Source organism: Pseudomonas asiatica (genome assembly GCF_009932335.1).
In the GTDB taxonomy this organism is placed as follows: Bacteria; Pseudomonadota; Gammaproteobacteria; order Pseudomonadales; family Pseudomonadaceae; genus Aquipseudomonas; species Aquipseudomonas asiatica.
Genome location: NZ_BLJF01000001.1, coordinates 1 through 57671, shown reverse-complemented (window position 1 = coordinate 57671; position 57671 = coordinate 1). Strand labels below are relative to the sequence as shown.

Annotated in this window: 43 protein-coding genes, 1 tRNA gene and 1 pseudogene (1 of these 45 running past the window's edge); 24 read left to right on the top strand and 21 right to left on the bottom strand. The window is 57.6% G+C overall.

The window, feature by feature from the left end:
- Nucleotides 1–593, top strand: the 3' portion of a protein-coding gene (locus GYA95_RS00225; protein ID WP_043935321.1) for an SDR family oxidoreductase. It extends 118 nt beyond the left edge of the window; the window shows 593 of its 711 coding nt (coding positions 119–711); its start codon lies beyond the left edge, outside the window; its stop codon occupies nt 591–593.
- Nucleotides 594–833: 240 nt separating this feature from the next.
- Here GYA95_RS00225 and GYA95_RS00220 read toward each other — a convergent pair whose 3' ends face one another.
- The 6 genes from GYA95_RS00220 to hemA all read right to left on the bottom strand — a co-directional run bounded on the left by GYA95_RS00220 (nt 834) and on the right by hemA (nt 6179).
- Nucleotides 834–1352 (bottom strand): acyloxyacyl hydrolase, encoded by a 519-nt coding sequence (locus GYA95_RS00220; protein WP_015268945.1) that lies wholly within the window; start codon nt 1350–1352, stop codon nt 834–836.
- 101 nt (nt 1353–1453) lie between these two features.
- Nucleotides 1454–2251, bottom strand: coding sequence for a glutamate racemase (gene murI, locus GYA95_RS00215; RefSeq protein ID WP_161551223.1), 798 nt, complete (start codon nt 2249–2251; stop codon nt 1454–1456).
- Complete coding sequence (locus GYA95_RS00210) at nt 2244–2999, bottom strand: molybdopterin-synthase adenylyltransferase MoeB (RefSeq protein ID WP_013970911.1); 756 nt, start codon at nt 2997–2999, stop codon at nt 2244–2246. The genes murI and GYA95_RS00210 overlap by 8 nt, the downstream gene beginning before the upstream one ends.
- Nucleotides 2993–3823 (bottom strand): peptide chain release factor N(5)-glutamine methyltransferase, encoded by an 831-nt coding sequence (prmC, locus tag GYA95_RS00205; RefSeq protein ID WP_015268943.1) that lies wholly within the window; start codon nt 3821–3823, stop codon nt 2993–2995. Before prmC ends, GYA95_RS00210 begins: the two co-directional genes overlap by 7 nt.
- Entirely contained in the window at nt 3823–4905 is a 1083-nt protein-coding gene (gene prfA / locus GYA95_RS00200) for a peptide chain release factor 1 (protein WP_013970909.1), read from the bottom strand. The genes prmC and prfA overlap by 1 nt, the downstream gene beginning before the upstream one ends.
- Nucleotides 4902–6179 carry a glutamyl-tRNA reductase gene (hemA, locus tag GYA95_RS00195; RefSeq protein WP_015268942.1) on the bottom strand — a complete coding sequence of 426 codons (1278 nt, stop codon included), beginning with the start codon at nt 6177–6179 and terminating at the stop codon, nt 4902–4904. The genes prfA and hemA overlap by 4 nt, the downstream gene beginning before the upstream one ends.
- Before the next feature lie 1028 nt (nt 6180–7207).
- On the opposite strand from hemA, the gene GYA95_RS00190 reads away from it, so the two are divergent.
- Genes GYA95_RS00190 through GYA95_RS00180 form a run of 3 tightly spaced genes read left to right on the top strand, consistent with a single transcriptional unit; the run spans nt 7208 to nt 9039 of the window.
- Nucleotides 7208–7696 carry an Hcp family type VI secretion system effector gene (locus GYA95_RS00190; RefSeq protein ID WP_015268941.1) on the top strand — a complete coding sequence of 163 codons (489 nt, stop codon included), beginning with the start codon at nt 7208–7210 and terminating at the stop codon, nt 7694–7696.
- 9 nt (nt 7697–7705) lie between these two features.
- Nucleotides 7706–8683 carry a hypothetical protein gene (locus GYA95_RS00185; RefSeq protein ID WP_015268940.1) on the top strand — a complete coding sequence of 326 codons (978 nt, stop codon included), beginning with the start codon at nt 7706–7708 and terminating at the stop codon, nt 8681–8683.
- Nucleotides 8680–9039: a hypothetical protein gene (locus GYA95_RS00180; RefSeq protein ID WP_015268939.1), complete on the top strand. Its 360-nt coding sequence runs from the start codon at nt 8680–8682 to the stop codon at nt 9037–9039. The genes GYA95_RS00185 and GYA95_RS00180 overlap by 4 nt, the downstream gene beginning before the upstream one ends.
- 59 nt (nt 9040–9098) lie before the next feature.
- On the opposite strand, the gene GYA95_RS00175 is transcribed toward GYA95_RS00180, so the two are convergent.
- On the bottom strand, nt 9099–9323 hold the full coding sequence (locus tag GYA95_RS00175) for a hypothetical protein (protein WP_015268938.1): 225 nt from the start codon (nt 9321–9323) through the stop codon (nt 9099–9101).
- Nucleotides 9324–10472: 1149 nt separating this feature from the next.
- On the opposite strand from GYA95_RS00175, the gene GYA95_RS00170 reads away from it, so the two are divergent.
- From GYA95_RS00170 to radC, 14 genes are all read left to right on the top strand, one after another.
- A complete protein-coding gene (locus GYA95_RS00170; protein WP_015268937.1) occupies nt 10473–12194 on the top strand; it encodes a tetratricopeptide repeat protein in 1722 nt (573 codons plus the stop codon).
- Between the two features lie 4 nt (nt 12195–12198).
- Nucleotides 12199–12816, top strand: coding sequence for a lipoprotein insertase outer membrane protein LolB (lolB, locus tag GYA95_RS00165; RefSeq protein ID WP_013970898.1), 618 nt, complete (start codon nt 12199–12201; stop codon nt 12814–12816).
- A 3-nt stretch (nt 12817–12819) separates the two neighbouring features.
- Entirely contained in the window at nt 12820–13680 is an 861-nt protein-coding gene (gene ispE, locus GYA95_RS00160; RefSeq protein WP_013970897.1) for a 4-(cytidine 5'-diphospho)-2-C-methyl-D-erythritol kinase, read from the top strand.
- A 20-nt stretch (nt 13681–13700) separates the two neighbouring features.
- Nucleotides 13701–13775: transfer RNA gene (locus GYA95_RS00155), tRNA-Gln, on the top strand.
- A 47-nt stretch (nt 13776–13822) separates the two neighbouring features.
- Complete coding sequence (locus tag GYA95_RS00150) at nt 13823–14764, top strand: ribose-phosphate pyrophosphokinase (RefSeq protein WP_003247410.1); 942 nt, start codon at nt 13823–13825, stop codon at nt 14762–14764.
- A 121-nt stretch (nt 14765–14885) separates the two neighbouring features.
- Nucleotides 14886–15479 (top strand): 50S ribosomal protein L25/general stress protein Ctc, encoded by a 594-nt coding sequence (locus GYA95_RS00145; RefSeq protein ID WP_013970896.1) that lies wholly within the window; start codon nt 14886–14888, stop codon nt 15477–15479.
- Between the two features lie 79 nt (nt 15480–15558).
- A complete protein-coding gene (gene pth, locus GYA95_RS00140) occupies nt 15559–16143 on the top strand; it encodes an aminoacyl-tRNA hydrolase (protein ID WP_008099045.1) in 585 nt (194 codons plus the stop codon).
- 24 nt (nt 16144–16167) lie between these two features.
- Nucleotides 16168–17268, top strand: a complete 1101-nt coding sequence (gene ychF, locus GYA95_RS00135) for a redox-regulated ATPase YchF (RefSeq protein WP_013970895.1) — start codon at nt 16168–16170, stop codon at nt 17266–17268.
- 188 nt (nt 17269–17456) lie between these two features.
- Nucleotides 17457–18710, top strand: coding sequence for a tyrosine-type recombinase/integrase (locus GYA95_RS00130; RefSeq protein WP_003151687.1), 1254 nt, complete (start codon nt 17457–17459; stop codon nt 18708–18710).
- A gap of 510 nt (nt 18711–19220) precedes the next feature.
- Complete coding sequence (locus GYA95_RS00125) at nt 19221–19550, top strand: hypothetical protein (RefSeq protein WP_023442928.1); 330 nt, start codon at nt 19221–19223, stop codon at nt 19548–19550.
- 71 nt (nt 19551–19621) lie between these two features.
- Complete coding sequence (locus tag GYA95_RS00120; protein ID WP_003151691.1) at nt 19622–20590, top strand: DUF932 domain-containing protein; 969 nt, start codon at nt 19622–19624, stop codon at nt 20588–20590.
- 75 nt (nt 20591–20665) lie between these two features.
- The gene (locus GYA95_RS00115; RefSeq protein WP_023442929.1) at nt 20666–21670 is read left to right on the top strand and encodes a YqaJ viral recombinase family nuclease; all 1005 of its coding nucleotides are present in this window, start codon (nt 20666–20668) and stop codon (nt 21668–21670) included.
- Between the two features lie 77 nt (nt 21671–21747).
- Entirely contained in the window at nt 21748–22662 is a 915-nt protein-coding gene (locus GYA95_RS00110) for a recombination directionality factor (RefSeq protein ID WP_003151694.1), read from the top strand.
- 49 nt (nt 22663–22711) lie between these two features.
- The gene (gene radC / locus GYA95_RS00105) at nt 22712–23206 is read left to right on the top strand and encodes a RadC family protein (protein WP_003151696.1); all 495 of its coding nucleotides are present in this window, start codon (nt 22712–22714) and stop codon (nt 23204–23206) included.
- Between the two features lie 349 nt (nt 23207–23555).
- Here the strand turns inward: radC and GYA95_RS00100 are convergent, their stop codons facing one another.
- The 6 genes from GYA95_RS00100 to GYA95_RS00075 form a co-directional block, all read right to left on the bottom strand.
- Nucleotides 23556–25688, bottom strand: a complete 2133-nt coding sequence (locus tag GYA95_RS00100; RefSeq protein WP_058162723.1) for a GmrSD restriction endonuclease domain-containing protein — start codon at nt 25686–25688, stop codon at nt 23556–23558.
- Between the two features lie 137 nt (nt 25689–25825).
- Nucleotides 25826–28594 carry a DEAD/DEAH box helicase gene (locus tag GYA95_RS00095; RefSeq protein WP_003151700.1) on the bottom strand — a complete coding sequence of 923 codons (2769 nt, stop codon included), beginning with the start codon at nt 28592–28594 and terminating at the stop codon, nt 25826–25828.
- A gap of 52 nt (nt 28595–28646) precedes the next feature.
- Nucleotides 28647–30338: a site-specific DNA-methyltransferase gene (locus GYA95_RS00090; protein WP_003151701.1), complete on the bottom strand. Its 1692-nt coding sequence runs from the start codon at nt 30336–30338 to the stop codon at nt 28647–28649.
- A 12-nt stretch (nt 30339–30350) separates the two neighbouring features.
- Nucleotides 30351–32348, bottom strand: a complete 1998-nt coding sequence (locus GYA95_RS00085) for an ATP-binding protein (protein WP_058162724.1) — start codon at nt 32346–32348, stop codon at nt 30351–30353.
- Between the two features lie 78 nt (nt 32349–32426).
- Entirely contained in the window at nt 32427–35510 is a 3084-nt protein-coding gene (locus GYA95_RS00080) for a TrlF family AAA-like ATPase (RefSeq protein WP_126593933.1), read from the bottom strand.
- Nucleotides 35510–38392: an SNF2-related protein gene (locus tag GYA95_RS00075; protein ID WP_058162726.1), complete on the bottom strand. Its 2883-nt coding sequence runs from the start codon at nt 38390–38392 to the stop codon at nt 35510–35512. Before GYA95_RS00075 ends, GYA95_RS00080 begins: the two co-directional genes overlap by 1 nt.
- A 252-nt stretch (nt 38393–38644) precedes the next feature.
- On the opposite strand from GYA95_RS00075, the pseudogene GYA95_RS00070 reads away from it, so the two are divergent.
- From GYA95_RS00070 to GYA95_RS00055, 4 genes and pseudogenes are all read left to right on the top strand, one after another.
- Nucleotides 38645–38806, top strand: a pseudogene (locus GYA95_RS00070) (WYL domain-containing protein); the annotation flags it as partial.
- Nucleotides 38807–39471: 665 nt separating this feature from the next.
- Nucleotides 39472–41178 carry a dynamin family protein gene (locus GYA95_RS00065; protein WP_003151705.1) on the top strand — a complete coding sequence of 569 codons (1707 nt, stop codon included), beginning with the start codon at nt 39472–39474 and terminating at the stop codon, nt 41176–41178.
- Between the two features lie 13 nt (nt 41179–41191).
- Nucleotides 41192–43435 carry a dynamin family protein gene (locus GYA95_RS00060; RefSeq protein WP_003151707.1) on the top strand — a complete coding sequence of 748 codons (2244 nt, stop codon included), beginning with the start codon at nt 41192–41194 and terminating at the stop codon, nt 43433–43435.
- A complete protein-coding gene (locus GYA95_RS00055) occupies nt 43432–45777 on the top strand; it encodes a dynamin family protein (RefSeq protein ID WP_003151709.1) in 2346 nt (781 codons plus the stop codon). Before GYA95_RS00060 ends, GYA95_RS00055 begins: the two co-directional genes overlap by 4 nt.
- Nucleotides 45778–46105: 328 nt before the next feature.
- Here GYA95_RS00055 and GYA95_RS00050 read toward each other — a convergent pair whose 3' ends face one another.
- Together GYA95_RS00050 and GYA95_RS00045 are read right to left on the bottom strand one after the other, a co-directional pair.
- Nucleotides 46106–47158: an ADP-ribosylglycohydrolase family protein gene (locus GYA95_RS00050; protein WP_058162727.1), complete on the bottom strand. Its 1053-nt coding sequence runs from the start codon at nt 47156–47158 to the stop codon at nt 46106–46108.
- Between the two features lie 8 nt (nt 47159–47166).
- On the bottom strand, nt 47167–47427 hold the full coding sequence (locus GYA95_RS00045) for a hypothetical protein (RefSeq protein ID WP_003151716.1): 261 nt from the start codon (nt 47425–47427) through the stop codon (nt 47167–47169).
- 119 nt (nt 47428–47546) lie between these two features.
- Between GYA95_RS00045 and GYA95_RS00040 the strand changes: the two genes are divergently transcribed.
- Complete coding sequence (locus GYA95_RS00040) at nt 47547–48422, top strand: WYL domain-containing protein (protein WP_024947249.1); 876 nt, start codon at nt 47547–47549, stop codon at nt 48420–48422.
- 195 nt (nt 48423–48617) lie between these two features.
- On the opposite strand, the gene GYA95_RS00035 is transcribed toward GYA95_RS00040, so the two are convergent.
- From GYA95_RS00035 to GYA95_RS00025, 3 genes are all read right to left on the bottom strand, one after another.
- Nucleotides 48618–48830 (bottom strand): hypothetical protein, encoded by a 213-nt coding sequence (locus GYA95_RS00035; protein ID WP_023442930.1) that lies wholly within the window; start codon nt 48828–48830, stop codon nt 48618–48620.
- 229 nt (nt 48831–49059) lie between these two features.
- Nucleotides 49060–52470, bottom strand: coding sequence for a TM0106 family RecB-like putative nuclease (locus GYA95_RS00030; protein WP_058162728.1), 3411 nt, complete (start codon nt 52468–52470; stop codon nt 49060–49062).
- A gap of 65 nt (nt 52471–52535) precedes the next feature.
- Nucleotides 52536–54191 carry a hypothetical protein gene (locus GYA95_RS00025; protein ID WP_232914206.1) on the bottom strand — a complete coding sequence of 552 codons (1656 nt, stop codon included), beginning with the start codon at nt 54189–54191 and terminating at the stop codon, nt 52536–52538.
- 45 nt (nt 54192–54236) lie between these two features.
- On the opposite strand from GYA95_RS00025, the gene GYA95_RS00020 reads away from it, so the two are divergent.
- The gene (locus GYA95_RS00020) at nt 54237–54884 is read left to right on the top strand and encodes a HEPN domain-containing protein (protein WP_003151726.1); all 648 of its coding nucleotides are present in this window, start codon (nt 54237–54239) and stop codon (nt 54882–54884) included.
- Nucleotides 54885–55123: 239 nt separating this feature from the next.
- On the opposite strand, the gene GYA95_RS00015 is transcribed toward GYA95_RS00020, so the two are convergent.
- The 3 genes from GYA95_RS00015 to GYA95_RS00005 form a co-directional block, all read right to left on the bottom strand.
- Entirely contained in the window at nt 55124–55792 is a 669-nt protein-coding gene (locus GYA95_RS00015; protein ID WP_058162730.1) for an inovirus Gp2 family protein, read from the bottom strand.
- Nucleotides 55793–56281: 489 nt separating this feature from the next.
- The gene (locus GYA95_RS00010) at nt 56282–56461 is read right to left on the bottom strand and encodes a helix-turn-helix transcriptional regulator (RefSeq protein WP_023442851.1); all 180 of its coding nucleotides are present in this window, start codon (nt 56459–56461) and stop codon (nt 56282–56284) included.
- A gap of 78 nt (nt 56462–56539) precedes the next feature.
- The coding region (locus GYA95_RS00005) for a hypothetical protein (protein ID WP_238841712.1) at nt 56540–57671 on the bottom strand (1132 nt) is incomplete at its 5' end.

The window sequence follows — 57671 nt, the reverse complement described above, 5'->3', positions numbered from 1 at the left end:
CACTGGATGCCTTGGGTGCACGCTACGGCAGCCAGCTGTTGCGCTTGCCGTGGCAGTTGCACGAAGAACATCAGGCGGCCCAGGCCAGCCAGCAGATCTGCCATGCCTGGTGCGCGCTGGATGGCTTGATCATCAACGCCGGTACCAGCGATTACCTGGCGGACGATGTGGCTGACAGCGAGTTGTTCGAGGCGATCGTCACGGACAACCAGTTGGCCGGCGAGCATTGCCTGGCCAGTGCGCTGCCGTTGTTGGCGAAGGGTGACTCGCCGCAGGTGATGGCGGTGTTCAACCGTTATTCAGCGCTGCAGTTGCATGCACCGACGCAGGTGCCTGCGGGCTGGAACAACATGCCACAATGGATGCGCGAGCAGCGTCAGGCGTTGAAGGCGCAGGGGGTTGAGCTGACCGTGGTGGGGCCGCAGTCGCTGAAGACACCCGTGACACCGGCGCAGGCGATACCGGAGGCGTGGACGCCGCAGAATGCGGCGGAAGAGTTGCTGCGGCGGTGGCCGCAGAGGGAGCCCGAGCTTGTGCTGGAGGCTTTGGATCTCAATGGCCTGTGGCCTTTGTCACACAAGCAATCGATGTAGTGACCGTACCGGCTTCCACCTAGACCACATCGACTTGAAGCCATGCGCAGGGCCTGTAGGAGCAGCCTTGTGCTGCGAAGAGACCATTACTGCACAAGAACATCTGCTGCCCTACCGCCCCCTTCGCAGCACAAGGCTGCTCCTACAGGGTAATGAGGTAGCCTGAGTAACGGGGCAAGACAGTTGCTCCCCAGGTACCTCGTAGATCTCAGGCAATGCGAGCCCCCGTGGAAGGAGAGCTCAGAGCGTCATGCGGTAATGCAGGCTATAGCTCTCCACCCCATCGTTGGGCTGCTTGATGCCCGCGTTGGAATAGTGAATCGCCCGCACGCCAATCTCATGCCCACCGGCAAAGCGCAATCCAAAGCCGATGCGATCCTCGAACTGGAATGCCGAGCCCAGCTCGTTGTCTTCCAGCTCGGTGCTGGAGAATGCCGCCACGCCAATCCCAGCCTCTATATAAGGCTTCACCGACTCCCCGGCAAACTCGTAGACGAACACCGGCGCGAACGACAGGCTATGGTTGCTCGCGGTCTCGTCACCATCCCAATAGCTGTAGGCCCCATCCCAATACCCCGTCAGGCGCCCGACGCTGGTCTGCCACCAACTCGCTTCCCAATTCGATTGCAGCCCCAACCGGTAGACCATGGTCGAGTCACCGGTCTGCCCCACCGAAAACGAAACGTCGGCAGCCTGCGCCGACAGTGAGTGCCCCAGGGTGAAGACGGCAGCCGCCGCCAAGCCGAGCAGCTTCTTCATGAGCAACATCCTTCTTTGCTGTTATTGGTATCCGCCTCATTTCAGGCAAGGCGGTAGAAAACGGCAGCGGTACAATAGTTCAGCTTCTTTTCACGTTTTTTTCACAATGAAAAGCTTTGCACACTGTCCGACTTATGCCACAGCAAAGGCAGGATCTTCCTGAGAGATTGCGGATCGGCACTGGTCCAGAAGCGGGTATCCCTGGCCGGCCCATCGGCCAACAGGTCATCCGCGCCCAGCAGCCGCTGCAGTTGGCGCGCCACTGCAGCACCGGTATCGATGATGGCGACGTCGGCTGGCACCATGCCGGCCAGCAACGGGCGCAGGAAGGGGTAATGGGTGCAACCGAGAATCAACGTGTCACAGCCAGCGGCCAGCAACGGCTGCACATAACCTTGCAGCAACTGGCGCAGCGCCGGGCTGGCCAGGTCACCGGTCTCGATCAGATCGACCAGGCCCGGGCAAGGTTGGGTGATGACCTGTACTTCATTGGCAAAACGATCGAGCAAGGCAGCGAACTTGGCACTCTGCAGGGTACCGGTAGTGGCCAGCACACCGACCACGCCAGAGCGCGTAGCGGCGGCAGCGGGCTTCACCGCCGGCTCCATGCCCACCAGCGGCCAGTTCGGGTACAACTCGCGCAGGTCGGCCACCGCCGCCACCGTGGCGGTATTGCAGGCCAGTACCATGGCCTTGGCGCCCTGTTCATGGAAGAACGCAGCAATGCGCCGGAGACGCTCACGGATATAGTCCGGCGACTTCTCTCCGTAGGGTATGTGGCCGCAATCGCCCACGTACAGCAGCGTCTCGTTGGGCAGCAGGCGCTGGATCTCGGCGAGTACCGACAAGCCGCCAACCCCGGAGTCCATCACGCCGACCGGCGCCGATCGCTCAGCCATCGCGCTTACCACAGACCGCACAAGCCGGGTCGCGCTTGACCCGCAATTCGCGGATACGAGTGCCGAGAGCATCGATCAACAGCAGGCGGCCGACCAGCGGCTCGCCGAACCCGGCCAGCAGCTTCATCGCCTCCAGCGCCTGCAGGCTGCCTACCAGGCCCACCAATGGGCCGATCACGCCGGCTTCGCTGCAGGTCAGTTCGGCTTCGCTGCCATGGCCGTACAGGCAATGGTAGCAAGGGCTGTAGTCACGCCGTGGGTCGAACACCGACAACTGCCCTTCCAGGCGGATCGCCGCACCGCTGACCAGCGGCTTGCCAGCCGCGACGCAGGCAGCGTTGACCGCCTCGCGGGTACCGAAATTGTCAGAGCAGTCCAGCACCAGGTCGACCGCTGCCACAGCGGCCGCCAGCGAGTCCTCGTCCAGAGCCTGGCGATGGGCAACCAGGCTGATTTCCGGGTTGATTGCCTGCAGGCGCTGCAGGGCCGAATCGACCTTGCTCATGCCCACGCTCGCACTGTCGTGAATCACCTGGCGTTGCAGGTTGGTCAGGTCGACGGTGTCAAAGTCCGCCAGGTGCAGCTCACCGACCCCGGCGGCGGCCAGGTACAAGGCGACGGGCGAGCCAAGGCCGCCGAGCCCGACGATCAGCGCCTTGCTCTGCTTGAGCCGCAACTGGCCGTCGATGTCGATCTGGGCCAGCAAAACCTGCCGGCTGTAACGCAGCAGTTCCTGATCACTCAGCATGGCAGGCGCCCCAGGGTAATGCGTTCATGGCCGCCCAGGTCCGTGCGGCTGGCGACCTCGATGAAGCCTTGTTCAGCCAGCAAGGCGCGCACCGCCGCTGCCTGATCGTAGCCGTGTTCCAGCAGTAACCAGCCACCCGGTACCAGGTGCGCGGGCGCCTGGGCAACTATCACGCGCAGATCGTCCAGGCCATCAGCACCGGCCACCAGCGCACTGCTGGGCTCGAAGCGTACATCACCGGCGACCAAATGCGGGTCTGCGGCAGCGATGTAGGGCGGGTTGCTGACAATCAGGTCGAAACGCTCGCCGGCCAGACTGTCGAACCAGTGGCTGAGCCGTACCTGGGCGTTTGCCAGGCCCAGCCGCTGGCGGTTGCGCTCAGCCAGGGCTGCAGCCTCCTCCACGCGGTCCACTGCGGTCACCTGCCAGGCCGGGCGATCGCTGGCCAGGGCCAAGGCAATCGCGCCGGTGCCGGTGCCCAGGTCAAGGACCTTGGCCGGCGTGGCGGGTTGCAGTTCAAGGGCAGCTTCGACCAGCAGCTCGGTATCCGGCCGCGGGATCAGGGTATGCGGTGCCACTTCCAGGTCGATCTTCCAGAAGCCCTGCAGCCCGAGAATGTAGGCGACCGGTTCGCCGCCACGGCGGCGCTGCAGGTAGCCAGCATAGGTCTCGGCATCTTCGCTGCTGACGATTCGCTCGGGCCAGGTGTGCAGGTAGCTGCGCGATTTGCCGATGGCCGCGGCCAACAGCAACTCGGCATCCAGCCGCTCGGTAGGCGACTCTGGCAACTGCGCGTTGCGCAGCAGGCTGGCGATGATGGTCATCAGTCCCCCAGAGCGGCCAGTTGATCAGCCTGGTATTCGGCCAGCAGCGGCTCGATCACCGCCTCCACCCCGCCGGCGAGGATGTCGTCCAGCGAGTACAGGGTCAGGTTGATGCGGTGGTCGGTCACCCGGCCCTGTGGATAATTGTACGTACGGATGCGCTCGGAACGGTCACCCGAGCCGACCAGCAGCTTGCGCTCGGTGGCGATGGCATTCTGCGCGGCGCTGGTCTGCATGTCGTTGAGCTTGGCCGACAGCCAGGACATGGCGCGGGCACGGTTCTTGTGCTGCGAGCGCTCTTCCTGGCACTCGACCACGATACCGGTGGGCAAGTGGGTGATCCGGATCGCCGAGTCGGTCTTGTTGACGTGCTGGCCGCCGGCACCGGATGCGCGATAGGTATCCACCCGCAGGTCGGCCGGGTTGATCTCGATAGCCGCCTGCTCGTCCGGCTCGGGCAGTACCGCCACGGTGCACGCGGAGGTGTGGATACGGCCCTGGGATTCGGTCTCGGGCACGCGCTGCACGCGGTGCGCGCCAGACTCGAACTTGAGCTTGCCGTACACGCTCTCGCCTTCGACGCGGGCGATGATTTCCTTGTAGCCGCCGTGCTCGCCTTCGTTCTCGGAGAGGATTTCCAGGCGCCAGCCACGCTTTTCGGCGTAGCGCGAATACATGCGGAAGAGGTCGCCGGAGAAGATCGCCGCCTCGTCGCCACCGGTGCCGGCGCGGATTTCGAGGAACACGTTGCGGCCGTCGTTGGGGTCCTTGGGCAACAGCATGCGTTGCAGCTGCGACTCCAGCGTCAGCAGTTGTTCCTTGGCTTCACGCACTTCTTCCACGGCCATTTCGCGCAGGTCCGGGTCACTGTCCTTGAGCAGCGCCTGGGCACCTTCGAGGTCGTCCTGGACTTTGCGCCACTCTTTATAAGCAGCGTAGACCGGCTCGACTTCGGCGTATTCACGGGAATAGGCGCGAAAGCGCGTCTGGTCGGAAATGACCTCGGCATCACCAAGCAGAGCGGTGAGTTCTTCGAAGCGGTCCTGGAGGATTTCCAGTTTGTTCAGCAGCGACGCTTTCATTGCGGGGATTTGTCCGTCGAGCCCTCGTTGAGGGCAAAGAGTTCCTGGGCCATGGCCAGCGCATCGAGGCGGCCCTCGGCCGAGAGCCTTTTCAATTGCACGCTGGGCGCGTGCAGGAGTTTGTTGGTCAGCCCCCGGGCCAGTTGGGCCAGTACGTCTTCGGGGTTGCCGCCGTTGGCCAGCAGCCGCTGGGCCTTTTGCAGTTCTTCGTCGCGCAGGCGCTCGCATTGCTGGCGATAGGCCTTGAGCACATCCACCGCGGCCAGCTCGCGCAGGCGCAGCATGAAGTCCTCTGCCCCCACCGACACCAGCTCTTCGGCGGCCTGGGCCGCGCCCTGGCGACTTTTGAGGTTTTCTGCCACAACGTCGTGCAGGTCATCGACAGTGTACAGGTAGACGTCATCCAGTTCGCCGACTTCGGTTTCGATATCGCGCGGTACGGCAATGTCGACCATGAAAATCGGCTTGTGCCGGCGCTGCTTCAGCGCGCTCTCGACAGCACCCTTGCCAAGGATCGGCAACTGGCTGGCAGTGGAACTGATGACGATATCGCTGTTGGCCAGTTCCTGTGGGATGTCGGCCAGCAGAACCGCGTGCGCACCGAACTGCTCGGCCAGGATGCTGGCCCGCTCAAGGGTACGGTTGGCCACGACGATACGGCGCACGCCCTGCTCATGCAGGTGGCGGGCGACCAGGGTGATGGTTTCGCCAGCACCGATCAGCAGGGCCTGGCTGCGGCCCAGGTCGCTGAAGATCTGCTTGGCCAGGCTGACCGCGGCAAACGCCACCGACACCGGGTTTTCGCCGATGGCAGTGTCGGTGCGCACCTGCTTGGCGGCACTGAAGGTGGCCTGGAACAGGCGCCCGAGCAACGGGCCGACGGTGCCGGCCTCACGCGCCACGGCATAGGCGGACTTCATCTGGCCGAGGATCTGCGGTTCGCCGAGCACCAGCGAGTCCAGGCCGGAGGCCACCCGCATCATGTGCTTTACCGCCTCGTGCTCTTCGTGCACGTAGGCGCTGGCGCGCAGCTCGTCCAGGCTGAGGCGGTGGTAGTCGGCGAGCCATTGCAGCACCACATCGGCGGACAGGTGGTCCTGCTCGATATAGAGCTCGCTACGGTTGCAGGTCGACAGAATCGCCGCTTCGCGGCTGGATGTCAGCCGGCAGAGCTGCTGCAGGGCGTCTACCAGCTGCTCTGGGGTAAACGCCACGCGCTCGCGTACGTCTACCGAGGCAGTCTTATGGTTGATACCAAGTGCAAGAAAGGCCATGCAAGGTCGCTGGTTGTGACGGGAAGCCGATAATTGTCCTCTTTCGCAGGTTTCAGGACAACCACCGTTCGCTATTGCGCTGATAGCGCTGCGGCTATCGCCGGCTTCAGGCCAGCATCAGCGGCAACTTCAGCTCACACCCCCGCTTTTGATCTGGCTTTTGATCTGGCTTTTGATCTTGATCTTGATCTTCGCGACTTCAGGAGGCCGAACGCAGGCCTTGCGGAGGGAGGTGACGGGCATGGATGCCCGTCAAGCGCTGAGGCCCCATGGATGGGGCCTGCAGCGCGTACTCCCGGGAGCAAGGCCGGAGTGAGGGAACCCCGGAGCGCAGCGTAGGGGCCGGATGATGGGAGCGCAGCGTTTTTTGGTTACTTTTTGCCGCGTTTGGCAAAAAGTGACTCGCCGTAAGGGCGAAAAGGTGAGTCAGCGTCGCCATCGCATACGGACTGTTCGCCATATCAAAACCGTCGCTTAAGCTTTTTGGCTTTTTGGCTTTTTGGAGGTGGGCATTCACATCGAGCAGGCATTCATTCGTGACGGCGGCGCAAAGTCACCTTTCCGCCCTTACGGCGGGTCCCTTTTTGTCGTGGCAAAAAGGAACCAAAAACCGTCGGCTCCCATCATCCGGCCCCCACGCTTCGCTCCGGGGTCCCCTCGCTACGGGCCTGCTCCCGGGAGTACGCGCTGCAGGCCCCATCCATGGGGCCTCAGCGCTTGACGGGCATCCATGCCCGTCACCTCCCTCCGCAGTCCCTTCGCTCGGCCTCCTGAAGTCGCAATCGGCGGCGCCTGAACTACCGCGCGCTTAGAAGCAAGAACCAGAACCATCGGCTCGACATCTCCTTAGTTAATTACACCGACCAAGTCGAGAGGACTTTTGACATATCTCTACAAGACTTATCCACAGTCTTGTAGTCCTTTTCCCAAATACATGCCCAGCTGTTGCTCCACCCTCTTTCCGCGCCTAGCCTTGACGCCGCTACATCGATATTCCTCACCCACATGATGACCAAGGAGCGGTAGATATGGCTTTGGACGCGTATTTGAAAATCGACGATATTCCAGGCGAAGCCTTGGACGAGAAGTACGGCAAGTGGATTGAAGTCACCGGTTATGATTTCGGTGTAAGCCAAAGCCCCTCTGCCACTGCAAGCTCGGCAGGGGGTGCCACTTCGGGGCGCACCGAAGTGAGCCATTTCACTTTTACCAAGTTTCTCGACAGCGCCAGTTGCAAACTCATGGAGGCCAGTTGCGCGGGGCAGCATCTCAAGGAAGTCAAACTCGCGCTGTGCCGCGCGGGCGGTGACAAGCTGAAGTACTACGAGATCATCCTAGAAGAAGTGATCATTGCCGATTACGCCCAGAGCGCCGCCGACGGCGTGCCTATCGAGGTGGTTCGCCTCGATTACGGCAGAATCAAGACCACCTATACCCTGCAGAAGCGCATCGACGGCTCGGGCGGCGGCAATATTGCCGGTGGTTGGGACCGGATCGGCAACAAGAAGTACGCGTGAGGTATCGCCATGTACGAAGCCCGCGCTTTCATCAACCCCAGGATGCAGAACTATCACACGCTCAAGGCCGGCCTTGCGCTTGGCGGGCATGCCGCAAGCAAGTTCGACATCCTGAATGCACACATTTACAACAGTGTGGTCAGAAGCGGCGAACTGGTGATCGTCGGCGACTGGTCTACACCTTCGTGTACCAGTCAGGAGGCTTATCTGATGTCTCAGGCCTCCATCACGCATATGGGGCTGATGCGCAGTGGCCAGGGGGCTGATGAGTTTTTTCTGGATAATTTCGAGTTGCTGAAGAGCTTGCTTGCCCATGCTTCACTGGGCGCAGGCGTGGTCAGCGACGGCTGGAGCAGGCATCTGAAGGCCATTCAGGACACGTTGCTGGAGATCGAGAAATTGCACAGAGAACATCTGGGTTCAGGGACGCTCAAAAACCGTGACCAGTTTTATGCCAAGCGTGCGGCACTGTTCTCGAAGCTTGACGAACAGTTGGGCAAACTGGCGGCGTTCGGCTCGGATTTGCGTAACAAGGGATCGATTAAAAGGACACTGGCCATATCCACGAAACGCTATTTGCACACCGGTGAGATTGCAGGGTATGCGAATAAGGTTGCCGGGGTAGGCAAGGCTGCCAGTTTGATAAAAAAAGGTACTTACATTGGCATAGCGCTTGATGTCGCAGCAACGGGCCTGGCGATTCGCCAAGCCTGTATGCTCGGCAGAGAAGATGAGTGCACGCGTGCAAAATTTCTCAATGGTGCGTCATTAGCCGGTGGTCTGACCGGCAGCGGCATGGGTGGATACATAGGAGGGACCATTGTTGCGCCCTTTGTATGTGCGGCTCTGGGAGTAGGGACGGCCGGTTTGGGGTCAATTACCTGCGCAGTCATTGGTGCTGCCGCAGGGGGGAAGCTAGGCGGTGACTTCGGAGGAGAAAAAGGCGAGGTGCTTGGTGACTTCCTATATCGAGAGTTCTCGCAATGATCAATATGGAACCGGGTCTGATCGCACTTATTCTCATCACCTCAATCGCAATCGCAATTACTGTCCAAATTTACGTTGCACATAAATACACCGAGCACTTTGAGTCTTTCTTACCCACCTCTCGTATCGTATCTGACAACATAAAAAACTATAAGCATGCTGGACTAATAGGAAAACTGATAAGAACTGGTCAAATTGCAACACTACTGGCCACACCCAAAATCTTCACTTATAGGGGCGCAGCAGATATCGAGGAAGTACAAAAATTTCCGCGCCGTGAAAGGCTTGTCTTGGTCAACCTCTGGGCTATTCACATCATATTATTCCTTGCACTCGTGCTGTCTCACTATCTATGACCCAATGGAGATACGACTTCGTATTCTGTTCAAGGACAAAGTTCTCCCGCAGCAATCGATCATTGGAAACTCAAGGCCGGCACTCGACGCGTGGCAAGGACTTGCAAACGACTGAGATTGTGGGGTGTGCAGTTAAGATCATAGGTGTGGTCAGGGCTGCCAACCTGATCAAAAAAGACACCTATATAGGTATTGCGCTGGAAGTCGCCGCGACGGGTCTTGAAATCCATAAAGCCTGCACCGCTGGCCGCGACAATGAGTGTAGAAAAGCTAAATACGTCCATGGATCTTCCTTGACAGGCAGTGTCGCCGTGGGAGGGATAGCAACAAGCTACGGCGGTGCTATTGCCACTAATATTTGTCTCGCTCTTGGCGTGCCCACAGTCGGTACAGGCGTACTTGTCTGCGCTGTTATTGGTGGGGCTGCGGGAGCCACAGGAGGAAGCATGCTTGGCGGTGCTGTAGGGGAAGCGCTCGGCGAAGTATTGTATGAAAAGGTAGGCAGCGAATGAGCACTGAAGCGGGTATTGTTGCATTTATAATTTTGGCCGCCATGACCGTCACGCTTTGCGTATCGTTCTACATATCAATCTATCATCTTGACAGGATCGAATCACTACTACCGAATAGCGCATTCGTGAGCGGGAATAAAAACCTTTTCACAAGCAGGCCTAATTGGAAAGGTAATGCGCACACTCTCAATATCAATACTACTAACAGTGCCAAAAATATATGCGCGAAAAAGCTTGGTTGACCTTGATGAGGTCACGAACTTCCCTATACGCATGAAGCGCACCCTGATCGTCTTAGGGGCTATGCACCCAACACTTATCGGAGCACTTATTTTATTTCGCATTTGGTTGCGCCCCCTTGGGCCTATTCCGTGACATCGGACGCCAAGAGGCTGGCTGTTGAGACATCAGCCCTAAGCTTTTTGCTTTCAGGTGTAGACATTCACATCGAGTAGACATTCATTCGCGATAGTGGCGCCACGTCACCTTGACGCCCTTACGGCGGAACCCTTTTTGTCGTGGCAAAATGGAACCAAAAACCGTCGGCTCCCATCATCCGGCCCCTACGCTTCGCTCCGGGGCACCCTCGCTATGGGCCTGCTCCCGAGAGTACGCGCTGCAGGCCCCATCCATGGGGCCTCAGCGCTTGACGGGCATCCATGCCCGTCACCTCCCTCCGCAGTCCCTTCGCTCGGCCTCCTGAAGTCGCAATCTGCGGCGCCTGAACTATCGCGCGCTCAGAAGCAAGAGCAAGAGCAAAAATTCTGTGTTCTGGGCGCCGTGGCAGGCTCTGCGGCGAACCGCGCGGGCACAGCGCGGTCTGCATAAGCGAAGCGCAGCTTCATACCTTCGCAGGTGGGTTTGCCACCGCGCTTGTGTCATCATGCTCCGACCGCCGGTGAGTCCTTTTTAAAGCCTTCTATGAACAAACCATACGCATTGCTGCTTGCCTTCGCCCTGCTCCAGGGCTGCCAGAGCCTGGCCCCGCAAAAGGCCGAGCCTCCCGTCGCCGAGGCCGACAAGAGCGAGGCGGAAAAACCCGTGGTGTATGGCTCGTTCAAGCAGGACACGCTCTACAGCCTGCTGGTGGCCGAACTGGCCGGCCAGCGCAACCGCTTCGACATCGCCCTGGCCAACTACACCGACCAGGCCGCGAAAACCCAGGACCCGGGGGTTTCCGAGCGCGCCTACCGCATTGCTGAATACCTCGGCGCCGACGAACCGGCACTGGACAACGCCCTGGTCTGGGCCCGCAACGACCCGCAGAACCTCGACGCCCAGCGCGCCGCCGCCATCCAGCTGGCCCGCGCCGGCCGCTATGACGACTCAATGACTTACATGGAAAAGGTCTTGCAGGGCCAAGGCGACACCCATTTCGATTTCCTCGCCCTGTCCGCCGCCGAAACCGACCAGAGCACCCGCGACGGCTTGCTGCAAAGCTTCGAACGCCTGCTGGTGAAGTACCCGGACAACAGCCAGCTGGTGTTCGGCAAGGCCCTGCTGCTGAACCAGGACGGCAAGGCCGAAGAAGCCTTGGAGTTACTCGAGTCGCACCCGCCGCAAAACGGCGAAGTCGCCCCGGTCCTGCTGCGCGCTCGCCTGCTGCAAGCCCTGGACCGCGGCCCGGAGGCCCTGCCACTGCTGCGCGGGGCGATTCGCGACAACCCGGACGACAAGCGCCTGCGCCTGACCTACGCGCGCACCCTGGTCGAACAGGACCGCATCGCCGATGCCAAGGGCGAGTTCCTCAGCCTGGTCCAGCAATACCCCGAGGACGACGAGCTGCGCTATTCGCTGGCGCTGGTGTGCCTGGAAAACAAGGACTGGGATGAAGCCGAGGGCTACCTGCAGGAGCTGATCGAACGCGACAGCAACGTCGACGCCGCGCACCTGAACCTGGGCCGCATCCGCGAAGAGCGCCACGACCCTGCAGGCGCCCTGCGTGAATACGCCCTGGTCGGCCCGGGCCCCGACTACCTGCCGGCGCAGCTGCGCCAGGCCGACATCCTGATTGCCAACGGCCGTGGTACCGAAGCCTCGCGCCTGCTCGCCGATGCCCGCGAATCCCAGCCGGACTACGCCATACAGCTGTTCCTGATCGAATCGGAAAGCTACAGCAACAACAACAAGGACGCCCAGGCCAGCCAGGTGCTGCAGCAAGCCATCCAGCGCTACCCGGACGACCTCAACCTGCTGTACACCCGTGCCATGCTGGCGGAAAAGCGTGACGACCTGCCGCAGATGGAAAAAGACCTGCGCGCCATCATCGCCCGCGAGCCGGAAAACGCCATGGCCCTGAACGCCCTCGGCTACACCCTGGCCGACCGCACCACCCGCTACAGCGAAGCCAAGGCGCTGATCGACAAGGCCCATCAGCTGACCCCGGATGACCCGGCGGTGCTCGACAGCCTGGGTTGGGTCAATTACCGCCTGGGCAACCTCGACGAGGCTGAAACCTACCTGCGCAAGGCTTTTGCCAGCTTCCCAGACCACGAAGTGGCCGCCCACCTGGGCGAAGTGCTATGGGCCAACGGCAAGCGCCGCGAAGCCCGCCAGGTCTGGGCCAAGGGCTTCGAAGCCCAGGCCGACAGCCCCATCCTGCGCAAGACCATCCTGCGCCTGACCGGATCCGAGACTCTCTAACGCCATGTTCCTGCGCCATTGCATTACCTTCACCCTGATCGCCCTGCTGGCCGGCTGTGCCGGCTTCGGTAGTCGCGAGGCCCTGCAGGGCCACGGCGACCCGCAGCAGTGGCGCGCCCATAAAGAGCAACTGAGCAGCCTCGATGGCTGGCAGATCAACGGCAAGGTCGGCATCCGTGCCCCGCGCGACTCCGGCAGCGGCACGCTGTTCTGGCTGCAACGCCAGGACTACTACGACATTCGCCTGGCCGGCCCGCTGGGCCGTGGCGCCGCTCGCCTGACCGGCCGCCCCGGCGGCGTGGTACTGGAAGTGGCCAACCAGGGCCGCTACGAGGCTCTCAGCCCCGAAGCCCTGCTGGAAGAACAACTGGGCTGGCAGTTGCCGGTCTCACACCTGGTCTGGTGGGTCCGCGGCCTGCCGGCCCCCGACAGCAAGAGCAAGCTGACCCTGGACGGCGACAGCCGCCTGGCCAGCCTCGACCAGGACGGCTGGCAGGTGCAATACCTGAGCTACACGGAACAGAACGGCTACTGGCTGCCCGAGCGTATGAAGCTGCACGGCAAGGACCTCGACGTGACACTGGTGGTCAAGGACTGGCAACCCCGCCAGCTGGGGCACTGATACATGCAGACCCTCACCCTGCCCGCTCCGGCCAAGCTCAACCTGTGGCTGCACATCATCGGCCGCCGTGCGGACGGCTATCACGAGCTGGAAACCGTGTTCCAGTTTCTCGATCACGGCGACGAACTGAGCTTTGCCGTGCGTGACGACGGCGTGATCCGCCTGCACACCGAGATCGAAGCAGTGCCGCATGACAGCAACCTGATCGTGCGTGCTGCGCGCAAGCTGCAGGAACAATCCGGCACGACGTTGGGCGCCGATATCTGGCTGACCAAGGTGCTGCCCATGGGCGGCGGCATCGGCGGCGGCAGCTCGGATGCCGCCACTACCCTGTTGGCCCTCGCCCACCTGTGGCAACTGGACTGGGACGAAGACCGCCTGGCCGCACTGGGCCTGAGCCTGGGCGCCGACGTACCGGTATTCGTGCGCGGCCACGCGGCATTCGCCCAGGGCGTGGGTGAACAATTGACCCCGGTTGACCCGGAAGAGCCCTGGTATGTCGTGCTTGTGCCGCAAGTGTCTGTCAGCACAGTAGAAATTTTTTCACATCCACAGTTGACACGTGATTCGCTCCCCCTTAAGATGCGCCCCGTTCCCGAGGGAAACAGTCGAAATGACTGCCAACCGGTGGTAGAGCAGAGTTACCCGGAAGTTCGCAATGCGTTGAATTCACTGGGTAAATTCACTGAGGCTCGACTGACCGGTACTGGAAGTTGTGTGTTTGGGGCCTTCCCAAGCAAAGCCGAAGCTGATAAAGTTCTGGCCCTTCTTTCAGCGACCCAAACAGGGTTTGTGGCGAAAGGAAGCAACGTTTCGATGTTGCATCGCAAGCTGCAAAGTCTGGTCAAGAAGTCGAGCGCATAAGCGTTCGCAGCAACAGATACAGGGGCGTCGCCAAGCGGTAAGGCAGCAGGTTTTGATCCTGCCATGCGTTGGTTCGAATCCAGCCGCCCCTGCCATTTTCCTTATACTCATCCAGGTTACCCTCAGCCTTCAGGTACTGCGCGTGTCCAAGATGATGGTCTTTACGGGGAACGCCAACCCCGATCTGGCTCGGCGTGTCGTACGTCAGCTGCATATCCCTCTCGGTGACGTTTCTGTCGGTAAGTTCTCCGACGGCGAGATCAGCACTGAGATCAATGAGAATGTCCGCGGTAAAGACGTCTTCATTATTCAGCCGACCTGTGCCCCGACCAACGATAACCTGATGGAACTGGTAGTGATGGCCGACGCCTTCCGCCGCTCCTCAGCATCCCGAATCACCGCCGTGATTCCTTACTTCGGATACGCCCGCCAGGACCGCCGTCCGCGTTCGGCACGTGTAGCCATCAGCGCCAAAGTCGTCGCTGACATGCTCACTGTCGTAGGTATCGACCGTGTACTCACCGTCGACCTGCACGCTGACCAGATCCAGGGTTTCTTCGATATCCCGGTCGACAACATCTACGGTTCGCCCGTACTGGTCGACGATATCGAGGACCAGCGTTTCGAGAACCTGATGATCGTCTCCCCGGACATCGGTGGTGTCGTGCGCGCACGTGCCGTCGCCAAGTCCCTGGGCGTCGACCTGGGTATCATCGACAAACGCCGCGAGAAGGCTAACCACTCCGAGGTCATGCACATCATCGGCGACGTCGAAGGGCGCACCTGCATCCTGGTAGACGACATGGTCGACACCGCCGGCACCCTGTGCCACGCGGCCAAAGCCCTGAAAGAACACGGCGCTGCCAAGGTTTACGCCTACTGCACGCACCCTGTCCTGTCGGGCCGCGCGATCGAGAACATCGAGAAGTCGGTACTGGACGAGCTGGTGGTGACCAACACCGTTCCGCTGTCCGCCGCTGCTCAAGCCTGTGACCGTATCCGCCAACTGGATATCGCACCGGTTGTCGCTGAAGCGGTCCGCCGCATCAGCAACGAAGAATCGATCAGCGCGATGTTCCGCTAAGCGGAACACACGCTGACGAAAAGCGCCCCGCCCCAACACTGGTTGTTGGGGCGGGGCTTTTTTGCCATCCCCGTTGGCGCTGGTCGCAAACGCCCTCGGGGGGCTACTTTGGAGAAACAAAATGACCGAATTCACTCTGAACGCCCAAGCGCGTACTGACCTGGGGAAAGGTGCGAGCCGCCGCCTGCGTCACTCCGCGAACATCCCAGCCGTTGTCTACGGTGGTAACCAGGACGCTCAGTCCCTGACCATCCTGGCCAAGGAAATCACCAAGCTGTTCGAAAACGAGGCTGCCTTCAGCCACGTTCTGGAACTGAACGTCGACGGCGCCAAGCAAAACGTCGTGGTCAAGGCTCTGCAGCGCCACCCGGCCAAAGGCTTCATCATGCACGCCGACTTCGTTCGCGTCGTTGCTGGCCAGAAACTGACCGCCAAGGTACCGGTTCACTTCATCAATGAAGAAGCCCCGGTCAAGAAAGGCGGCGAGATCTCCCACGTAGAAGCCGAGATCGAAGTTTCCTGCGAAGCCAAAGACCTGCCTGAGTTCATCGAAGTCGACCTGGCCAACGCTGAAATCGGCACCATCATCCACCTGTCGGACCTGAAAGCTCCGAAAGGCGTAGAGTTCGTAGCTCTGGCCCACGGTGATGACAAAGCTGTTGCCAACGTTCACGCTCCACGCGTTGCTCCAGAAGCAGAAGGCGCTGCCGAGTAATCCACTCGCGCGCCGGCGTTGATCGGGTTACAGTGCCGCGCGCCCTGTAACCCACCAACTCCAAGGAAGAGCCCCTGACGTGACCGCCATCCAGTTGATCGTCGGCCTGGGTAACCCCGGCCCCGAATACGAACAGACCCGGCATAACGCAGGGGCTCTTTTCGTTGAACGCATTGCCAGCGCCCAGCGCGTCTCGTTGACCGCTGACCGCAAATATTTCGGCCTGACGGCTAAGTTCAGCCATCAGGGCAACGACGTTCGTCTGCTCATCCCCACCACCTACATGAACCGTAGCGGCCAGTCCGTGGCGGCCTTGGCCAATTTCTTCCGCATCAAGCCGGAAGCGATCCTGGTGGCGCATGACGAACTCGACCTGCCCCCGGGCGTCGCCAAGCTCAAGCGCGGCGGTGGCCATGGTGGGCACAACGGCCTGCGCGACATCATCGCGCAGCTCGGCAACCAGAACGACTTCCACCGCCTGCGGCTTGGCATCGGCCACCCGGGCGACGCCAAACTGGTCTCCAACTTCGTCCTGGGCCGCGCGCCACGCGCCGAGCAGGAGAAGCTCGACGCCAGCATCGATTTTGCCCTCGGCGTGCTGCCGGACGTGCTTGCCGGCGACTTCGCCAAGGCGATGCGCGAGCTGCACAGCCAGAAGGCCTGATTTCCTTTAGAGAGGGGAATACCCATGGGTTTCAATTGCGGCATCGTCGGCCTGCCCAACGTCGGCAAGTCCACCCTGTTCAACGCCCTGACCAAGTCTGGCATCGCGGCGGAGAACTTCCCCTTCTGCACCATCGAGCCTAACAGCGGCATCGTGCCGATGCCCGATGCGCGCTTGAATGCACTGGCTGAAATCGTCAAGCCAAACCGCATCCTGCCGACCACCATGGAGTTCGTCGACATCGCCGGCCTGGTGGCTGGTGCCTCGAAAGGCGAAGGCCTGGGCAACAAGTTCCTCGCCAACATCCGCGAGACCGACGCCATTGCCCACGTGGTGCGCTGCTTCGAAGACGAGAACGTGATCCACGTTTCCAACAGCGTCGACCCCAAGCGTGACATCGAGATCATCGACCTCGAGCTGATCTTCGCCGACCTCGACAGCTGCGAGAAGCAGCTGCAGAAGGTTGCCCGCAACGCCAAGGGCGGCGACAAGGAAGCCCTGGCGCAGAAGGCCATCCTCGAACAGCTGATCCCGCACTTCACCGAAGGCAAGCCAGCGCGCAGCCTGATGAAGAACATGAGCGCCGAAGACAAGGCGGTCATCCGCGGCTTCCACCTGCTGACCAGCAAGCCGGTCATGTACATCGCCAACGTGGCCGAAGACGGCTTCGACAACAACCCGCACCTGGACGTGGTCAAGGCCATCGCCGAGGAAGAAGGCGCAGTAGTGGTGCCGGTGTGCAACAAGATCGAAGCGGAAATCGCCGAACTGGAAGACGGTGAAGAGAAGGATATGTTCCTCGAGGCCCTGGGCCTGGAAGAGCCTGGCCTGAACCGCGTTATCCGCGCCGGTTATGAGCTGCTGAACCTGCAGACCTACTTCACTGCCGGCGTGCAGGAAGTACGCGCCTGGACCGTACGCGTCGGTGCTACCGCACCACAGGCCGCTGGCGTGATCCACACCGACTTCGAAAAAGGTTTCATCCGCGCTGAAGTGGTGGCCTATGACGACTTCATCCAGTTCAAGGGTGAGAGCGGTGCCAAGGAAGCCGGTAAATGGCGTTTGGAAGGCAAGGACTACATCGTCAAGGACGGTGACGTGATGCACTTCCGCTTCAACGTCTAAGCGGTAATTTAGATCCTCGTAGATCTCGATGGACATCAAACCCCTTGAAGATAACAGCTTCAAGGGGTTTTTTATTGTCCAAGAACGCCCATCAGGAACATTGAGATCCATACCTTTACCGGGTACGCTTCCGGGTATAGCAACCCCATACCCAGCCCAGAAACCGGGTACACGAGCAGGAACCAGTCATGCCACTCACCGACACCCAGTGCCGTACCGCGAAGCCCAAGGAAAAACCCTACAAACTCACCGATGGCAATGGACTGTACCTAGAGGTAAAACCCAATGGCGTTAAGGCCTGGCGCTATCGGTTTGAGCTGAGCGATGGCAACACCAGGAAGGAAAGCGTTTTCGCCATTGGGGACTATGTGATTGTCGCGAAGGGGGAAACACCCGAGCAGGCACAGGAGCGGCGAAACGGACGTCGATTCACCCTATCAGAAGCTCGTGACGAACGCGTAAAAGCACGCTCACTTGTCGTGCAAGGAATCAATCCCGCCCATCACCGGCAATTAGAGCGGGTCAAGCGTGATCACGAGAGAACCATTACCTTTGAAGCGGTTGCCAACGAATGGCTGGCATTGAAGGACTGGGAGGAAATCACCAAGTCAAGGCGACTCAAGATGTTGGAGCGGGTCGTGTTCCCGAGAATCGGGGATATGCCCATCAAAGCCATTACATCCGCCCACATCCTTGACGTGCTGAAGGGAGCCGCACAGGACAATGGGCCATCGGTCGCCGCTGAAGCCAAGAGAACCATGTCTGGCGTTTTCGAACTGGCAATCTCTACCTTACGCGCCAACAGTGATCCCGTTCACCCTGTTCGCCGGGCACTGCCCACAAACAAAACCCAGCACAAGCGGCCGCTTTCTAAAGAAGAAATTGGCCAGCTTTTACGAGACGTAGAAACTCACGCTGGACGCCATGAAACCCTCTGTGCCTTCCGCCTGATGTGGTTGACTCTGTGCCGCCCAAATGAAGCGGTAGAGGCTCGATGGTCGGAGTTTGACCTGGGAAAGGCCATCTGGCGTATTCCTGCTGAGCGAATGAAAAAGCGGAAAGAACACACTGTTCCGCTCCCCGCCCAGGCAGTCAGAATGCTGCAGGCCCTTCACGGAATTACAGGTCAATACATACATGTATTTCCGCATCGAGACATGCGCACTCAGCCCATGGTGGCCGCCTCATTCCGTCAAATGCTCAAGACGTTAGGTTGGGGAGGCAAGTACAGCCCACACGCCACACGGACAACAGGGAGTACTAGGCTCAATGAAATGGGCTTTTCAGCAGACTGGATCGAAAGGCAACTGGCGCATACAGAACAGAATGCAGTCCGTCGCACCTACAACCACGCGGAATACTTGAATGACCGCACTAGGATGATGCAACAGTGGGCCGACATGCTGGACGCATGGGTAATGGCGGAAAAGAACGTCAATTGACACCAGGTAGGAGCACCTCGTTAAGTACGTCTCCGCCGCCTCCATCATGGCCAGGCCCTGAACCTTGCTCACAGGCAACTCGCCGGATTCAACCTAGTCGGTGATCCGACACAGGGCTGCCACTGCATCCCGTCAGCCTTCGTGCTAGAACTGGGATCCTCATGCCAGCACCACTTACAGGCATGAGAAGATCCAGATCAGGCCCTCAATTATCGGCCAACCTGCTACAGCGCAGGTCGAGTAGTTCAAACGTGCCGATCACCTGGTTCAATTTCGGCCAACGCCAAGAGGGCTTCCCACTTCTTCGGGACATAATTTTCGACCGCCCCCTCCTCTGAGTCTCAGGAACAATATCCGGTTACTTCTGCAGCTATAGCTCAAGCTGAAATTGGATCCAAAAATATTTCAGACCTATATCACCTCTGTGAACGCCCCACGGTATCAACTGCCGTCGGGGATTTGCCGTGCCGTTTCTGCCTCGGCACGCTCATCACTTGAGAGGATCTGCGTATGTATACCCCTTGCCCAAGCTGTAATTCAGGACGTGTCATCACGAAAAATCTCGGTAAACAAACGGGCGGATTAATTGGCGCTGCAGGCGGTGCAGCCAGTGGTGCCGCCGGTGCCCTGTCGGGTGCGGAAGCCGGCGCGGTACTGGGTGTAGTCGGTGGGCCGGTGGGCATTGCTATCGGCAGCATCGCTGGGGCGATTTTGGGTGGCCTGTTTGGCGGGGTCGCTGGCGGCATCGCCGGGGCCACGCTGGGCGAGCAGATCGACGACAAGGTGCTGGCCAATTACCAATGTCTGGAGTGCGGTTACAGCTTCAGCGCCAGCCGTTAAGCCTTTGTGAACATGCGTCGCTCGTTGATGAAGCGACGCTCTTTCCCCTTCATCTGTAAGGAATCATTCTCATGGCTCATCTCGTTGATACCATGGCCTACGCTGGCGCTACTCCCTGGCATGGCCTGGGCAACAACCTGCCCCGTAAACAACCTATTGAGGTCTGGCAGAGCGAAGCCGGCATGGACTGGCAGATTCTCGAAAGCCCGGTGCATTTCAAGTCGGACGCAGTCGGCCACCTGGGCACCATCCATTCTTTCCCCGAACAAAAAGTACTCTACCGCTCAGATACCAAGGCGCCGTTGTCGGTGGTCTCAAAGCGCTATCACACCGTACAACCCCGTGAGGTATTGGAGTTCTACCGCGACCTCACCGAGGTGTCCGGCTACGAGTTGGAAACCGCAGGCGTGCTTAAAGGCGGGCGCAAGTTCTGGGCGCTTGCACGTACCGGGCAAGGTGCAGTGCTCAAGGGTAACGATCAGGTCAACGGTTACCTCCTGCTCGCCACCTCCTGCGACGGCACCCTGGCCACTACCGCCACACCGACCACGGTGCGGGTGGTGTGCAACAACACCCTGACCATCGCCTTGGATGGCAGCAGCCGTGCCATCAAGGTGCCACACAACACTCGCTTTGACCCGGCGACGGTGAAAAAGCAGCTAGGCATCGCCGTCTCTGGCTGGGACGAGTTTATGTACCGCATGAGGGCTTTGGCTGAACGCAAGGTGCAGTGGCATGAGGCACTGGGTTTCTTCATGAACGTGCTTTGTGAAACCACTCCGACCGCTGCTCTGCCGGAGGTGCTGCCCAATGAGCGTGCCCTGCGCAAGGTTCAGGAACTGTACGAAGGGCGTGGCCGGGGTAGCCAGATTGACTCGGCACGCGGCACCGCCTGGGGTCTGCTCAACGCAGTGACCGAATATGTCGACCACGAACGCCGTGCGCGCAACAACGAGTACCGCCTGGACTCAGCCTGGTTCGGCCAAGGGGCGCAAATCAAGCAACGCGCTCTGGATGCCGCTCTGCAACTCGCCGCCTAACCCTAACTCACATCAACCCTTGCGCCCGGTCAGCCTTGTGCTGGTCGGGCGTTTTTATGTCTGCCGGTGAATACGATGAAAGCAACGTCATTGAACAGTAGCACCCGTAAGAAACGCACTGCCCTGCGCCTGGTCAGCACCAAGGAGCTGCCCCGCGAGGACTGGTTGCAGATCCGCAAGCAAGGCATCGGCAGTTCGGATGCCGCCGCTGCGGTGGGCCTGAATCCCTACAAGTCGCAGTTGGAACTGTGGCTGGAGAAGACCGGCCGCGACGCCAGCATGCCCAAGGCCGATCCTCAGGATGAGGAAAGCCCACTGTACTGGGGCAATGTACTGGAGCCCATCGTGGCCTGGCACTACAGCAAGCGCAGCCAGTACAAGGTCCGCCGCATCAACGCGGTGCTGCAGCATCCCGATCCGGCGCTGCCCTGGATGCTCGCCAATATCGACCGAGAGGTGATCGGCGCTCAAGAGGTGCAAATCCTCGAATGCAAGACCGCCGGCATAAACGGGGCACGCCTCTGGAAAGAGGGCGTGCCCGAATATGTGCAATTGCAGGTCATGCACCAGCTCGCGGTCACTGGCAAGCAGGCCGCTGATGTAGCCGTGCTGCTCGGTGGCCAGCATCTGGAAATCCATCGCATCACACGCGACGAGGCGCTGATTGCGCGGCTGATTGACCTGGAACGACTGTTCTGGGATTACGTCATCAGTGACACCCCGCCACCGGCCGATGGCACAGCATCTGCGGAAGCGGCATTACGCTGCCTCTATCCCGAGGATAACGGACAGACCTTGGACTTCAGCCAGCACCCGGCGCTGACCAGCACGTTCCTGGAGCTCAAGTCAGTTCGTCAGAACATTGCTCAGCAGGAAACGCGTGAAGCGCAGCTCAAGCAGATTCTGCAGCAGGCCATGGGGGAAGCCACCCGTGCAGAGTTTGCTGAGGGCTACATCAGCTGGAAGAAATCCAAGGACAGCATTGGTCTGGATGTCGAACAGATGCTCAAAGACAAGCCCTACCTGCAGGCTCGGTACCCCAAGGCCAAAGCAGGCACTCGTCGCTTCCTGCTCGCCTGAAACAACCTTCTCACCCTAGCCACCCGGACCGTTCACGTCCCGGTGGCTTTTGTATTTTCAGATCAAGGAGCACCACCATGCTCAAAGGTTTAGCCATCACTCCGCCGGTACTCGGGCGCATTTCCATCGGTAAGGTCGTCGAGAAAAACGGCAAGCGCCTGCCCGAGAAAGATGATCAGTTCACCATCACCTCGCAAGTCCAGAGCCGTGACGGCTGGTTACTGCATCCACTCAATGAGGAACTGCGCAATGGCCAGGATGGCAAGCTGCGCAGCATTCCGATCCGATTGCTGTTCAACGAACCGGACCTCAACTTTCGCGCAGACTACAGTCTGTTCGACCGTACCACCGGCAGACCGTTATGCGTCGGCAACGGTGAAACGTGCAAGCGTTTGACCAAGGACGGCATCCAGTCGCTGCCCTGCCCTTCACCCGATGGCTGCCCAATGGCCCAAGGCAATGCCTGTAAGCCTTACGGTCGGCTGAACGTGGTGATTGGCGATGACGACCCACTGGGCAGTTTTGTCTTCCGGACCACTGGATTCAACAGCATCCGCACCTTGGCAGCGCGCCTGCATTACCTGCAAGCCATCTCTGGCAATCGCCTGGCCTGCCTGCCATTGGAGCTGCGTCTGCGTGGCAAATCCACCCGTCAAAGCCACGGCACGCCGATATTCTACGTCGATATCACGGTGCGCAGTGGACTGCCCCTAGAAGAGGCCTTGCTCGCCGGCAAGCAACTGGAGGAAACCCGGCAAGCCTCGGGCTTCGACCAGAGCGCCTTGGATCACGCAGCCCGACAAGGTTTAAGCAATGGCGCTTTTGAAGATAGCGAGGAGGACTCTGGCGCAATAGTCGAGGAGTTCTTTCCCGCTGCTGAAACCCCACCCAGCAACGCAGAGGCCCAACCGGCAGCGCCGTCAAAGCCCTCACTGACTCAGAAGCTGGAGGCTCAGGCTATCGAGCACAGCACTAGGACTTCCGTTCAGTAACGCTCTGCTCAACCTCCCCAGCCTTCCTCATTCTTACAGGAATAGCATCATGAAATATCACAAGCTCAAAGCCGGTGAGGCGAGTGGCACCTACGTCATGGAATCACCCGTCACCGAGGCCGACATCCTGCGGATGGCACAACAACTGGCCATGAGTCGTTTGTCTAAAGGCCGGGCCTTGACTGAACCCAAGCAGGTCTTCAGCCACCTGCAAACACTGCTGCAGTACCACGAGTACGAAGTCTTTGCTCTGCTGCTTGATTCCAAACACAGGGTTATAGGCTTTAGAGAACTGTTCAGAGGCACGCTGGATGGGGCTAGTGTGTACCCGCGAGAAGTGGTGAAGATCGCCTTGGAGCATAACGCTGCAACCGTCATCATGGTTCACAATCATCCCTCCGGCGATCCAGAGCCCAGCCAAGCCGATCGTACCTTGACCACTACCCTTAAGAACGCTTTGAACATGGTCGGCACCCGCATATTGGATCATGTGGTGGTTGGCCATGAAGGCTGCGTGTCGTTGGCCGAACGAGGTCATCTCTAGCCGACTCCGCATAAAAGGTTGCTCCTGGGAATACCAGGAGCAATCTTCAGGACGGGAAATATTTTATTTTTTGTTCTGAAGTGACTACACATCAGCTGAGAAAGCCGGATCGGCAGCTGATATCGAAATTATGAACAGGCTTCCGGCCCCGAAAGCTGGCCGACGCTCTTGACCGACCGGTTGAAGGTACGCCCTTTGGATCTGGTTGGTGCCGATTAGTATATCCCTAGTTAGACAGATCAACGGCTGTCGATACTGGCTCCTCCACGATTCATTAAGCAGGTCAGTGTAGGTGAGCAGTTTTCCTACGAGCATTGCCTGCGTGAACCGCAGGCACTGCTCTCGGAGACTAGATATCTCCCATCTGCCGATCAAACGACTGGCGGATCAAACCCATCACATAGGGCAGTTCATCGTGGCTAGTGAAGACGACTTCAACGTCACCATTCCCCCAACGTCCGAGGTTCGTGACATCTCGGCACAGCCCCTTAGGATCATCAATCTCATGGAATGGCATGTTGAGCGACAGTAGCAGTCGCTTGGCTTGTGGCACCATATCGACAAAATTGGTTTCTGCCTTGTATGCAATATACAGCTTGAGCACGTCCTCCTTGACGCATGGGTCAAGCTCCAAAACCGCAGCACGAAGGCTTTCGAAAAGATCACGCACGGGGCCGGATGACAAATGCGAGTGATCATCAATGCTGTACTGGCTGCTAGTCGGCTGACTCGATGGGCGATATGCATCGAGAATGTCCGCAGCCAGCCGTGGAGCATCCCAGACCCTCTCAGCATCCTTGGCCAGACGCTCTGCTCGGTACCTGATTGCCGCCTCGTCCCATTTACCCACATTGCCAAGCCCCTGATTCAGCCTGAGCGGGCTGTATGCGAACCCTATGGGGTGTCCATCCCGGTCGGTAACCTGGTCGCGTTTGAACGCAAACGGATGATCGCGGTACTCACTGTTGTAACCCGTTAAGGTCAGATTACCGAGAGTATGCAGCCATCTCTCCTGGACAACCTTCCAATCCTCGCCAAGTTCAGCCTTCCAGGTCGGAGAAAGCTCGGGATTCTGCGGAAGAATGTGCTCGATGGTGTAGTCTTCAACGGCGACACGCTCTTTTCTTCCATGATTTTCAAGACGACGCAACCAGTAACTGCGGCTACGGAAGTTGTAGAGGTCTCGCTGCTTGAGCTCGCGCTGAAACTCTTCATCACTGGGGAAGCGGCGGTACGAAGGCAGCAGCATGAAGCTGGCCTGCACACTTTCCAGATAGCGGTCTTTCTTCAGGGTGCGCGAGAGACCTGCGAATGTCTTGTTCAGAGAGTTTGTCGGGATGGCACAGACTGCTCGGCGAAATACATAGCCTTCCACCAAGCGTATGACCTGGCACAACTCATCGGCACTCAGGGTGTTTGTCTTGTAATCATGGTAAGCATCCAGCAGGAACGGGTATGAAACATCGACCTTAAGTTCACGAAGATCATGGAGAGCCTGCTTGAGCTGCGAGTGGCTTTCCGCACCAAGCGCAATAGCGCAGTAATAGGTTGCATAGGCATGAATATCGGCAACCAGCGAAGAAACATCGTCTTTCAGGTTGCGGGCGTAGTTCTTGAATGCGACATAGACCTGGCGGACATTCGGAATATCGCCCATCTTGGTCGTCAGGTAATGCCGCATAAAGGCATCAAAGTGCTGGGTATAAGCCGCCTGGCCGAAGGCTTTTTCCATGGGGCGCCAATAGCTTTTATACAACTCCGTCTGCAGCGCAGGCTCCAGCCCCATTAGGATGTAGTTGCGAATCAGGTCGGCCTGACTGAGCTCCAGGCCGGTGGAGTTCATGCTTTCGAAAATCAGCTGCGGATTATCCTGACCACGATCAAGGGAGACATCGACGATGACCAGCTTCGCGAGCCCTTCACAGATCGCAACCAGTTCGGAACTATTCTGTCTCAGCAGGGACTGGAAAAGCTGAAAGTTCTCCTGAATGCGGGTGCTGCGCTCGGCAGGCATCGGCGCTTGCTTGAGGATTGCCAGCAGCGATTCCTTGTCGGTTTCCGAAAGAATCAGCTTGAAGTGACGGTCGCCGTCCTCATCGGGGTTGAGCAGATAGTAATTGCGCAGCTTCCTGGCCGAGAACGTCTCCAGCAGCTCATCAAGCGCCGTCAACTGATCATCAGGAAGACTCTCGATATGACTGGATAATGCAGCGATCAGCAGAGTACAGGTTGTCAGGCGCTGCTGCCCATCGATGACCAGCAATGCTTCCGGACTGGTGACCGACGACAGGGCGCGCTCGATGTACACGATGGAACCGATGAAATGGGCATTGACGGACTTCTCACGCCCGGCACGATGGATGTCCGACCACAGCTGACGGCACTGTTCTTCTGTCCAGGAATAGTTGCGCTGGTAAATCGGAATGACAAACTGCGGTGACTTGCGGAGAAACTTGAGCAGATTGGCTTCGGTCGCTTTCACGTCGTTCCCTCGGATATGCCTTTGCGGCCGGACCTCATCTTCAAAGTCCGCTCCGCGAACAGAAAACCCTTTGCTCCAGACACAGAAAGCACCTGGAGCACTGAGTCATTCGGGCCTATTGCTCAGCCCTACACCTTTCAGCTCACCACCGATACAGCTGCCTTTACCTCAAACCTCAGATAGTCCATCAATCGCTTCGCCTCGGCTACTTCGCTGTGCGGGATCAGCAGATACTTCCAGGGCTTGCCGCCGACGCTCTTTGCGTAGTCGGAGGCATGCTTGGCCCACTGTGCAGCAGCGGCAGCCTTGGCCTGCACTTCCTGGGTCTCCAGGTCGCTGGCAGCCTTGGTTTCGGCGAGGAAAATACAGCTGTCCGTCTCCACTACGAAGTCCGGCACATACTCCGGCTGCTCAGCACCGAGCTTGTAGAATATCTGGAACTGCCCCTTAGCCGGCTTAAGCCACTTCAGGGCTTCGCGCTCAAGGATCACGGCAAAGCGCCGCTCGGTGTCCGAATCGAACTTCTGCAGCGGGTACAGGCAGCGGGTGAAGCCGCCGAACAGCATCTGCTTGATCCGGCTAGTCTCGGTGACTGTTTCGCGCACGCGGTGTACCGGTTGGTTAGCCGCTACCGTGTAGTTGCAGGGCTTGAGCTCGGTGAAGCCGCGGCTGACCTTGACCTCGTAGCCGCTGGCCTCTTCCCAGAAGTGCTTGTGCATTTCTGCATGGATCAGGCGGGCCAGATCTGCACCGTGAGTATCGAGGATCTCGTGCAGCTCGCTTTCGACATAGTTCTGCTTCTGGTAGTGGGCCACCGCCTGCTCGGCCAGGTTGTAGAGCAGCTCGGCCTGAGTGAAATAATCCACGTCATCAAAGTCGATCAGCTTCTTAACGATATAGTCCTCCAGGCGCTTTTCGCGGATACCGCTTTCGCGGCTCAACGTGGACTGCTTGCTGGTGCGCAGCTCCTGCACAAGGAGCTCGCGCTGGCCCGGCTGGTAGTTGGGCAGATCGCCCAGCGTGAACGGGTGGTAACCCGAGGTTACCTCGCCGGTCGGCACTACCGTGATGCGCGGAATATCGATGGTCTTCTGCACCACCACTTCGGCGGTTTTGGCCACCACTTCATCCAGATTCAGCTCAGGTGCAGTCGCGTCCTGTCCTTCCAACAACGAGCCCTGCTGGGGCTTAAGGCGCTCGGCGACTTCGGCCTTGATCTGCTCCTGCACCTCCTTCTTAAGCAAATCCTTGCTGCTTGGCACCAGATCACGGCGAGTTTCGTACTGGCCGATGACCTCCATCACCACACGGGCGGCCTGCCTCTCTGCATCAGTGGTGAAAATCGGCGAAGGTTTTAGTGTTTCGGCGTTCGCGCCTGTACTGCTTGCCTCGCCAGACTCGCTCTCTTGCTCTGCAGCCGGCTGCGCTGTGCCTTCGCTCAGGCCGAGCACCGCATGCGCACCGGACTGCACCTGCACGCTGGTCTTGTTATCGTCCGCCTTGGGCGCATCGAGAATTACCTGCTTGAGGCGGATTGGCGAATCGCCGCGGTTGGCCTCGTCGATAATTTCCTGGAACTTGTCGTGAGCGACGATGTTCAGGCGATCCACGGCCTCCACTCCGGTGCGTTTGCCATAGGGCAGGCGCAGGCCGCGGCCGATTGACTGCTCGATCAGCGTGCGTGCATTGGCGGCCCGCAGCGGAACGATGGTGTACAGGTTGGTAACGTCCCAGCCCTCCTTGAGCATATTGACGTGGATGACGATCTCGGTCGGCTCATCCACGCTTTCCACGGCCAGCAGGCGGGTGATCATTTCCTCTTCATCCTTACCGCTCTTGCTGGAGTCGACCTGGATGGCCTTGCCGCGATAGCGCCCCTCGAAGAAGACATCCGATTCCAGCAACGCCAGCAGTTGTCCGGCATGGGCGGTGTCGCGAGCGATCACCAGCATGAAGGGCTTCACCACCCTGGCGTCGTTTTCGCGGGCGTAGGTCAGCAGCTCGGCCTTGGTCGCCTCGTGCAGGCGCACGCCGTCCTCCAGCTTGACCCGCTCCACTTCTTCCGGCGTATGCTGCCTGGCGTTGAAATCGCGTTGAGTGACCACGGCCGGTTCCTTGACGAAGCCGTCTTCGATGGCACGAGCCAGCGGGTAGTCCATCACGACGTTCTTGAACGGCACCGGCCCCTTGCTCGACTCCGTGAAGGGAGTAGCGGTCACTTCCAGGCCGAACAGCGGCTTGAGCTCGTTTATCGCCCGCATCCCGGCCTGGGCGCGGTAGCGGTGCGACTCATCCATCAGCAGCACCAGATCCTCCAGGTCGGACAGATGGTTGAAGTAGCTGTCACCCAGCACCTCGCGCATCCGTTTGATCCGCGGCTCCTTACCTCCGCGCACCTCAGAGCTGATCTTGGCGATGTTGAAGATATTAATGCGAACCTCGCCGAACAACTCACCACCGAGGATGTTCTGCTGGTCGTAATTGTCGCCAGTGATGACCCGCGGCACATTGATCGAGAACTCGCCGATGCCCTTGAATACGTACTTGGGCGTGTTCGGGGTGAAGTCGTTGATCAGCTTGTTGTAGATGGTCAGGTTCGGCGCGAGCACGAAGAAGTTGTTGATCTGGTGCTCAAGGTGCAGATAAGCAATGAAGGCGCCCATCAGCCGGGTCTTACCCACACCGGTGGCCAGCGAGAAGCACAGTGACGGGAAGTCGCGCTCGAAGTCTTCCAGGGTCGGGAACTGTGCCTTCAGGGTATCGAGGATCGCCCGCACGCTCTGCTGATGTTCCAGCAGCTCCGGCGCAGAGCCCAACGCCTGCACCAACTTGCTCAGCGACTCGGCCTGCGGCGGGCGCAGCGACAGGCGCCCGGAAACGTGATGTTGAATACGCGTACTGCTCATACTTTCTTCCTTTGTTCCTTGTAGCCGGCAGGCTTTGCGCGGCTTTCAGGCATCACGCCTCGTCTTCACCAAATAGCGCGGCTTGTGCCGGCTCAGCGACCTTGCTCTTTTTGCCTTCTTTCACTGGCTCGGGCGCGACAACGGGTTGCTCAGCCAGCGGCAGGTTGGCTACGTTCAGGCTGTAGTCGTCGTGGCCCCACTCACAGCGCGTCAGCACCATCTTGGGGATCTTTTTCAACGTCAGGTTCGGCCAGCGTGCTTCGGCCTGAGCAGCGTTCACGCCGTGGAAGGCGGCACAGCAAACCAGCAGGCTCTGCTCGGCCCCCACGTCATCGGCCAGTGCCTGTAACTGTTCGGTGGACAGGTTCTGGGTGGTGACGTAGATGAAATCGCGCTCGCTGGAATGACCGTGCATCCACCAGTGGGTTTCCGAGGGCCCATAGGTGAAGCCTTCCAGCTTAGCCAGTGCCTCGGCCAGCATGGCGGCGTTGTACTCCGGATTGATCACCGAATTGCCCCAGCGGTCATTGACGATCAGTGTGGGGGCCAGCTTGTAGTAGCGGAAGCCACCGCCGCCCTGCCAGTTGACCACCTTGCTGATACCTCCTTGGTCGGTTCCGTCGATAACCTTCTGCATACGCGGGGTAATACAAGTATCACAGTGCTCACCCAACTCGACCATGATCCAGCGGCGCCCCATCTTGTGCGCAACTGCGCCAGTGGTACCAGAGCCAGCGAAAGAGTCGAGTACAACATCTCCTGGGTTGGTCGCAATCGTTATAATTTGTGCAAGCAAGCGCTCAGGCTTGGGAGTATCAAAAGGGATCTCTCCCGGGAAAAGGGCTTGAATCTCTCGCTTAGCCTCTTGAGAGTGCCCTACATCAGTGTGTGGCCACCAAGTCCTGGGCACCAACCCCTCTTGGACTTCACTCAAAAACAACTTCACGGCCGGATTATTGTCGCCACTCTCACCAAAAACGATCCTACCCTCATCAACCATTCGCCAAAATTGGTCCTCTAGCATGCGCCAATGGCTTCCCTTCGGAGGGCGCACCTCTCTCCCTGACGGAGTTTTAATTGTGTACATAAGCCCATCATGACGTTCACCACCTGCGAATATTGGCCCCAGACGCCAAGCCCCCCGTGGATCACCATCAAGATTCTTATATTTACCGGCACTTTCCTCTCCACGAGGAAGAAGGTTTCGGACCTTCTTCCAATCCTGACCCATCGGGGAATACAGGAGAATATAGTTATGCGCAGGAGAAATTGCCGCAGCATTACTCCGACCATAAAAATTCTCCCAGACCATTGATGTAATAAATGCCTGACGTCCAAAAATCTCGTCACACAAGACCTTTAAGTAATGCCCTTCATTATCATCAATAGCGATCCATAAAGACCCATCCTCCGACAACAATCGTTGAATGATCTCCAGTCGATCCCGCATCAAGCCTAGCCAAATCGAATGCTCCAGCCCGTCGTCGTAATGGGTGAAGGCACTGCCGGTGTTGTACGGCGGATCGATGAACACACACTTCACCTTGCCGGAAAACTCCTGCTCCAGCGCCTTCAGAGCCAGGAGGTTGTCACCGAATATCAACCGGTTATCAAAGATATCGTTTTCCGTCATGCGATGACTGGAGTGATACGACTTCGCCGGATCTTCCAGCAGAATGCGCGGTTCCAGCTTGGGACGCTTGTCCTTGCCGATCCAGGTGAGTTCGAGTTTTTGCTTGCTCATTGTGGTGACACCTTAGTTCTTGTGCAGACCAAGCCTCTCGAAGAGCACGCGATTTCTCCGCGCTGCGTCTTTTATAAGCTTGTCATAGGAAATTATTTCAACGTATCCGTTGCCGCCTGTGAGCGTCTTAAAATAGCCTTCGCCGTCAATCGACTCGTGATAGTTCATGCGCATCTCTCGCTTTAGAGAAGGCGTTAAATCTGCAATCAAATAGCCAAAAAACCGAATGCCACGTGCGTTGATGGGTCTTCCATCCACGTCGTCTAGTTTGCTCTCTTGAATCTCGACAAACCTCTTGATGATCTGCTGGGCGGGATCCGTCTGATAGTCGTCACGGCCGGGGCGTTTGAACTCAATTACAACAATCGCCCCCGTGGAGTCCTCTTCTTCCCGTACACCAATGGGGGTGTCGTAGAAGAAGGCGCAGATGTCGGGCTCCTTGCCGGAAGTGTCTTCAAGGCCCTCGATCGATTTCAGTTTCTTATCTGAGGTGAGCAGCGTGTGATAACAAAGTCGTTCGTCAATCACCCAAAGGTTTTGCTGCTCAAAAAAAATATCCTTCGAAGTTACACCCATGGGGAAAAGCATCTTGTGCAAAACCCGTTCAAGGGGGTATTTGTTGTCCGAGCGTCGCTTCTTGAGGCTCAGTGACATCAGGTCAAGAATCGTCCGACGATGAGTGATGTACTTCGCAAGCTCAGCCTTGCCTAGCTCGTTAGCCTGTTCGGCGAGCGTTTGGAAGCGTTCGGCGTACTGTTCAAACGACTCACTCTCAAAGTAGGTGGCCGCATGACGCAGATCCTTGCGAACACTGTCTTCAACGTCCCGTTTGACATGCAAGAGCGCTTCATCCAGCTTCTCGTCTGACAAGCCAGGTTGAATCCTCTGCTCAATGATTTCTCGGTAGCGTGGATGAGTCAGCGCCCTGTACTCGGGCGCCTGTTCGACGAATTTTTCGATCTGGACGCGCTTTTCTTCATTGGTTGACTTCAGGTCGCCAGTGAGCAAGGGTCGCAATGCGCCGGTGATGCCCTGGTTCAAGGCGCGACGAGAGACAAGCGTCTGCTCCAACTCGGGCTCTTCATCGCTCTGGAACGCGATCCGCGTGCGCTCCTGGTTGGCGTGGTCGTCCAGATACTCCCCGGTCACTAGCACAATGAGGGTGTACGGCGACTGCTCGTCATCCAGAAACTTCTCTGGCAGCTCCGGCAGCAGATCACGCAGCTTGGTGGTGGTGACTTCACGCCCGTTGGCGCACAGGTTCAGCTCATGACGCGAACGGCCATCACGGTGTCGATAGGCCTGCAAGGCGAACGTGTGGCCGGACACATCGAAGAACTGCTCTTCAATGTGGGCCAGCACCGTCGACTGGAACAGTGCGTGCAGGTCAATCGGCGCGTGACCAGGTAATTCCAGCGTCATCGGCGGGCAGGAGCGGGCCGCAAAACGGATCAAGAAATGCGTTATCACGCGCTCGGCAATCATCTCGGGCTGTGTGGGCCACCCAGCGCGATACTTCTCGTTCATGCCCCGCAGAGAAGTCGTCGTGCCTGGGGTCAGTTTGACCTCGGTCGTGACATCCGCGCCCTTAAGCTCATCTTCGATGCTAAAGTCGAACTCACGCAGCAAGGCTTGCCGCTCGCGCTTGAAGACGCTGCGAATGCGGACGGATGAGAACACTTTCAGAAAGGTAAAACGGCCAACACCTCGCCCACCAAGCTTCACCTTTGACAGCGTGTGGGCCTCTTTAAAAGAGGCCAGATTTTTGTCATTGAAGCCGACGCCGTCGTCAATGACATCGAAGCCGTCTACGATCAGCGTCCCGTCTCCGGCCTGGTGGGCGAGATCATGGGAAGCAACCAGACGAATACGAATCGAGTGGTTGCTAAAGCCGTCTTGATGCTCTTCGATAGCATCGACGGCATTAGAAATGGCCTCATAGAGAGGCATCATGGCCTTGGCCTGGGAAAGCTCCAGCCGGTCTACCAGACCTTTAATGTTAGCTTGCACTACTGATTTTCTCCCTGGCGTGACGCCTCACTATCAGCACCCAGCTTGAAAATATGCGCAGGCCCAAATAAGAGCATGTTAGTGGTATTTCCCAGAGCGATTATTGAATGCAGGCTTGGTGCCTTCCAGTACGGTCACAACTGCACTATTCAGTAGTGGGTTTTCCAATGAGCCAGACACATAGTTGATGCTGCAGCTTGAGGCTCGGTCAAAGGATGCATGAATAATCTGCTCTGCATCACAGACCACCGCCAGGTTCGGGTTATGGGTAACCATGATGATCTGTCGTTTCTTTTTGGCCTCGGTTAGCACCGGAACCAAGAGACGGAACACGGTTTCGTTGTCAAGATTTTCTTCGGGCTGGTCCAAGATGATGGGCGTCTTGCCGTTGTCCACCAGCAAATAGAAGATCAGCAAAAGCGCGCCGCGCTGGCCAGGAGACAGCTGCTCAATCTGCGTATCTTGGAAGAGCAGTGAATACCTTGGCTCGAGAAAATCGAGCCCGAAAATCAAGTCGTAGACCGAAACGGCCGATTGGTCCTTCTTCAGTAGGCTGGCAATACCGACCCCAGCACCAGGTCCCTTGGCCGCCTCTTCAAGGGTTTCATGTAAGGCCTTCGCAAAAGCCAAGGCGCCCTCCTTGATGTTCAAGTCGTGACTATCAAAGAGCTTCGTGACTGTTAACAGCGCCTCGTCTTGGCCACGCAGCACCCCTGACGTCTGCTTGATCAAGGCGAAGAGGCGCTCTGCGATGGCCTCTGCCGAAGCGGCCAGCGTCGCCTGAAACTGAAGCCGGTAATCCTCGCGGATCAAGTCATTCGCCTTGATCAAGTCTTGCACTGGCTTGAAGAGTTCTTCTCGCGCCTTCCGCTGCGCATCTAAGGAGTCGAATATCTCGGCCGTCAGCTGAAGTCGTGCAGCTTGCAGTTCCTCACGCTTGGCAGGCAGCTTCTTGATCTGGGCCAGTCTGGTTTCCAAGCCCACCTTAGTGTCTGGATCCGTCGGCGTGCCGGCCAGGGCATCCAGCATCTTAGTCCACTCAGCGAGCTGGTGCTGGTATGTTTCGAACTGCTGCTGACGGGCGTTGAGCTTGGTAGCGTGGGCCTTCTTCTCTTCCCCGAGGGTCTCGAGGGCGCCGGCCAAAGTGCCCGCCTCGGCCTGAAGAGTCGACTGCTGTTCTGTGAGGACAGAGGACCGTTCATCGAGCAAGTTAGTCTTGATATCCAACTTCGCGACGTCGGTCCAGTTCAAGCCCGCGAGCTCGAGGTCTTGGGCAACTTGCTGCTGGGTTTGATCGAAGGAGCGCTGAAGTAGTCGCAATTGCTCTTTCGCGTTGGCGAGAGCCTTCTGTTTCTTGGCGATCGACATGAGTTCCGCCTGAATATCCTGCGTGCGCTTGGTGGAGGCGTCGATCTTCTGAGCCGTGGCCTCAAGCGCATCAGCTGCTTGCTTCTGCTCCGGCTCCATCGTTTCAGGCGGTGCTGCAACCTCCGCGGGTTTGATCTTCTGGTGTTCCTCGATCTCCCGCATCTTGACCAGCAGCTGGTCCGTCAACTTCTTCTCCTCAATCGGCTGCAGCTGATCTTCAATCCGCGCGATGGTGGCATTGACGATCCTCAGCTCCTTGCGGTATTCACCAAGTCGATTTCTCAGCGCTTGCTCCTGCTGCTCAGTCAGCTGATCGAAATCGAGGGCGCCAAGACGCATCTCATCATTGGTGTGAGAGAAGATGACGGCCCGCAGCTCCTGCTCAAAGGCGTCCGATTTGCCAGAGACGTGATCGTTGCAAAGCTCCTCAAAGTAGTTCTGAGGGATGTATCGAACCAGCTCTTGTTTGTCTTCTGTCGGAGGCTCGTCAAGTGGACGAGCCTCGATACTCTCATCTCGCCAGGTCAGAGTGCCCGTAAATTGACGTGCGGGATCTCCACTCTTGCCCAGAAAGCGATCACGCTTGAGAAAACTGAAGTGCTTTGCTTGCCGCGAATGTCCAAGGGTCGCGATGACATCGGCCAAAGCGCTCTTGCCGCTGCCCTTGTTGCCGATGATGGCGACAAGGTCCGGATTGATCGGCAGATCGCAACCGTGCAGCCAGTTGCCGATACCAGCCTTAGTGCCTGTCTTGGCGACTTCGATTGACTCAATGAAGTGAGTTTTGCTCTTCTCCACGGCTTGGAGCTTAGGGGGCTTCTCCCCAATAAACGACCGCTTGGCCGGCTCCAGGATTGCTTGCTTGAGTCCGTGGAAAGACAGGTCAGCCTTGATCCAGGTCTTTTTACCTGATGGGAAGTCGCCGTACCCGCGGCGGTCGTTGTCACCTGCCACGCCTACGAAACAGTGCGCATCGCTGCCGGAGACGACGAGCCTTGGGATGTTCTTGAGGCCATGCTTGAAGTTGCCGATCCAAGCTTTGTTCTTCGGCGTTTCCTCGCAGAGGAACGCAGTTCTGAGGTCGGCATTCCGTGACTCAAAGATGGGAGACGACTCAAGGAGACCGAGGAAGTAGGCGTAGTGGTCCTCCCACTTCACCTCCGTCAGGCCATCACTCGTATCGAACGGCATGAAGCCGATGGCCTGTCCGTCAGGAACCTTCTTGATGGCGGCCTTGTAGCTATCGGCCTTCACTTCCGCCAGCTTGTACCCTGCCATCAGGGCTTCTTGAGCATCGCTATCAACAGCAACCTTCTTGTGGCCCTTCTTCATGAGCATGTCGTCGGAGGTGCCGCGCGCTAGGTCGATCAGAGACTCCTTGGACACGGACCTGTCCGTACGCTCAAGCTTCAGGTCAGACAAGAACTCGCGCAGATGGTGGTCGGGAATAGTCTCCGCGAAAATGACATGTGCGTTGAGGCGCTTAGTTGTCGGGGCGGAAAGTCGCAGCTCGATTCCCGGAAAGACCGTCTTCTTCAGCACAGGCGCGCCAGCTTCGGCCAGCCGGTTCTTGAGCGCGAACCATCCGTCAAACGTCCAGTAGTCCATGATTGCGAATGCGGCAGGTTCGGCAGCATTCATCGCATTGATCATTTCATCGATCAGCGCCCGATTTTCCGGTGATGACAGATCGCCCTCGAACTTCTTGCCCGTCCAGTGGAAGGAGGCCGGCGTGTGTACGTGCAGATCCCACTGGCGCCAAGCCGAACCACGAGCCATTTCCCTATTTGACATCAAAGTAACTCCCATTCCACAGTAAACAGCGCCTGCTCCACCACATGGTGCTGAAGTTGAGCCTCCAACTGATCTATCAGCGCGTTGCGTTCTTCTTCGATCTCATCTTGGCGGGCATACAGCTCACGGCGCAATTTACTGCGCCTGCCTTCCAGCTCACGCTGCTGCTTCTGGTAGCCGAGCTTCTCTTCCAGCGTCGCCGCGGTTGCCGCTGTACGACGCAACTCCTTAATCTCACTATCTATTGACTTAATTTCCTGCTCCAAGCCCAGCTTGAGATCGTCGGCCCAGGCATCGAGCTTGGCGACTTCCTGCTCAAAGTAACCCATATTGCGCTGGTTGATCTCGCCCAACAGCTGATGCTTGCGCTGCTCCAGGTCGTTGGCCAACTGTGCCACTCCGGCTGCTGCATCACCATGTTCCAGACGTGCCGGCAGGCGCAGCAGCTTGCCCGGATCATCCTCGGGCAAGGCCTTACCGTCAGCCGTGACGGCTGAAACCACCAGATGCTGCTCCAGGCTCCCCAGCGCCTCGACGGAAAACAGTTTCAAAGTCAGCCAGCCGTGCTGGCCACGCAGGGGCTCCAGGGTGCTGATCCGAGTACCATAGGCGGCGTAGTCGAGTACCAGTCTGGCCGCTGGTTGCTGATCGAGCTGACGGTTCTTGGCCTGCTCGATCACCCAGACTGCCAGTGGGTGGCCGAGACGGTACAAATGCGACTCACCGCCACGGCGCGGCAGTTCATAACGCCCCAAGGAAATGCTGGAAGCACTGCCGGCCGGCAGCCTGTGAAGCTCGAAGCTGTCACCTTCAAAGTGGGCGTAGTCGTCTAGTTCGGCGCGGGTCAGGTCGAGCAGCAGGCGTTCGAAACGGTTGCGAGTGGAATTGCTGTCTTCGGCACGGATGCGTAGCTTGTCCTGCACCTCTTCGTCGAAGTTTTCCAGCAGCACCTGACGGGTCTTGAGCATGGCTTCGCTGATTTCCCCGGAAAGTTGCAACTGTAACTGCTCGAAGCTGCGGCGGATTTCCTCTGGGTCTCGGCAGTTCTGATAAATGTCAGCAATGCGGCGTTCGAAGTCGACACCGGAACCGATGGAGCCAAGCACCTCGTCGCTTGCGCCGAAAACGCCCTCGAACAACTGAAACTTCTCGGCCAGCAGTTCGTAGACTCGTGCATCCGCCTCGTTGCTGCGGTCGACAAAGTTCACCACCACCACGTCATGCTTCTGGCCGTAGCGGTGGCTGCGTCCGATACGCTGCTCAATGCGCTGTGGGTTCCAGGGCAGGTCGTAGTTGATCACCAGCGAGCAAAACTGCAGGTTGATGCCTTCAGCCCCCGCCTCGGTGGCAATCATGATGGTGCCGCGCTCCTTGAAGTACTCGACAAGTGCGGCACGAGTATCGGCAGTCTTGGAGCCGGTGATTCGATCACTGCCAGCATGGCGCTGCAGCCAGTCCTTATAAATGCGCTGGGCCGTGACATCGGTATTGGTTCCATTAAACAGAACGATGCCATCGCCATAAGCTGTATCGGCCAGCAGCGACAGAAGGTAGTCCTGGGTGCGCCGCGACTCGGTGAAGATGATAGCTTTGCGAGCGGCTCCAAGCCGGTCGAGCTCCGCAAAGGCACGCTCTAGTGCGACCAGCAGCGCCTTGCCCTTGGCGTTCTCACGGATGTTGGTGGCCAGGTTCTGGAAATGCTGCAGCTCAACGATTTCAGCCGCGATGGCGTCCCGCTCACTAGCCGAAAGGGCCACTGCCTCATCGTTATCCGGCTCTTTTTCGCTCTCGTCGGCCAACTCATCGAGGCCTTCGTAGTCTTCGTCCAGCGTTTGCGTAAGGTCGATGACTTCAGCCGCCTTATCGAGATTACCCTGCAGGCGTCTGGCCATGGTATCCAGCGCACCGGCGATCGCGTGAGTCGAAGACGCCAACAGTTTCCAGAGCACCAGAGAAATCAGTTGCCGCTGACCTTCGGGTAGGGCGTTGAGGTTCGGCCGGCGCAGGTAGTCGGCCACCAAACCAGACAGCTCGCGCTCTTCCTGACTGGGGGCGAACTCCTGAACAATCGCCCGTCTTGCTGTGTAGGGAACGTACTGCTGCACTTGACGACGTAGAGTACGCTTGCAGATGCTGCCCAGGCGCTGACGCAAACCGCCAAAGGCCTGCGCCCTGTCGGTATTGACGAACTGGGCGCGGAAGCTGTCGACATCACCGAAAACCCGATCATCGATCATACTCACCAGCCCGTACAGTTCGAGCAACGAGTTCTGCAGTGGAGTTGCGGTCAGTAGCACCTTGGAATGCACATGGGCTAATGCGTCCTTCAGTGTCTTGCCAATGACGTTGTTGCTCTTGTAGACGTTGCGCAGACGGTGCGCTTCATCCAGCACCACCAGATCCCAGGCAATGGCCTTGACGTCCTTCGCCTTGGCTTTGGCGAACTGATAAGAGCAGAGCACCGGGCCGTTGGTGAACACGAAAGGGTTTCCGACGCCTTGCTTGCGAAGCGCGTTGTAGCTCTTGGCTTCCAGAATCAGACCTTGCAGATTGAACTTGTCCTGCAACTCTTGGTGCCACTGCTTGCGCAGATTAGCGGGAGCAATGATCAAGATGCGCCGTCTCCGTTCGGCCCAGCGCTGCGAGATCACCAGTCCGGCCTCGATGGTTTTGCCCAGGCCCACCTCGTCAGCTAGGATCACCCCGCGTGACAGGGGATTGCGACAGGCAAAAAGCGCTGCATCGACCTGATGTGGATTGAGATCCACCTGAGAGTCGACTAACGTCGAGGCAAGCGACTCAACCGAATCGCCAGCCGCTCGTCGGGTGAGAAGCCATGCGTAGTACTGACATTGGTGCTCAGTAAGGCGGACTGAAGCCATCTTATCCCTTCAAACACAACTCAAATAACGTGAATCATCGCACGAACTGTAAGCACACGGGCAAACCATCTTGCACAGCTGCGCCAGATTGCCCCTATCAACAGCAAGGCCCCTATAGAAACCGCATCCCACGCAACCATACCCCCGCCATAAGCTCAACACCCCGCAGACAGCAAGACGATATGTAGCAAAAAAAGACACGTCTATAATGTACGCTTATACAGGTAAAGAAATCGAGCATATGGAAAGGGCATGAAACGCAAGCAATCCATCGAACAGGTTCGCTGGGACCTAGACCTTCGCTATCGCCTGATTGAAACCGTAGCCTGGTGGGGAGGCCGGCTGACCACGGGACACCTGATCCAGAGCTTTGGCATCAGTCGGCAGCAGGCATCGAAAGACATCAATACCTACCGGTTCGCTGGATAACCAAGCGAGGCGCATCACCAAAAATGCGATACGCCATCACTAAAAATAGAGCCTTGGCCAAATGCTTATTGGCGAGAAAATAGCTTGGCCGGCTTTCGTTCTATCCCTACCGCTCGCAGTCACAGTGCAGCGCCTGAATACTGGTTGAGCATACAGGTAAATATTTCAATCATGCACCTCCGCGCAAGGCCCTGAAAATGAGCGCTACATCTGAAGAAAACTTCGGGATATGGGCGTTTTGTTGACAGTTTACCATGCTGAATCAAAGTGCCATCATACAGACAGAACAGATAGCGCCGATCTATTGGTCACCCAACGGAATCTCATCCGGGAAGCGATATGTCATCAGTTATTGGGCATGCGCGATCAACACCCTACAGACAAGGATGTGTGTATGCCTTTGCCCTCCCCTTCCATTGCACTCAACGCTTCTGTAACAAGACCACGAGCCAAGCAGTGACGCACTGACCTCGTGAACGGCCCTGAACGCGACCCGAATGCGGCAACTGCGGTTGTAACCTTCTCGGGCCGGCCCCCTTCTCGCACGACGGGAAAAGACCAGCGATTACTTGAATATCCCAGCGCATAAGCCTCTGTGCACCCTATGCCATGCCTTCGCGCAGACCATCAACACTTAAAGGAATATCACCATGCTCGAAAGCCAGAAAGAGTTCGCCACTTACTTGAAGAAAATGCAGGTGCTGCTCAATGACCAAGCGTTTTCATTCGATCAGTCATTGCTTCCAAAAGTGATGGAAACCGAGCTTGTAGTGCCCGTGATCGGGGCCTTCAGTGCCGGTAAGAGCTCGCTGTTGAACGCGCTGATGGGCAAGGACATCTTGCCGGTCGGGATTGCGCCAGAAACTGAACTGGCGACCGAGCTTCGTTATTCCTCCGAGCCTTATCTGCTGGCGATCAAGCCCGACGGCGTGCAGGAACGTTTGCCTGTTGAAGCACTGAGTACCATCAACCGTCGTTCCAGCGAGTTTTCTCACTTGCGCCTGTACCTCGACAGTGAGGCGCTGAAAGCCATTGCGCCCCTGGTGCTGGTCGACATGCCTGGCTTTGGCTCATCGCTGGAAAACCACAACAAGGCCATTGCTTACTACCTGCCGCGCGGTGTGCACTTCGTGGTGCTGACCAGTATCGAGGACGGCAACATTACGCAGTCGATGCTGCGTAAACTCGACGAGCTGAAAACCTACAACACCGACTTCACCTTCCTACTGAGCAAATGCAACCTGCGCGCCGCCGACCAGGTAGAAGACGTACAAGCCTACATCGACGACCAGCTCGGGGTGTATTTCGGCGAGCATTACCGCAGCATCCCCCTCGGCAACCGGGGTGGCGAGGAACTGACGCACGCGCTGACCGCCTTGCAGCCCGACGCGTTGTTCTCGCGTCTGTTCATCGACATTCTCAAAGACCAGAACTTCGAAGTGCTAGCGCAGATCAACCTGGCGTTGAGCATGCTGAAAAAGGACAAGGCCGAGAGCGAGCAAACCGCACGCGCACTCGAACAGGCCCTGGCCAAGCTGCTGGAGCAGCGCAAGGACGTCGAGTCGGACCTGAAGGATCGCTACTCGGGAAAAATGCTCGACCGTAGCCTCCGCGGCCTGGACAACTCCCTTAACGACTCCCTCGACGAGCTGGTCACCTTGGGCAGCAGTAAGAACCCGAGTGCCCTGTCGAATGCACTCTCCGACATCATCCGCAGCAGCCTGTCCAGCACGATCAAATCTGAAGTGCAGGACATCTCCACCAACATGGTCGACCGAATTGCCAGCAACCTCAGTGCCACCAGCAGCCAGATGTCCGTGCTGGACATTAGCGGCAACTGGAGCGAGGAGCTTTCCAACAAGGTCAAATTCTCGCTGGAGCGCACCACGGAAATGCTCAGCGACTGGTCGACACGCCTGAGCAATCGTGCCGAGGAAGACAAAAACAGCGGCGTCATGCTCTACCGCAGCCTCTCTACCGTGCTCGCTGTCACCACTACCGTAGTCAATCCGCTGGTAGAGCTGGTGATCATCTTCTTGCCCGAAATTCTCAAGATGTTTAACGGTGGCGGTAACGAGCGCGAGAAGTTTCGCCAGAAGCTGACCGGCGAAGTGTTCCCCAACATCAAGGCGGAACTGCGCGGGAAAATTCCGGCAATCATCGACGAGCAGCTCAACGCCATGCTGAAGAAAATCAGCGACGGTTTCGAAGAGCAGATCACCAAGCAAAAGCACGTTATCGACTCAATTGCACAGGAAAGCCTGCAGCTTGAAGCGCAGATCAGCGAGAAGACCACTGTGCTGGAAAACCTTGCCACCGCAGTAAAAGCCGCTGCAAACGAACACCTCTACAAGTAAGGCGAACGACCTAATGGATTACCAATCACTCGTCGCTTTTAGCGAAAGCCTGCACACGCTGGCAGCAAGCAACCAGGACCTGTTTGAGCGCGAAATCGAGCAGTTCAAGCGGCTGAACGGCATCGACCAACCGCAACAGCTCGCGCAAGCATGCCAGACGCTGCAGGACCAGAACCGGCTGATGAACATCGGTATTGTTGGCCGTGTGAAAGCCGGAAAGTCATCGCTGCTCAATGCGCTGATTTTTAATGGCGAGCCGATCCTGCCCAAGGCCGCAACGCCCATGACCGCTGCACTGACCACCATTACCTGGGGCGAAGTGTTCCAGGCCAAGGTTGAGTTCTACAGCGAAACGGACATCGCCGCGATCCGCTTCAAATCGGACCAGTTCGAGCAACGCCTGGCCACGCGCAAGCGCGAATGTCTGGAAGAACTGGTGAAGCGTCGAAGCGCCCAGGCCAATGGCGCACCCCTCGATATGGCGCAGCTGACGAGCATGGCCGATAAAAAAGCCTTGAGCGAACTGCAACGCGAAGAAGGCTTGTTCGCGGCATACGACCAGTTCCAGCGCATGAAGAAGTCAGAGCTCGATGCAGCCACCCTGCACCTGCACAGCGAGATTCAGGCAGGTAACCCGAAAGAGCTGGCGGCGCTTTTGCACAACTATGTCGGTGCCGACGGCACATACATGCCGTTCACCAAGACGGTTCATGTCGCCATGCCGCTGGAGGCACTGCGCGATATATGCATCATCGATACCCCCGGCATGAACGATCCGGTCCAGTCGCGCGAAGAGCGCACGGTCGAATTGCTGAAAACCTGCGACGTGGTGTTCATCGTCAGCCCGGCCGGCCAGTTCCTCAACGAGCAAGACCTTGAGGTGATGGGGCGCATTACCCAGAAGGAGGGCATTCAGGAACTGGTACTGGTGGCCAGCCAGATCGACACACAACTGTACGGCAGCGAAAAACGCGCGCGCTTGAGCGATGCCGTGGAAGCCATCCGTGCCCAGCTGTCGGCACGGGCACAGAGCACCCTTGCAGACCTCAAGATGAGCAGCCCGGAAGTGGGCTCGGTGTTCGACAACCTGATCGGATCAGTACACCGTAACCTGCTGCATAGCTCCGGCTTGTGCCACAGCCTCAACCGCCGCTTCGAAACGCCCGAAACCTGGGACTCGAACGAGCAGGTGACCTGGGACAACCTGTCCACCGATTACCCGGATTACTTCACTCGTGACAACCAGGCACTGTCGTTGAGCAGCCTGGACAGCTTGGCAAACATTGACGCGATCAACGCCATGCTTGCCCAGGTCCGCGAGAAGAAAATGGAGATCACGCGGGAAAAAATCGCCAACCTGATGGTTCGCAAACAAAAGAACCTTGAGGCATTCAAGGCGCTGATCATCACCCTGGCACGCAACCAGGTCATCCAGATCAAGAACGCCAACGTCGATCAGCTGGACGAACAACTGGCTTCGCTGGAATCGAAGCGACTGGATCTCTCGCTGGAACTGGATGTCAGCTTCAAATACACCATGGCCGACTACCGCCAGAAGTTGCGTGACGACATGCGCAAGACAGCTGCGCAATTGCTTCGCGAGACGCAGTCCACTGTCAAAGACGCGGAAGGCTCTTTCAGTGAAACCATTGTCGTCGACAACCCTGGGGTTGGCAGCTGGTTTGCCCGCAAGCTTTGGGGCGGCGGCACTACCGAGAAAACGGTCGTCCGCTCCAAGATCATCAGTAGTCAGGTCATCTCCACCATCAACGAGTTCATGAACGACATCCAGGATGAGCTGGGCGCCAAGGTGGAGAGCTCTCATCGCGGGTTGAACGAAGAACTGGCCCGGACCCTCACGCCGAAGATCCGTGAGGTGCTTGAACAGGATGCCAATGCGCAAATGATCAAGCTCGCGATTCTTTCGATCATTCAATCGATTCCTGACGATGACTTTGATTTGGGCATTCCGTTGCCTGACTCCCTGAAAAGCAACGGCACGCTCAAGGGCTACGAGGCCGAACGTTTCAAGGATGCCGCCGATGACTTCATCGGCTCGTTGGGTAGCAAGGTCAAAAGCAAGATCAGTTCGTTCATCAACGATGTTGAACGCAACGCACCTTCCACCATCTCCAACTCCTTCGTCGATGAGATTCAACGCCGGATCAATGTGCTCAAGGATCAGGTCGACAACGCGGCTCAAACCATTGACCGGCTTGAACGTCTGGCACGCAAGGCCGAAGAGGTCACCCTGTGAGCAACCCGCCAGCCATTCATGAACAGGCACGCTCGACGCTGGAGTCGCTGTCCCGCTTCTGGCAGTTCAAACGCAAGAAGCTGGCAGCTGAACTTCAGGGCCACCTGGATGATGCCCAGTACCAGCTCGACACGTTTTTCAGCACAAATCAGCAATTGTCCGCGCTGTGCGCGGGCCAGAACGACGAAATCGGCGAGCTAAAATCGCGCAACGGCTCGCTAGTCGATGCGTTGCAGCTTGAAACAGCCAATTTGGCCTCAACCTCCGAAGCGTTAGCGCAGGAGAAGGGCAAGCTCCAGAAGGCTATGCTCGCACTGGCCCAGGCCAAGGTGTACGCCAAGGATCTGGAAGAGCGGCAGGCTCAGGCCATGACCCAGATCGCAGGGCTCGAAGAGCACCTTGCCGATCACAAGCAGGAGCTTGTCGACAAAGAGCGGTGCATTCAGGAACTCCAGCACACCCTGGCCGATACTCGACAGCAGATCGAAGCGCTGAACAACGTCAAACAGCGGTTGACCGAGCAGTGCGCCGAGCAAACTGAGCAGATCCGCACGCTGGAGTCGCGCAATGAGACGCTCAGCGACCAGTTGCAGGCAGAACAGGCCAATACGGCAGAGCTGGAAGCACGCAAGGACCAGGCGCTTGCCGAGATCGCCACCCTTCAACAGCAGCTAGCAGATCGTAAGCAGGCGCTGGTGGAAAAAGAACAGCGTATCGCTGAACTTGGGCACACCCTCTCGGACGCGCAACAGCAGATCGAAGCACTGAACGACGCCAAACAGCAGTTGGCCGAACAGTGCACCGGGCAGGCTCTACAGATCGACTCGCTGGAGTCGGACAATGAAGCGCTAACAACCCAGTTGCAGGCAGAACGAGCCAATGCGGCCGAGCTGGAGGAACGCAAGGCACAGGCGCTGGCACAAATTGCCGAGCTGGAGACGTACCTGGAGGAACATAAGAACCAGTTGATTTCCACGGAGCAGAACGTCGACCTACTGGAAAGCCTGACCGAACAACTGAAGGCCTCCCAGCAGCACCTGGAAGACAACTACGCCGACATCAACAAGCAGCACCTGTCGCTAACCGAGAAATTTTCCCTGGTGAGCAAAGTCCTGGCCCAGCAACCGCCCGGTAATGAAGAGCTGGCCAAATTCGCCGACCTGATCAACCACGACTACATGGAGTTCGCCAGCCGAGAATCGTCGTTGGCCGGTGAAGCCCAAGCAGTGCTCGACATGCAGGCGATCCTCGCCGAGATGCAGATGCTGAACAACTTCCCGAGCATTGCCGGCAAAACCATCCTGAGCATTGCGGGTGGTTTCAGCAGCGGAAAGTCGGCGTTCGTCAACAGCTTCATCCGTAACCCGAGCGTGAAGTTGGCGACCGGCATCAACCCGGTGACCGTGGTCCCCAGCTACGTGGTGTGCTCCGAAGAAACCCGGATCAAGGGCTATTCGTATAACGGTGGGGCCATCGACCTGGAGCCCAGCCTGTACGCGTCGATGTGCCACGAATATGTTCAGGCCTTCGGCTTCGACCTGCGGCGCATCCTGCCCTTCATCAGCGTCAAGGTTCCCATGGACCCGGAGCTGTTCGGCAACCTGTGCATCATCGATACGCCCGGCTACAATCCGGGTACCACGGGTGGGGCCGCGGCCTCCGACCGCAGCACTGCAGCCTCCCTGGTCAATCAGGCCTCGGCGCTGGTCTGGGTCATCGGCCTTGACCCGGCCGGGACCATCGACCAGTCCGACATCGAGTTCATCGAGTCCACGCCGTTCCGCGCAGAGTCGCTGTATATCGTGTTGAACAAGGCGGATGTGAAGTCTCAGGACGATATTCTTGAGATCATGGAGCAAGTAGCCGACGACCTGAGTTTCGCGGGTATCGAGTACGCCGGCATGTGCGCCTATTCGTCCACGCGCAAGAAAGACTACCCCTCCAGCGGCCTGACGTTCGAGCAGTTCCTGCGCTCGATCAACCGTAAAGTGGATGTAGTCGGCAAGGTTAACAGCAAGCTCGATACCGTATTCGATGCCTACAAGCAGGCCATCCAGGCCGATATTGCGCAACTGGAAGGCCGCAAGGGCGAGTTCAATGCGTTCAAGCTAGATGCGCTGGAAATAGGCGGAACGGCGCTGTTTGACAGAATTGATCGAGCATTCCCCATCTCTGAGCAAATGTTCGATTCTTCCGGGCTGGAAAAACTCGTTGATGAATGCGAAGGCCTTCGTCGAACGCTCAAGCTGGCAGCTAGAAAAGCCCTGGAGGTTTGCGAACTCGTTCGCACCAGAACCTCTGTCGAGTCTGATGACTTCCTTCGCACTCGAATACGCCGCTAAACGCCGGCACACAGCGTGTTACTAACCCCGGCCTGCCTGCTGGCAGGCCGTTGCTGGCCAGGGCGCTGAACCCTGGCCTGTGCGCTCAAAATCGCCGCCGCGCCAGCAACTCCGCCAACGCCCCTTCAAGCCACCCTGCGGTGCGCATCTTCAGTGCCTTGCTCCCGCACCTCGGGCACTGGTCAAACCACTCGCCGGGCATCAGCGCATCACTTTGCGGTGCCACTGTCTTTGTCCAACCGCATCCTTCACATTCAAAGGTGAAGGGCCTGGGTCTGATGGGCATTCTAAAGCTCCTTGGTTCGCTGATGTATTGCCATCGGTGCATTCAACTGCCCGGATAAGCCAATTCGATCTGCTCGTCGAACGCGCCACCAACCCCGCAGTAATCACGTGGAACACGCTCAAGATCCTCGGCTACCTGCACGATCACCTGGCGCAGTTCCAGGCGTTCGAACCAGCGGGCAGGAATGGCAGCAGCACCATACTGGGCACCCAACAAGTGCCCGGCGACAAGCCCAGTGCTGTTGCTATCGCCACTGTGATTCACCGCCATGATCACCCCTTCTTCGAATGAGCGTGCCGTCAGCGCGCACCACAGGGCAATCGCCAGCACCTGTTCGGCAGCCCAGCCACCGGCAAAATCGTCAATGCGTTGCGGGGTGGGTGCATAGCCCTCGTAAAAGAAGAACAACACGCGCTCGACAAGGCTGCAAATCTCTTCCATCCCAGGCACTTTCCCGTACCGGGCCAAACTTTGCGTTACGGCGTGTTCCAGGCTGCCTTGCCGATCGACAATACGCTGAAGCATGTCGGCGAACAGCCCAGCCGCCAGGTAGGCAGTCGGATGCCCGTGCGTCAGTCGCCCAGACTGCGCTGCGTAGTCGAATGCGTTGGCAAAGAACGCACAGGGTGCAACGCGTACCAAGGCACCGCAGCCTTTGCTGTCGTTTTCGGCAATCGCACCCAGCCGCCCGCTGCTCCTGAGTGCATTCAGGCAGGTTGCGTCGGGGGCGCGGCGCGACCACAGCTCCACTTGCTTGATCAACCAGCCATCTGTGACGACCGGAGTCCGCGAGGGGTAATCCTGGGTCGTAAGCCAGCGCAGCAATGCGTGGTGAATAACGCTGGGCACATGGCATGCCTGCCGTGAGCTGCCGAGCACAAAAGCCCGCAGCAGGCCTTCTGCGGTGAACAGCATCATTTGCGTATGGTCGCTGATGGCACCGATGGTGCCGTAAGCCTGGGAAAAATCAGTGATGCCCTGCGCACCGAACCTGGCCTCGATGACGGGCCACTCAAGAAACTCCACGGGGGCGCCAAGCGCGTCTCCAACAGCGCCACCCAGCAGGCAGCCTTTGATCCGTTCAACTCTGTTCATGCCTTCCCTTAGCGCTCTTGTGCGCAGATCAGGTCCTGCAAAATCGCCAGCTTTCTGTGCAACTGCTCGATGTGCGCTTTCTCGGCACGCAGTGCCGAGCGCAGCTCCCGGTTTTCCATCTCCCAAATCTGCGCCCAACGCGCGTCCTTGCGGCAGGCGAGTGCCACGTGCCAGATTTCTCGCAACCTCAGGTACTGCATCAGGAGCACCGTCAGGATCACCCCGATCAACACCAAAGCCCCTGTCGAAACCGCTTCAGACATAGTCATGTCCACATCCTTTCGTGACTTCAATTTATTTCGAAGACAGACAAACGATATGTAGTGATAAACGACAGGTCTAGAATGTAGACTTATACAGGTAAAGTATTCGCGCACATGGAGAGGGTATGAAACGCAAGCAATCCGTTGAACAGGTACGCTGGGACCTGGCACTTCGCTATCGTTTGATCGAGACCGTTGCCTGGTGGGAAGGCAGGCTGACCACGGGGCACTTGATGCAGAGCTTTGGCATCAGCCGCCAGCAGGCATCCAAGGACATCAATACCTACATCACCGAGCATGCGCCCAAAAACTTGACATATGACAAGCAGCTCAAGGGGTATGTGCCGAGTAAGCAATTCAAACCCCTGTTCATCGACGACAGTGCCAGCGCCTATTTACACCTGCTCTATCAGAACAATGAGCGTGCCCCGCACATTGATGGACTGGCACTGGCCTATGCGCACACCAAGGTGTTGGAAGTGCCGGATCGCCCCATTCGACCGGAGATTCTGCGCCCCTTGCTCAAGGCCTGCCGCGAAGGCCTGCGCCTGGAAACCGAGTACGTGTCGTTCAATACGCCGAACGTAGAGGTTCGCCTCATCGCCCCTCACACGCTGGTGTACACCGGCATGCGCTGGCATGTGCGGGCCTACTGCGAAAAGAATGGCCAGTACCGCGACTTCGTGCTCAGCCGCCTGCGCGGGCAGCCGGACCTACTCGACGAATCGCCGAACACACGAGAGCTGGATGAAGACTGGAATGTCGAGATTCCGGTTATCTTCGAGCCCGATGGGCGATTGAACGAGGCACAGAAGGCAATCATCGAAACCGACTTCGGGATGACGCAAGGACAATTAGTGGTGCCCAGCCGCAGGGCCTTGGTGAAGTATGTGTTGCAGCGTTATCAGATCGACCCGCGCAACCTGGCGACGAGCCCTGAGGCCCAGCAAGTTGTAGTGAGCAACCTCAAGGAATTGAGGCCGTGGCTGATGAATGACTGACGCTCAAATCTCTGAGACGAGGGGCATGACGCCCCTCGTCGATGGCCGGCTCATGCTCGTTCAGCCGCGGGTGTATCAGCTCAACCCGATTCGGAGGACGACTCACCCGCGGCCAGCCAAGAAGAGATCCAGCCGTCGAGGATTTCAGCCAAACCGGCTGACGACATCTGTATCAACAGTCAGGTTTGTCCCCAGTCACTGTAGTTTCCGCCCCACGCCTTGGGCCTCGATGATCATGCGGTCGAGCAGAGCGAGCATGTCATCGACATCAATTTCCTGAAAGCAGCCCTTCGCCTCCTGCTCCAGAATCATGGCGGCGAATTCCTCGCTGTATTCGACCTCATCCTCGGTTCTAACTTGCGCGGAACCTGGGTCATCCGAGCGACCATCCTCTTGGTCGTTACACATCACGAACCTCGCATTGAAATGGGACCTCAGCTGAACGGTCGCGCCAACTTGGCCCAAGCAGACACCCGTTGGAAGCAGAAAAAGGACGGAGTTGTCGACGTTATCGGCGTTTGTCAGGCCGAATCAGAAGCACGTCGGTCCAGCTCCTGTTTCATCTCCATGTATTCACGGGCAAACTGGTAGCCCTTCTCGGCAACGACGATGACACCGATAATTGCGAACAGATTTTTCATAGCAAAACCTCTTGGGATTGACGGGTTTCGTCGACCGTTCCGTACCTGACCGCCATGCACAAGCCGTTGACCAAGTTCATGTCTTGCGGCGTCTGGCAACGAATGGCCGTCAGATCAGGACTGGCGACAATACAAGCCAGCGACTTCGCCCGGCTGACCGCTACATTCAAACGGTTTTTCGAGTACAGGAAGCCGATGTCCCTGGGCAGGTAGTCTTCATTCGACGTCGCCATCGAGACGATGACAATCTCTGCCTCTTGCCCCTGAAACTTATCCACAGTGCCGACGCGCGCACCCGCCGGCAGCACCTGCTTCAACAGCTGTACCTGCAAATTATAGGGCGCCACGACCAGGATGTTTTCGAGAGACACAGCGTGCTCCTCGCCGGTGTTATCCACATAGCGCTGCTGCAGAAAGTACGTGTACAGCGCTTTGACGTACGCGGCTTCTTCATCGGAACTCTGGCCATTGCCGTCGTGCTCCACAGGGCAAAACATCAGTCCGCTGCCCGGCACGTCCGGGCGCTGGCCATCCAGTCGCAACACCTGCCGCTCGGTTCCTGGTGCCGACGACAGTTGACCTTCGTACACCGCATGAGAAATGAATGAGCAAACGTGCGGATGCATCCGCCAGGTTTGCGCCAGAAACACCCCACGATCAGGCGCAATGGTGGGCGTGCCATCCAGCAGATAATCGAGGATAGAGTCACCGGAACGGCCAGGGTGCACGCCTTGCACTGGTTGCGACAATTGCATCTGGTCGCCCATCAATACGATGTTGCGTGCCGCAATGCCCATGGTAACCAGGTTCGCCACGCTCACTTGACCGGCCTCGTCGATGAAGAGGTAATCCAACGCCTCGGTGAAGGTCTCGTCGGCAAATAGCCAGGCAGTACCCGCAGTCAGGTCAATTCCCGGCCCCCAGACATCAAGGAAATCCTTTTTGTCTTCGATGGAGCGAATGCAGCAACCAGTGAACTCAGTGCCCTCTCCCTCCGATGACTTTTTCAACCCCTTGAATGCAACGCCCTCTGCTTGTGCACGAGACTCAACAGCAGACAACAGGTTGTTGATGGCATGGTGCGAATTGGAGGTCACACCGATGCGCTTGCCTGCTTTGAGCAGGTCAACAATGACGTGCGAGCCCGTGTAGGTCTTGCCGGCACCCGGCGGCCCTTGAATAAACAGCACGCTGTTCTCAAGATTGCGTACCACCTGCTTGATGGCATCCGTCGTCGTCAGGCGTGGATCCAGTAGTGGCGCACCCGGCTGGACGTCTTTCACCCGCGGAGCGCGTCGATGGAGAAAGTCCGACACCGCCTGGAAGCGCTGCTCACCGGCCAAGACGCTGTCGGCATAGCGAAACAGTGCCTCGCGCAGCGAAGTCGATGGAATCGGCCTGCCGGGAATCATGTCGAAATCATCCGGTGGCGCGTTGTTCGCGGTGGCTTTGAACATCGCCAGACACGCGTTAATGTCCAGGTTAACCAACTGCACATTGGCCAGGGACTCGGTGATGACGCCTTGGGAACCCGTGCGCATCTTGCTTTCTTGAGGTTCGAAACTGTATTCAAACAGAAATGATTTCTTGATCGGTTCGGGCGGCGTTTTTGTACGCCGCAAACCGGCCAGGCTCTCGATATCCTCCAGCAGCTCCTCAGTGGTCATGTCCTGACGGCTGAACAACTGCCACCATGTCGGCTTGTCTGCCCGACGGTGGAAGTCGAGCAGCTGGAAGGTGAGCAACCTGACTTGATCCGCTTCGCTCAGGGCACATTCGGCGGCGGGCAAGCCAGCGAGCAAACGATCGCGATAGCTTTCCAGACGAACCTCAATCTCCTTTTGTTCCGCTACAGCTTTCTCGCTTTCTGTTTCAGGCTCGGAGAGAGCGCTCGCATCCGACGGTTTAATGCTCAAAAGCCAGTTGCGCAGAAGATAGGTGGATAGCACGTCGTCTTCGTTGTACCGCTCGATCTGCTCGAGCAACGCCGACTCGCCAGTCTCTTTCCAACGCTCATAAAACACGATGCTCGCACCGGCATTGGTAACGTCACCGTCTCGCTGCCCCATGTAAAAATGCTCGATGTTCTTGATCGAGTAGCTGGGCTCAGACACCCGGATCGCTTCGCGCACGACCTTGTAGAGGTCGATCAGCTTGCCGTTGCGCAGCAACCAGTCCACTTGTGCCTCGCGTGTACCGTGCTGGCTCATCAGGCGCTTGATGGCCGTCTCTTCATAGCTGGCATAGTGGTAGACATGTGCGCAGGGGTAACGCTTGAGGTGAGCGATAACCCAGTCGATGAACTGCTCGAACGCGATCTTTTCTGCCTCTCGGCTATGTGCCCAGAAGGGTTTGAAGGATTGGTGACCACCTTCGTCGATATACAGACCGAAGAGATATTCCAGGCCGCCCTCCTCCAGCGGATTGCCCTCCATATCGAAGAACAGATCGCCCTCAACCGCCGTGGGCATTCGGTTAAAACCACGCCTTTTCCCCACGACCGGCAGAAACTCGAACAACGGGCCATCACTGGAGCGCCCCTGGAACTGCAAACGCGCCTGATGGCGCAACTTGCCCAGCGACTCCACTTGCAACTTGGGGATGCGCAAGTCATCGGTACTGTTCGCCAACTGCTGCAATGTGGTGACACCACCAGCCTGCAATTTCTTGATTTGCGAGCGGCTGATGCCAGCGACTGCCGAGAGGTGATCGTCTTGCAGCCGTTGTTCGTCACAGCGATCGCGCCACACACAAAACCCGCAATGCCCGCATGGCTCCGGGTACGTCACAGGTTGTCCGTCACCATTCACGAACGCCGTGAAACGCTGCAGCACTTGCTCCAGATAATCGGCGTAGTCAGCGACCCGAAACGCCTGCTCCGTACGCGCAGAATCACCCAGTACGACATACATGAACTGCGGCTGTATGCCCTGGATTGCAATCAGCATTCGCGAGTAAAGCGCAACCTGCACAAGGAACTTGGCCTTTGCAGACTTGGCCAGCTTGGTGTCGATCACCTCATAGCTATGATCGCCCAGCGTCGACGCCCGCGGCACCTTACGCAGGAAGTCGGCATGCCCAATAAAGGCACCTTCCTGGAGCGAAGCCTGGAAGATGATGTCCGCACCAGCCTTCATGGCCTCAATGGTCAGTTCCACCCGCCGCGCGAAACTCGGATTGCCCTCGGCAATGTCGACTACGTGAGCATTTTCGCGTTTGAGTCGTTCAAGAAACGTCGCTTCATGAGCGAGCCCCTTGCCCTGGATCAGGCGGTTCTGCTCGCTTGCCGGCGCTTTTTCCATAGGGGCAACAAGATGCTGAAGGTCCAGTGCCGTTAGGTGCTGGCACTCCAGAAAACCACAGATGTCTGAGGCGGAATACAACTGAACGCCGTTCCGGGTTTGCATGGTTGTATTCCACCCTGTGAAAGGCCAAGGGGCACATGGTGCTGCGCAAATGTTGCGTGTGTTGCTCAGGCGTCGAGCGAGCAGTCCTGGTAAAACTGCTCGAACAGACTCGTTGGCGAGTGCTGCGCATCAAGCAGGCCGAAGTGCTTGCCCACGTTACGCCCCAGGGCCATGAGTGTCCTTGCAGAGTTCTCGGTACCGGCATAGCCGGCACTCACGATGTAGTCGACACGATCCTTGTCGGTCGTCGCTCGCGCATACGCGTTGCCCGTGATCAACACATCCACCAAGCAGACACTGACGCGCTCATCACCGACTGTGAACGGCTCGAGGGCCTCGGTAGCCAGGGCCGCACGCAATCCGTCCTCACCACCGGCGACGATGCGCTCAAGCTGTGCAAGCGGTCGGCCGAACAAGTCGAACTCTTCAATGGAAAACGGGAAACAGTAGCCCTGTGCAGTGGTACGCGTGAGCGGCTTCTCGTCACGCGGCTGGGCCACCAACCATTCAACAAACGAGGCTTTGTTATCGAGAGCACCGCTGTAGCGGAAGGCCAGATAATCCTTGAGGACCTGGCTGAAAGGATGCCCCGTGGGCACCCAATTATTGCCTCCACGCTCGCAGTCCTGCGCCTCGACTTCTGGCTTACCCGCTATGGAATTAGACGCCAGCGCCAGACCAAAGCAGCGAAGGTCATAGCCAAGCATGAACAGGCTGGCCTCGAAGGCATGGCAACGCGCGGGGAGAGTCCCTTGCCCAGCAAACCAATTGGTACGCTCGAGCAGCGCTCGAATAATCCAGCCCAAGCGCACTTGCCAACGCGCCCACTCGGCATAGTCGATCGTCGAAAACTGCGGCGCCGCCACGCTGTTCAAGAACGCTCCCGGGTTGCGGATCTGGCTGCCTCGCGCGCCGCCGGACGGGAACATCAGCAAGGGTTTACCACGCCCCGCCCACTGCTGGCGAAACAGCGAATACAACATGGCAATCGCAGCGCCCACACGGCTGTCATAGATTGGAGAACCAGACAAATCGAGCAAGGCGTGAATCTTGGTCAGGCCAGAATCGAAACGCTCGACACTGCTAGCATCGAGGTCATCCAGGTCATTGTCACCGTCGAGCGTCATGAGTCCGGCCATCTTTTTCAGGTAGCCCGACAACTCGTCTTTGGCCTCCAACCGGTGCAAGAACGGAATGGCGCCCCGCACGCCGCCCCAACGAAGAATCTGCAAACACGCCTGAAGCGCTTGTTGCTCATCACCAGCGTTGACCGCACTCGTCAGCCACTCACGCAGTTGCCCCAAAGAGCGTTGGGTTTCAGCCCAGGTTTCAGACTCAACCACACTCTGGTTGGAGTCGTGCCAGCTTGCCTTCCAGCGATAGTGCTCAAGTACCCGCTCAATACCCTGGACTTCAACCGTCAAACCGCCAGGTACAAACTTGCTGGACTTGAAGCGCAGCTTGAACGTGAGCGCCGGCAAGTTGGCTGCCAGCCATGCAACGAAAGATTCCACTTCGGGTTGTGCCAGGAACTGTTCACGCTTCATGCAGGCCGCCTTGCGGGCAATGTCGAATGGCCATACCCTAAGCAAAATGGCAGGCCACGTCCACGTTGTCTGTTTATACAGGTAAACAAATTGAGCAGGTTCTAATGCCCTGAATAGACGCTTTTCAACGCCAGCGGCGATTGGCCCGGCCACCTGTAAAGTTTTCAGGCACACGCTACCTCTTTACCGACCGCCCACGACTTCAAGGATCGGCACTTCATGGACCATCAAGCACTCAAAGCCCGTCACCGCCAGGAACGTGAAGGCCACCATCCCAACCTCACCTTGCGCGTTCATCGCGCATTAAGCTGGCTGAATCGCGCCGAGCAGGCGGATGATCTTGATGGGCGCTTTATCTTTCTGTGGATCGCCTTCAACTCTGCCTATGCCATGGACATTGATGAGCAGTTCCGACTTTCCGAGCAGTCCACGTTCAAGGCGTTCCTGGACAAACTCTGTGCGCTAGACACGGCCAACCTGATCGAGAACCTGGTCTGGTCCGAGTTCTCAGGCAGTATCCGCGCATTGCTGGACAACCCCTACGTATTTCAGAGTTTCTGGGACAACCAGAACGGCAAGATCAGCGAGCAACAGTGGACCGAGCGGTTTGCCAGCGGTCGACGAGCAGCGCAGCAAGCGTTAGCCAACCGCAATACCCCAGCAGTACTCGGTGTTCTGTTCAATCGAATCTATACATTGCGTAACCAGGTAATGCATGGGGGCGCAACCTGGAACAGCAGTGTGAACCGGGATCAACTGCGCGACTGCTCGAACCTCCTCGGCAAGCTGGTGCCTGTCATTATTTTGCTGATGTTGGATAACCCGGAAACGCTATGGGGTGATGCTTGTTATCCGGTTGTTGCTTAGGCAGACCACATTCCAATCCCGCGATGAACGGTGACAAACCAAGTGATTCCGCTTGCTGCTTACACTGAGTGGAAGGCGTTCACACGCGTTTGAATATGCGCGAATGCTTTGCCTGTAGGAAGTCAACGCAACAAGAATTTGAATTAGGGGCTCGAATTTGTCCTCAGTGACAAAGCCCTCCAAGCCCTCAGGAAGGCAAACTGACCTGAGGGCTGGACTGGGAACAAGCTACTTACCCTCTATCCTCGGCTGAATCCGAAGCCATGAGCGCCCTCCCCATAACGCTTCGTCGCAGCTTTACAAAGGTAGCTGGCACGATGAAACAGATCAGGTAAGTAATCCACATTCCCTGGCCGGACCTCCCGGTCTACTCGGTATTCCGCATTAGACGGGATATGTACCAAGCCCCTCACTTGCTCAACCTCGCACTTCAACGCACTGGCCCAAGCCTCCTGCATGCGGCTGATCATGTTCGGCCTCTGTGGCTGCAACCGCCCGATTGTGTAGTAGGCGTCCCTGTTGAGCAGGATCAGCAGGTGGTAATGCTGTCGCCCTGCCTCGCTCCTCTCTCTCGCCCAGACGTAACGCACCCTGCAGTCATGGGCGTACTTGTTCTTCTCACGTGCTTTCTCACGATTGTGCTCAATTTTTGCTTTGAACGACTCGATGAACCTACTAATCACACGGTTTGACAACGCATCATCCGGAATACCCCCAAAACGCGGAAGACGCAGGTCCACCCTGAACGCAATCACCCTAGGATACTGATCAAGTGCAAGGTTGATGGTGCGACTCAGGGCTTCAAGGTATCCAAGTATAAAAGGGCCTTTTTCACCCATTATCGGCATGCCCTGAAAAGTATCTGCTGAGTACAAACGAAGATTACGGTTCTCTGAAAAACGACACATGGTTACTACCTACTCTACTGAAGTTCATATCTTCAGTCGGCTTGGTAGTTATTTACACGTTCACCGCAACCCATTGAGCTAGACCTCAACGAGCTCATCACGCAGATACCAAAGTTCAATATCGATCACCTAAACCATACTGCCAACCGCAAGGTATAAAGTAGAAATTCATGATATATACCCGTTAGAGGGACATCTACGACCTTAACCTAATGATTCAATATCAGGCCCTGCTTGAGTGATAGGCAGGAGTTATTAAACAGTAGCGCTTAGAACACTAAAGCATACTACCCGCACCGAAAGCTCCAAAAGCATAAACCCTAGAGAAAGTTAAAGCATTCCTGTTCAGAGCCAGAAAAACAACGCCACCAAAAGGTCCGGCAAAAAAACATCATGTCCAGGAGTCAACCGGACATGATGTTTTCATTGAAAGAAAATAAAGCAAACAAAAAGCAGACCAGCTGCCAAGAACAAGTCCATCAAGACCTACTAATTTCGCTCAACTAGCCTAGACTGAATCCAGGAATGAACCTCTGACTCCAACCAGCCAACAGAGCGCCCGCCTAATGAAATAGGCTTCGGAAATATCCCTTCAGCAACGTACTTATACACCGTAGATCGGGCCAGACCAGTAATTTCAATAACCGTTTTCATTCGAAGTATGCGCATGACCAACTCCTCAAATCCGTACACAGGATCTAGGAAGCCGGTAAAGAGTTACTGACCATTACTGGCATACAGAGCGATTTACCCCCGATACCGATAACGCGTGGGAGTATGAACCTGAAAAAGAAGGCCAAAACGATAACGGTCAATCTCAGGCATCTCCTTCTCACTTGAAAACCTCTCACACGTAGGCTCGCCAAGATTGCTCTCATTCATGACAAAGCATTCTCCTGCTCGAAAACTATTACCAGGAACAATCAACAGAGACCGACCAACAGCAAACCGCCCAAAGTATGGACCGGGCTCAAAACTCGGCAGGATCTGCAACCCGGCAATTTCGTGCGAAAAACCCTTAACACTTAAAACCAAACTCTGGATACGCCGAGCCATCAAAACAGCGACTACATAAATGAACTCAAAATACAGCTCACCTCGAAGGCCGTCACCCTTGAAATCTCGCCCTGAGCCCGTTCCTTTTCTGAAGTCTTTCTTGATTCGCACCTGCAATTCATCATCAGAGTTAAACTGACCTAGCTCCAAGGCATTCCAATGTTTGGACAGCAGCCCTGACGCGTACTCTTCCAATTTAACCTGAAGCGCTCTCGACGAGCCTCTATCCTTGGCTAAATAAGAAAACAACCCCGCCAGCTCATTAAATCTATCGCTATCAGGCAGTATTCCAGAATATTTTTTATGCCTCTCGAACTCCAGCCCTTTGCCAAGCTGCGCAGAGCCAATGATGGCTGCAACCTCACTCATCTCCCCCGAATCCCCACTGGATTTCGAGACGAAAGTTAGCACGATCGCGCCCGAACTACATTTTTGAAAAAAATCATGATGAAGATTAATAAAGTAAACTGACTTTGAAACTCCCAATGCAACAGACGTTGCAACACCAGGAATCACCCCCCTCATGACCCTCAGAGCGATCAGTTTGTGCACCTGAGCCTTTATTCGATCTCGATTCAGACCAGTAGCCTGGGACAGCCTGGATACTCCGATTCCCCGCACAACCCCAAATTGATCGGCGTACAGAAGCAGAGTGGACAGTAGCAACCGATTACAAACACTCAAGCCACCCTTACAATTTTCCGCAGAAGGGTTTAGTACGTGATCAATTTTCGGTCTATTTATCACATTGAGCTTATTATTTTCGTCTTCTAACAACCTAGACAATTTACTTGAAGCCCGATACCCACCTTGGGGCGTCCCC

What these genes read in the sequence shown, in the direction of transcription:
- GYA95_RS00220 (WP_015268945.1), bottom strand. Translation starts at nt 1,352, where the DNA reads ATGAAGAAGCTGCTCGGCTTGGCGGCGGCTGCCGTCTTCACCCTGGGG.
- murI (WP_161551223.1), bottom strand. Translation starts at nt 2,251, where the DNA reads ATGGCTGAGCGATCGGCGCCGGTCGGCGTGATGGACTCCGGGGTTGGC.
- GYA95_RS00210 (WP_013970911.1), bottom strand. Translation starts at nt 2,999, where the DNA reads ATGCTGAGTGATCAGGAACTGCTGCGTTACAGCCGGCAGGTTTTGCTG.
- prmC (WP_015268943.1), bottom strand. Translation starts at nt 3,823, where the DNA reads ATGACCATCATCGCCAGCCTGCTGCGCAACGCGCAGTTGCCAGAGTCG.
- prfA (WP_013970909.1), bottom strand. Translation starts at nt 4,905, where the DNA reads ATGAAAGCGTCGCTGCTGAACAAACTGGAAATCCTCCAGGACCGCTTC.
- hemA (WP_015268942.1), bottom strand. Translation starts at nt 6,179, where the DNA reads ATGGCCTTTCTTGCACTTGGTATCAACCATAAGACTGCCTCGGTAGAC.
- GYA95_RS00190 (WP_015268941.1), top strand. Translation starts at nt 7,208, where the DNA reads ATGGCTTTGGACGCGTATTTGAAAATCGACGATATTCCAGGCGAAGCC.
- GYA95_RS00185 (WP_015268940.1), top strand. Translation starts at nt 7,706, where the DNA reads ATGTACGAAGCCCGCGCTTTCATCAACCCCAGGATGCAGAACTATCAC.
- GYA95_RS00180 (WP_015268939.1), top strand. Translation starts at nt 8,680, where the DNA reads ATGATCAATATGGAACCGGGTCTGATCGCACTTATTCTCATCACCTCA.
- GYA95_RS00175 (WP_015268938.1), bottom strand. Translation starts at nt 9,323, where the DNA reads ATGGACGTATTTAGCTTTTCTACACTCATTGTCGCGGCCAGCGGTGCA.
- GYA95_RS00170 (WP_015268937.1), top strand. Translation starts at nt 10,473, where the DNA reads ATGAACAAACCATACGCATTGCTGCTTGCCTTCGCCCTGCTCCAGGGC.
- lolB (WP_013970898.1), top strand. Translation starts at nt 12,199, where the DNA reads ATGTTCCTGCGCCATTGCATTACCTTCACCCTGATCGCCCTGCTGGCC.
- ispE (WP_013970897.1), top strand. Translation starts at nt 12,820, where the DNA reads ATGCAGACCCTCACCCTGCCCGCTCCGGCCAAGCTCAACCTGTGGCTG.
- GYA95_RS00145 (WP_013970896.1), top strand. Translation starts at nt 14,886, where the DNA reads ATGACCGAATTCACTCTGAACGCCCAAGCGCGTACTGACCTGGGGAAA.
- ychF (WP_013970895.1), top strand. Translation starts at nt 16,168, where the DNA reads ATGGGTTTCAATTGCGGCATCGTCGGCCTGCCCAACGTCGGCAAGTCC.
- GYA95_RS00130 (WP_003151687.1), top strand. Translation starts at nt 17,457, where the DNA reads ATGCCACTCACCGACACCCAGTGCCGTACCGCGAAGCCCAAGGAAAAA.
- GYA95_RS00125 (WP_023442928.1), top strand. Translation starts at nt 19,221, where the DNA reads ATGTATACCCCTTGCCCAAGCTGTAATTCAGGACGTGTCATCACGAAA.
- GYA95_RS00120 (WP_003151691.1), top strand. Translation starts at nt 19,622, where the DNA reads ATGGCTCATCTCGTTGATACCATGGCCTACGCTGGCGCTACTCCCTGG.
- GYA95_RS00115 (WP_023442929.1), top strand. Translation starts at nt 20,666, where the DNA reads ATGAAAGCAACGTCATTGAACAGTAGCACCCGTAAGAAACGCACTGCC.
- GYA95_RS00110 (WP_003151694.1), top strand. Translation starts at nt 21,748, where the DNA reads ATGCTCAAAGGTTTAGCCATCACTCCGCCGGTACTCGGGCGCATTTCC.
- radC (WP_003151696.1), top strand. Translation starts at nt 22,712, where the DNA reads ATGAAATATCACAAGCTCAAAGCCGGTGAGGCGAGTGGCACCTACGTC.
- GYA95_RS00095 (WP_003151700.1), bottom strand. Translation starts at nt 28,594, where the DNA reads ATGAGCAGTACGCGTATTCAACATCACGTTTCCGGGCGCCTGTCGCTG.
- GYA95_RS00090 (WP_003151701.1), bottom strand. Translation starts at nt 30,338, where the DNA reads ATGAGCAAGCAAAAACTCGAACTCACCTGGATCGGCAAGGACAAGCGT.
- GYA95_RS00080 (WP_126593933.1), bottom strand. Translation starts at nt 35,510, where the DNA reads ATGTCAAATAGGGAAATGGCTCGTGGTTCGGCTTGGCGCCAGTGGGAT.
- GYA95_RS00075 (WP_058162726.1), bottom strand. Translation starts at nt 38,392, where the DNA reads ATGGCTTCAGTCCGCCTTACTGAGCACCAATGTCAGTACTACGCATGG.
- GYA95_RS00065 (WP_003151705.1), top strand. Translation starts at nt 39,472, where the DNA reads ATGCTCGAAAGCCAGAAAGAGTTCGCCACTTACTTGAAGAAAATGCAG.
- GYA95_RS00060 (WP_003151707.1), top strand. Translation starts at nt 41,192, where the DNA reads ATGGATTACCAATCACTCGTCGCTTTTAGCGAAAGCCTGCACACGCTG.
- GYA95_RS00050 (WP_058162727.1), bottom strand. Translation starts at nt 47,158, where the DNA reads ATGAACAGAGTTGAACGGATCAAAGGCTGCCTGCTGGGTGGCGCTGTT.
- GYA95_RS00045 (WP_003151716.1), bottom strand. Translation starts at nt 47,427, where the DNA reads ATGACTATGTCTGAAGCGGTTTCGACAGGGGCTTTGGTGTTGATCGGG.
- GYA95_RS00040 (WP_024947249.1), top strand. Translation starts at nt 47,547, where the DNA reads ATGAAACGCAAGCAATCCGTTGAACAGGTACGCTGGGACCTGGCACTT.
- GYA95_RS00035 (WP_023442930.1), bottom strand. Translation starts at nt 48,830, where the DNA reads ATGTGTAACGACCAAGAGGATGGTCGCTCGGATGACCCAGGTTCCGCG.
- GYA95_RS00030 (WP_058162728.1), bottom strand. Translation starts at nt 52,470, where the DNA reads ATGCAAACCCGGAACGGCGTTCAGTTGTATTCCGCCTCAGACATCTGT.
- GYA95_RS00020 (WP_003151726.1), top strand. Translation starts at nt 54,237, where the DNA reads ATGGACCATCAAGCACTCAAAGCCCGTCACCGCCAGGAACGTGAAGGC.
- GYA95_RS00015 (WP_058162730.1), bottom strand. Translation starts at nt 55,792, where the DNA reads ATGTGTCGTTTTTCAGAGAACCGTAATCTTCGTTTGTACTCAGCAGAT.
- GYA95_RS00010 (WP_023442851.1), bottom strand. Translation starts at nt 56,461, where the DNA reads ATGCGCATACTTCGAATGAAAACGGTTATTGAAATTACTGGTCTGGCC.